Source organism: Lentzea californiensis, assembly GCF_024648825.1.
GTDB classification, from domain to species: Bacteria; Actinomycetota; Actinomycetes; order Mycobacteriales; family Pseudonocardiaceae; genus Lentzea; species Lentzea californiensis.
The window spans coordinates 57,163-113,519 of record NZ_JANBBE010000011.1; the positions used below are offsets into that span (position 1 = coordinate 57,163).

The following is a 56,357-nucleotide window of genomic DNA, read 5'->3' on the forward strand; positions in this document are numbered from 1 at the left end:
ACCGTAGTTCGTGCAGTAGAGCGGGTGGCAGAAACCCCAGTCGACCGGGTCGCCCGCGTACGGCGTCGGCTTCTGCAGCGTGCGGGCCGACACGATGCTCGGGTCGGCGTCGAACGTGCGCGCTTCCGCCTGCGCCGCCACGCCGGGCTTCCTGAGCCACGCGCGTTCCCAGACGACGACCTTGTTCTCGGTCTGGCTGATGGCCGGCAGGTACACCGACTCGGCCTTCTCTCCGACCTGGCCGCTGATCCGGTTGTACGTCGTCCGCAGCGACGCCAGGGAGTTCCTCACCGTGCGCACGGTGACGTTGGCGCGGTCCGGCAGTGCCGCGATGTGACGTTGCGCGGCAACGGGCTTCGTCATCGCGACGACGAGCTTGCCACCCGCCGGCTGGTCGATCCACATGCCGCCGTACTCGCCGGCGGCCTCCTTCTTCAACGTGACGTCGAGCTTCGTCGCGTCGTTCTGGAGCTCGAGTCTCCGCAGTGCCTCACGTTCGGTGACGCGGTACGTCTGCACCAGGTAGTCGATCGACTCCTTCACGGAGGTCGGGTCGATCGTGGTCGGTCCGGCCGTGGCCGGGGCAGCCGTGACGGTCGACGCGAGGAACAGGCTCGCGGTGACCGCCCCCAGGATCTTGGCTAATCGCAATGGTTTCTCCTTGCCGATGCGAGTGACTTGCCATTCATATCGGCGCGGAGGCCCCCGCCGCCGGGGATCCGCGAGATCTTCACGAAATCTCCCCGCTTGACGTAGGTGGCTAATGGCGTTAGCTTTTCAGCTATGGCTGTTCGAGCAGGTCTCACCACCGCCAAGGTCGTGGACGCCGCACTGGAACTGGTCGACGAGCAGGGCGTCGAGGCGCTGACCCTCGCCGCCGTCGCCGCGCGGACCGGTGTCGCGACGCCCTCGCTGTACAAGCACATCGGAAGCCTCGGCGACCTCCGGGGCCTGATCGGCCTGAGGGTCATGGAGGACATGACCCGCCGGTTCACCGAGACGGTGGTGGGCCGGTCGGGCGATGAGGCGGTCAGGGCGCTGATGCACGCGTACCGCGCGTACGTCCAAGAGCACCCGAAGCGCTACGCGGCCGCGCCGATGGACCCGCTGCACGACGAACTGCAGCGGGCGGCCGGCCTGAAGTTCATGGAACTCATCCTCGCCACGCTGCGGAGCTACGGCCTGGAGGGCTCGGACGCCATCCACGCCACGCGGCGGCTGCGGGTGATCGTGCACGGCTTCGCGTCGATCGAGTCCAGCGGCGGGTTCGGCCTGCCGGAAGGTCTCGGCGACACCTACGACCAGCTCGTCCGGATGTACCTCGACGATCTCAGGGGAAAATCGTGAAGTGGACGCTTTCGGCCGCAGGCCTGCTCTTTCTGCTCTATCCCGCGTTGAGACCGTGGCACGACGAGACGACGGCGGCGGGCGCCGCGGCCTCGATGGGATCGACCGCGTGGGTGCTGTCGCACCTGTTCGCCATGATCGGCTTCATCCTCGTGCCGATCGCGCTGCTGCGGATCCACCGCACGGCCGCGATCACGTTCTGGGTCGGCGCGGGCCTCACGCTGCCGTACTACGGCGCCGAGGACTTCGGCCTGCACGCCGTCGCGCAGCAGCCGAACATCCTCGAACTCGCCGAGTCCGTGCGCTACAACCCGTTCGCCGTCACGATGTTCGGGCTCGGCCTCGTCACCATGGGGGTCGCGGCGGTCATGGTCGCGTTGAAGCTCCGCACCACGGCGGCGATCGTGTTCGCCACCGGGTTCGCGTTGTTCCTGCCGCAGTTCTTCACGCCGCCGGCGGTGCGGATCGCCCACGGCGTGCTGATGGTCGTGGGCTGCGTGTGGCTGGCGTGGGACTCAGCGCGCAGTGAGGCGGAAGACCCGCAGCTCGCGACCGCCTGAGCGCTCCACGTAGTCCTGGAACGCGGGCCAGGCCGCCACCATCCGGGTCCAGGCGGCCTCGCGCTCGGCCCCTTCGAGCAACGTGCCCCGCACGTCGCGGACGTCACCGCGCACGTTCACCTGGATGTCCGGGTTCTTCAGCAGGTTCGTGGTCCACGCGGGGTGGTGGGGCTTGCCCCAGTTGGAACCCACGACCAGCATCGAGTCACCGTCGGCCACGTACTGGACCTGGTTCTCGCGCCGCTCGCCGGACTTGGCGCCGACGGTGATCAGCGTCAGGCCTGTCTGCTTCGACAGCGAGACGAGGGTGAACTTGCCGCCGGTCAGCTTGTAGAGCAGGCGATCGGTGCCGATCACGGCTTTTTCCTGCCAGGACATTCAAAGCGCTCCCGTCGACCTCGCCGCGTGGACGGCGGCGGTTCTGTTGTGCACGGTTCCTGAACAGTGTCCAGGAGTGGCCTTTGTGTCCACGTCCTGGAGTTTGCGTGCACTCCGAACGGTGTTGAATGCACTGGGTTCCCGTGTTCTCGTTCCGCTCGGCGACACGTCTCGATGAACGCGGTCCGTGGCGGAATGACAGGTTCCCTCACTCCCTCGAACGCCACGATCGGCCTGAAAGGTCTGATGCCCAGCACCATCGCTCTGGTGGCGTTGGGGCGGACCGTCTCGTTGCCGAAACGCTTACCCGACTCGCCATCAGCGGCAAGGAACCAGCGGGCGGCTTCCCAGTGTTTCCACCACTCGGCTTCGGTCAGATTCGCGGCCGACAGGTTGTGCCGATTCTTGAGTAGGCGCCGACCGCCACGCACCACGTTCACCACACCCGCCGTACGCTCGGCACGAGCCCCATCGAGGCGGTGTCGCAGCACGTGCAGACGGCGAGACTTGTGAAACCACTCGCCCTTCGATCGGTAGCCGCCAGCGGCCCGCTTGGTGCCCTTCTCGCCGATCCGCAGCGACAGCCGGTGCGTCAGCACGCGGATACCGGCTTCGAGGTTGTGGATGTACGCGAGCTGGCAGCGACGCGACAGTGCCCACTGATCGTGCGTGGCCTTCGTGATCGATCCAGCCCAGCGCGAGGACGAGTCGGCGGTCAAGCCCTGTTTACGGGCCGCCCACGTGTCGTTGCTGTGCTCCAGACCACCCGCGCACCGCGCCTTGAGGTCCCGCGACGCCAGTGAGCCGAGATGGTCGCCAACCTGGCGAAGGACCTCCGCGTCGTGCGGGGCCAGGCGCTTGAGACGGCTGCGGATCGACACACCCGAGGGACTCGGCACAACAAACGGAGCGTCGAGAACCCGTAGCTGCTTGTGCGGTTCAGCCATCGGCTGTCGGATCAAGGGACTCCTTCGCGCGTTTACTGGCTGAGCGGCGCACGTAAAGACGAGCGCAGAACGAGGTCGGAGTCTCGACAAGTTCGACGTTCATGGGCCCAGACGGTCCTTGCGCTCCACCACCACAGTGGTCACCTTCAGATCGGCCAGCAATGGGTGACAAACCTACGTGCGTGCCACGCTCATCCCCGCACAATCTCAGATTCGACCCACATGACCCCTTAGCCGACCTTCGCCGCCCACGATCCCACCTGATCCGCAGAAACCGCAACATGCCTTCACGAAATCAGCGATACACAACGTGATCCCCTGCGGGCGCCGATGGCTGTTCGCGCATCTCGACCTGGCGGGCGTTCGGGCGAGCTGATCGACTCTGGCGTGGCGGAGCTATCACTGGAAACGTGAGGTGCTTCCAACGACAGGGAGCAGACATGGTCCGCAAGATCTCAGGGCGACCAGCGGTGATCACCGGGGCGGCCTCGGGAATCGGCCGCAGCCTCGCGCGGCGGCTCTCCCGGCACGGCTCGCCGGTGGTCATCGCCGACGTCGACGAGATCGGGCTGGAGGAGACCGCCGCGTCGCTGAAGGGCCCGGTGCTCAGCCGGATCCTGGACGTGCGGGACGCCGACGACGTGCAGCGGTTCGCCAAGGAGGTCCAGGACTGGCTGGACCTGCCGCTCGCGGCGGTGTTCAACAACGCGGGCGTCGCCACGTCCACGAGCGTGCTGAACTCCGTGGCGGAGGACGACTCCTGGCTGTTCGACATCAACTACTGGGGTGTCGTGAACGGCACGCGGGCGTTCCTGCCGATGCTGCTCAAGCAGAACTACGGCGTCGTCGTGAACACGTCCAGCGTGTTCGGGCTGTGCGGCATGCCGAACCAGAGTGCCTACTGCGCCGCGAAGTTCGCGGTCCGCGGGTTCACCGACTCGCTGCGGCAGGAACTGCGCGGCACCGGCGTCTCGGCGGTCGCGGTGCACCCCGGCGGCATCAAGACCAACATCGTCCGCAAGGGGCGCTTCCACACCGAGCTCGACGAGCAGGGCCGGTCGCTGGACCAGATCGCGGCGGACTTCGACAAGATCGCACTGACCACCCCGGACAAGGCCGCCGAAGTCATCCACCGCGGTGTCGAACGCGGCAAAGCGCGCGTGCTGGTCGGGCCGGACGCCTACGTGTTCGACGCCCTCGCCCGCATCACGCCGACCCACTACTACTCCATCATGGCGCGCCTGTTCGAGCGGTGAGGCATGATCCTCGCCGTGGCTTCGGAGACGGTCGTGCGGCGGACCGAGCAGTGGTTCGTCCAGCAGGGCGCGCCGACGATGATCGAGGGCTACGGGTTCCGGTCGCACGTGCTGCCGAGGATGCTGCCGGCGCTGACGTTCGTGGCGGTCGGCAGCCTCGCGTGGCTGGTGCTGCAGCAGTCGGCCGGCCTGTCGCGCTGGGTGCTGCTCGGGGTGATCGTCGCGGTCATGGTGTCCGCGTGGATCCTGCTCTCGCTGTTCGTGCGGCGGATGCCGAGCTTCTCGCCGCGCATGACGGTGTTGCTGCTGGTCGTGTACGCGGCGATCCCGGTGCTCACACCGTTGATCCAGTCCGCTATCGACGTCAAGTTCACCGCACCGGACGGCGACGAGGACTCCGAGTCGGTTTGGGTCGCCCTGGTGTGGTTCGTCGTCGTCTTCGGCGTGGCCTTCGTGGCGACGATGCTGGCCACCACCTACGGGCTGGGCGCACTGCTCAAGGCCGCCATCCGGCACGTGATCGCCGACCTGGGCAACAGCGTCCACCTGCTCGGCCGGGCGTTGCCGCCGATGCTGTTCGTGACACTGTTCCTGTTCTTCACCGGCGAACTGTGGCAGGCGATGAACCAGCTGCGGTGGCCCCGCGTCAGCCTGGTCGTGCTGCTGTTCGCCTCGATCACCGTGCTCGCGGCCGCCGCCCGGCTGCGCGACGAGATCGGCCGCGTGGAGCAGGACCTGCGGCCGGAGGTGCTGAAGGTCGCGTGCAACGGCACACCACTGTCCGAGGTGGACATCGCCGAACCGTTGCCGCCCAAGCGGTTGAACGGCCGTCAGACGCGCAACCTGCTGGTGATGCTCGCGATCAGGCAGCTGGTGCAGGCGGCGGTGATCGGGCTCGCGCTGTTCGCGTTCTTCGTGCTGCTGGGCCTGATCGTCGTGACGCCCCCGATCGCCGAGCAGTGGATCGGGTCGCCGCCGAACATGTCGCTGATCCCCGGCGTGCCGTCGGCGATGTTGCGCAACGCCACGCTGTTCGCGGCGTTCGGCAGCATGTACTTCTCGGTGACCTCGATGAGCGACGCCGAGCACCGGCGCCAGTTCTTCGCGCCGATGATCGAGAAGGTCGAGCGGACGCTGGAGGTCCGCGCGGTGTACCTGGACGTCAGGGAGCGGGCTGCAGCGTGAGCTTCGCGTCCCTGCTGGGCGGTGCGCCGAACTGGCGGCGGTACTCGCGGCTGAACTGCGACGGGCTGTCGTAGCCGACCCGGTGGCTGACGCTCGTCACGTCGGAGTTCGTCGCGAGCAGCAACCTGGCCTCCTGCAGGCGGATCTGCTTCTGGAACTGGATCGGGCTCATCGCCGTGACGGCCTGGAAGTTGCGGTAGAACGCCGACTCGCTCATGCCCGCGATCCGCGCGACGTTCTCGACCTTGAACGACTCGGCGTAGTTCTCCCGGATCCACCGGACCGCCCTGGCGATGTGGCTCAGGCTGCTGTCCTGCGCGCCCAGTTGGCGGACGACGGCGCCCTGTTCGCCGGTCATGACCCGCCAGAGGATCTCCCGCTTGATCAGCGGGGCGAGCGCCCGCGCGTCCCTCGGCTGGTCGAGCAGGCGCGCGAGCCGGGTCACGGCGTCGATCAACTCGGGGGAGGCGTCGCTGACGGCCAGGCCCTCCGGGGTGCCCGCGGGCTTCGGGAGGTCGCCCGTCAGCAGCAGTTCGGCGACCAGGTCCGGTTCGAGGACCAGCCCGAGGCCGAGCGCGGGTTCCGACGGGCTGATGCCGACGTAGTTGCCGGTGATCGGCATGTCGATCGAGGCCACCAGGTACTGGCCGGCCCGGTAGTCGTAGACGCGCTCGCCCAACGCGATGCGTTTGCGGCCTTGGGCGACGAACGCGAGGATCGTGCCGGACATCGACGGCGAGGGCGGGCCGCCTGCCGTGGTCCTCGACACCAGGACGCCGTCGATGATCGTGGTCATGTCCGGCCGGGCATGCTTGGCGATCAGCGCGCGTAGTTCGTCCACGTTCCCGATGGTCCACGGTGGTGGGACGATCAGGCAAGTCCGTCGGCGAACGTCAGTGCGTCTCCGAGCGGTTTGCGGCGCAGGTCCGGCACCTCGCAGTCGTCCGCCGGGTAGCCGATCGGGAAGAGGATGTACGGCCGCTCGCCGTCACGGCCGAGGAGGTCGGTCAGGAACGTCATCGGGTTCGGCGTGTGCGTCAGCGTCGCCAGGCCCATCGAGTGCACTGCCGCGATGAAGAACCCGCACGCGATGCCGACGCTTTCGTTGGTGTAGTAGGTCTTCCTGCCGTCCTGCTGCTTCTGGGCGAACGCGACCACCAGCCACGGTGCGATCTCCAGGAACTCCTTGTTCGCGTCGGTCTCCAGATGTGCCAGCGCCGCATGCCATTCCGGTAGCTCGCGCTCGTGGTAGAAGCGGCGTTCCTCTTCCTCGGCCGCCGCACGGATGCGGCGCTTGAGGTCCGGGTTCCGGGTGGCGACGAACCGCCACGGCTGCTGGTGCGCCCCGCTCGGAGCGGTGTTCGCGGCCATCACCGCGAGCTCGATCGCCTCGGCCGGCACGGGATCGGGGGAGAACCAGCGCACGGACCGGCGCGTGTCGAGCAGCCGGTGGAAGTCCCTGCCGCGGTCGAGTCCTTCCTCGATCGGCAGCCGGGCCGGGGTGAACGGGATGAACGGGTGGGTGTGCGGTCGGGTCACGGGTCGGACGATGCCCGGACTGCACTCTTTTGACCAGTTCAAGTTTCTTCGGTCAGTTATAAGCTCAACTCATGAATCTGCCCAACGTGACGCTGCGGCAGCTCGAATACCTGATCGCGGTGGCCGAGACGGGCTCGCTGACCGCGGCCGCCGCGCGGTGCCACGTGTCGCAGGGCGCGATCTCGTTGGCGCTGAGCGAACTGGAACGGGTGCTGGACCTGCGACTGGTCGTCCGGTCGCCACGCAGAGGAGCGGCGCTGACGGCGGCGGGCGTGCGGGTGCTCGCGGACGCCCGCCGCGTCGTCGGGGCCATGGGCGACCTCGGTGCCGAGGCACGTGGTCTGAGCCGGCAGGTCAGCGGCGTGCTGACGGTCGGCTGCTACGCGCCGATCGCGCCGTTCCACCTGCCCGCGGTGATCGCGACGTTCGAACGCGCGCACCCCGAGGTGTCCGTGCGGTTCGTGGAGGGCAGCCTGCCGGAGATCGGCGAAGACCTGATCACCGGGCGGTGCGAGATCGCGTTCCTCTACGACCAGGACCTGGTGCCCGGCATCGCCACCAGGACGTTGTACGACCAGCCGCCCAAGGTGCTGCTACCGGCCGGGCACCGCCTGCGCCGGCGGCGTGCGGTGGCTCTGCGCGAACTCGCGGACGATCCGTTCGTGCTGCTGGACGTTCCGCCGAGCGAGCGCTACTTCCGTTCGGTGTTCACAGCGGCCGGCGTCGAGATGGTCGTGGCGCACCGGGCGCGCAGCTTCGAACTGGCGCGATCCCTGGTGGCGCGCGGCATCGGCTACTCGATCACCGTCCAGCAGCCCGCGCTCTCCACGTCGTACGAAGGGCTGGAGGTGGTCACAGTGGCGCTGCGCGACGACGTGCCGACCACGCCCGTGGTGCTCGGCTGGGCGGCCGGCGGACCGCTCACGCGTCGTGCACAAGCGTTCGCCGACCACTGCGCCGCGCTGTTCGCCGTCTAGATCGCTTGCGCGATGGCGATGTTGCCCGCCAGCCGGTCCCCGGCCTCGTAGATCATGTACTCGCGGCCCTGGTAGGTGCCGAAGGAGGGCGCGGCCGACCTGCCGTTGTCCGGTGCTCCGGACAGCGAGTCGTGGAAGACGCCCAGGTGCCTGCGCAGCGAGAAGTCGCGGCCCACCTCGGTGATCAGGATGTTGCCGCCGCTGCCGCGGTCGGTGTTGTACACGACGTAGACGCTGTTGTTGCGGAACAACAGGTGCGGGCCGCCGATGTTGACCGCGCCCACGTCCTGGTGCCGTACGAGCGGGGCCTGCGCGAAGGTCCAGTCACGGGCGTTCGCCGACCAGCCCCAGCCGATGTCCCGCCGGTTCGTCGTGTTGTTGAGCATGAACACCATCACGTACCGGGCGTTGCGCGACGGCAGGTCGTGCCGGAACACCCTGGCGTAGGAGGTCTCCGTGGTCCCGGCGGGCAGCAGGCGCGTGGACAGGACCTCCTTCTCGTAGGAGAAGTGGATGCCGTCGGCGGAACTGGCCAGCCGGGTCACGGTGTTCTCGCCGTGGAAGTACAGGTACATGCGCTTGGCGTCGTCGTTCCACATCGCGTGCGGCGACGACACGTGCGACACGGAGTACTCGCCGGGCCAGTTCCGCGTGATGATCGGGTTTCCGGCGTACTCGGTGAACTCCTCGTCCAGCGAGTTCGCGTACGCCAGGCAGATGCCGCCGGGGGCGTCGTGCGGCGCGTAGTAGAGGTAGTACGCGGCGAGCGCGCCGGGGATCCGGTCCTTCGTGCCTCGGATCGTGGGGAAGATCAGTTCGCCGGTGGGGTTGTAGCGGAGCTTGCTCTTGACCAGGGCGAGCCTGCGGTAGCGGTAGTCCGGGAATCCCGCGGGTGCGGCGGCGGCCTGGGGTGCCGCCCCGGCGCTCGCTGCCAGCAAGGCCGCGCCCGCGGTCCCGAGCAGCAGTTGTCGGCGGTTCGGTGTCATGAGAACGCTCCTTTGCGTCGAGGACTCCGACGTTCCGGACGGTAGGGGGTGAGGATGTGGTGGAACAAGGCTGTAATACGAATTATCAGCTTGGATCGCATGATCACCGGGTGCGGCCGGCTCCTTGAACGACCCTGTGAATCCGATTTGCCAAGTGAAGAAGAAAGAAGAATTCACGGTTCAGTCGAGATGTGATCGACGGTATGGTCCAGACCAGGTGGGCGTCCAATCGAGACGGTGCGCGGAGGAGTCGGCCATGCCGTGTTTCTGCTGCTCAGATCCATTGATCAAATCTGTTCGCCGGACGAGAACAATGGTGGGAGAAAGTCGCGCCGCGTATCAATTGGCGACTGTGATCCGGGCGCGGAAGGACGCCGTCGAATGACGAACAACGGCCCGCTCCGGTGTGAATTGGTCCGGAATGGGCCGGGTGTGCTCACCGGCCGGGCGGAGGCGGTCGCCACCGCACGACAGGCGCTGACGGCGGAGCCGCTGGACGACGACACGTTCTGGCAGGCGGTGCTGGTCCTCACCTACGCCGACGAACTCGAGCTGGCCCAACGGCACTGGATCGCCGCCACCGGCGTCAGCCGCGACGTGCACGACCTGCTCGGTGGCCGGATCATGCTGCTGCGCGGCGATCCTCGCGCGGCGGGCCGGCTGCTCGGCCGGGACGTCCGCCCGCGGCTTCGCGTCGTCGCGGCCGCGTGGCTGGTCCTCGCGCTCACCGAGACAGGGGAACTCGGCAGGGCACGCGCTGTGCTGGAGGCCGAACATGCCCCGGACAGCGCCGAACTGCGCTTCGCCCGCGGCCGGCTCCTGCTGGCGGAGGGACAGAGCGCTGCGGCACTGGACGAGTTCCTTGAGTGCGGGCGGCTCCTCGCGGCGTCGGACGTCGTGAATCCAGCGGTGCTGCCGTGGCGGTCGTGGGCCGCACTGGCCGCCGTGGATCAGGGAGATCTCGTGCTCGCGCGCATCTGCGCCGACAAGGACCTGGTCGCGGCCAGACGCTGGGGTGCGCCACGGGGCATCGGACTCGCGCTGCACGCCTCGGCGCTGGCGCGCGGCGGTGACGACGTCCTGCTCGAAGAAGCGATCACCCTCCTGGGGCGGACCTCCGAGGCTTTTCGCGCGCGGCACGACCTGGCGCAGCTCCTGCTGGCGCGCGGAGAGGTCGAGCGCGCCCGCAAGCACGCGCGGCACCTGCGTACTTGTCCACAGTGGACGCAAGCTGCGGACGCGCTGACGTCGAGGCTGTTGCGCAACAACGGCGAGTCCGCGTTGAGCGCACAGGAACGCAGAATCGCCCTGCTGGCCAGGGCGGGCCGGTCGAACCGCGAGATCGCCGCCGAGCTGGGCCTGACGTTGCGCACCGTCGAGTTCCACCTCACCCGCGTCTACCGCAAGATGGGCGTGGCGGGCAGGCCAGGGCTGCGCCGGGCGTTCGTCCCGACGGCGTGAACGTGCCGGCCCCGGGCCATGAGTGCCGGGCGGCCGTCGCGGCGGATCTGCTGGCGGCGGGGGAGAACTGGACCGACGCCGTCCAGGCGGCCGAGCAGGCGCTGGAATCGCCTGCCTGCAGGACGAACGCGCGGTGCGTGTCGCGGGCGCTGGGCACGCTGGTCTGCGCGGGAGAGCTTGCCGCCGCCGACGCGCACAGTCTCGCCCTGCTCGACGAGAGACCCGGTGACCAGGTGCTGGCAGACCACGTGGTGCTCGCCCAGGCCTGCGTCGCGCGCCGAACCGGTGACCTCCCGAGGTGCTCGTCGCTGCTCGCTCTGCTGCGGCACAACGGCATCACCGCCGAGATCCGGCCGGTCGTGCTGCTCTCGACGGTGGAACTGCTCATAACCCGTGGGCAACTCCGGGAGGCCGAAGCCCTGCTCATCCACGACGCCGGCGGTCCGCTGTTCCTCGCGGCCGAGGCGGCGGTGGCGATGGCACTGGACCACCCGCGGGACGCCCTGGACGGCTACCTCGCGTGCGGCAGAGAGGCCGGTGTCGGCAACCCCGCCGTGCTGCCGTGGCGTTCGCTGGCGGCACGCGCCGCGCTGGCGTGCGGCGACACCGCGGAAGCCCTGCGCCTGGCGTGGGAGGAACACGCTGCCGCGACTCGCTGGGGTGAACCCAGGGCGCTCGGCTGGAGCCTGTCCGCGATCGCGGCGGCGAGCCCTCCTGACGGCGAGGACCTGGTGGTCTACGAACGTGCGATCCGCCTGCTGGACATGGCACATGCCCGGACGGAGCTCGCGGAAGTGCTGTGCGACTACGGCGATCGCCTCACCGCACACGGCAAACAGGCTGCGGCACACGAGATCTACACCCGAGCGCGTGCCACGGCCCTCGACGTCGGCGGCCCCGTTCTGCTGCGGCGCATCGACGAAGCCGCGTGCGGTGTCGCGGCGCCGGTGCTGACCCCCGCCGAGGCCGAGGTCGCCCGGTTCGCGTGCGCGGGCCTGAACAACAGGGAGATCGCGTCCCGGCTCGCGATGGCGACGCGGACCGTCGAGCTGCACCTGACCAGGGTCTACCGCAAGCTCGACCTGTCCGGCCGCCGGGAGTTGAAGGCCACCAGGTGGGCCTGGCTCCACGAGGGAACTTTGCGGACCGACCGTGGTGCCCTGGGAGGCCACTCCGGGTGATCGTGGAGGCCTGAGGGAGGGAGCCCGCAGATGCTCACACGACTACTCGCGGCCTTGTTCGCACTCACCTTCGCCGTCTCCGGCGTGCCGACCGCGAACGCGGCGGTCGACCACACGGTCACCCTGGTCAACAACACCGGTCAGACGATCTGGGTGGGCAGCACCGTCAACGCCGACGGTTCCAAGGCGTTGGCGAACCTGCCCACGCTGCGCCACGGCCAGTCCGCGACCATCACGATCCCCGAGACCGCCTCGCCGGGCCACTGGCGCGGCACGTTATTCGCCCGGCAGGGGTGCACCGGGACGTCCGGTGCGAACTTCCGTTGCGCGGTCGGGGACTGCGGTGTGCAGGCCGCCCGGTGCGTCACCGGCGAACAGCCGGCCAGCCTCGCCGAGTTCAACTTCGACACCCGCGACCGGCTCGCCCCCTGGTACAACGTCAGCTACGTCAACGCCTTCTCCGTGCCGGTGACCATCACCCCGGTGAACGCCTCGGTACCACCGGGTTCCACGTCGTGCGGTACCGCCGGTTGCCCGGAGAACCTGCTGCCGTACTGCAACCCCGCGTACGTCAAGTACGGCGCCAACGGTCAGCGCATCAACTGCGTCAACCCCAACCGCGACGCGCAGACCGACTACAGCAACACCATCAAGTCCCGTTGCCCCAAGGCCTACGCGTGGTCCAAGCAGGACACCGAGCCCGGCAACCAGACCGTGTACCAGTGCGCGAACTGCAGCGGTTTCAGGGTCACGTTCAACTCCGTGGCCTGACCCACCCCTGAAAGGAAGACCATGAAGTCCAAGGTGCTCGGCGCCGTCGCGTCGGCCGCGGTCCTGTCCTTCGTCTTCTCCGGCACCGCCTCCGCGGTCAGCGGCACCGCCAGCTACTACAACGACGCCGGTTACGGCGCCTGCGGCACCAGGATCAACGCCGCGACCGAACTGCTGGTCGCGGCACCCGCCGCGCTGTGGACGACGCCCAACCCGAACAACGACCCGCTGTGCCGCAAGTCCATCCGGGTCACGCACAACGGCCGCACGATCACCGTGCCCATCAAGGACAAGTGCCCCAGCTGCGCGAGCAACAAGATCGACCTCAGCCAGCCCGCGTTCTCCCGGCTGGCCGACACGTCGCTCGGCATCATCTCCGTGACCTGGGAAATCGTCTGACGCCGTCCAAGTCGGGGGAGGAGCCGGCTCCTCCCGTCTCCACAGGAGATCAACCATGTCCGCGTTGCGCACTTCCCTGCTCGCCGCCGCGACCCTGGCACTGGCGGCCACCCTCACACCCCAAGCCACGGCGGCCACCGTGCAGGAGGACGTCATCGCCCGCACGAACGCCGAACGCGCCAAGGCGGGATGCCCGGCCCTGAAGTCGAACGCGTCGCTGAACACCGCGGCACAGCGCCACTCGGCGGACATGGCCACGCACGACTTCATGAGCCACACGGGCTCAGACGGCAGCACCATGGTCACCCGGATCGAACAGGCGGGTTACACCCGCTGGACCAGGGCCGCCGAGAACGTCGCCGCCGGCTCGCAGACGGCCGCCGACGTCGTCCGCGGGTGGATGAACAGCTCCGGGCACCGCGCCAACATCCTGAACTGCGCCCTGCGTGACATCGGTGTCGGTTACCAGTACCGGCAGAACACCCGGTACGGGCACTACTGGACGCAGGACTTCGGAACGCGCTGAGGCGCTCCGTCAGGAGAACGGATAGCGCTGGTCGTACCTCGTCATGTGATCGACCGGCAGATCGTCGCGCACGCGGGCCACGAGGGCGGCGATCATGGCGCGGGGTGACTCCGCCACGACGTGGACGAACTCGCCGGCCTCGGCGAACGCCTTGAACACGCGGAAAGCGGACGCGGGGGTGTGGTCGACCACGAGGAGGCCGCCGCACCCGTCCCAGCCGAGCGGTACCCACTCCGGCCGCCACGGCGCATACGGGTACTCCTCCCGCATCGCCTGCTGCAGGTCCCACGTCCGCGTGGCCGTGCCGACACTCATGAACGCGCAGGACGACGCGATCTCGAACGGCGACGGCTCACCGTCGTCGGCGCCGTCGTGCCACTCCCACAACGTCACGAGATCGGGGTGCAGCGGGACGGGCAGCCTCGCGGTCAGCGGAGCGAAGGCCGCGGCGGAGGCCCCCGGCAGCAACGTCGAGCGTGCCCGCGGGTCCTTCCGCGCGAGCAGTTCGCCGAGCTCGGTGAGCAGAGCCTTCACGCCCGCGACGCTACCCGGCGGCTGATACGTTGCCGGGTGGTCGGGTCGCTGAGGATCCAGCGCCCCCGCGAGAAGGGTTGGGGCTCGATGAGCTTGCTGCGCAGCTACGTGTCGGGTGGATGGCACACGCCGTCGGTGGAGGGCGCGCCGTTGCACGACGCCGTCACGGGCGAGGAGATCGCCCGGATCTCGTCGGCGGGCGTCGACATGGGGGCGGCGCTGCGGTACGGGCGCGAGGTCGGCGGGCCCGCGTTGCGCGAGCTCACGTTCCACCAGCGCGCGCAACTGCTGAAGGCCCTCGGCCTCTACCTCAAGGAGCACAAGGCCGAGCTGTACGCGTTGTCGGCGCGCAGCGGCGCGACGAGGTCCGACTCGTGGATCGACATCGACGGCGGCTTCGGCGTGCTGCTCGGGTACGCGTCCAAGGCCAAACGCGAGCTGCCCAACGACAAGGTCTACGTCGACGGGCCCGTCGAGCCGCTCGGGCGGGGCGGCACGTTCGTCGGCCAGCACATCTGCACGCCCCTGCACGGGGTCGCGGTGCAGATCAACGCCTACAACTTCCCCATGTGGGGGCCGCTCGAGAAGTTCGCGCCCGCGTTCATCGCCGGGGTGCCGACGCTGATCAAGCCCGCGTCCCAGACGGCGTACGTGACCGAGAAGGTGGTCGAGCTGATGCTCGCCTCCGGTCTGCTGCCCGAGGGGTCGCTGCAGCTGGTCTGCGGTTCGGCCGGCGACCTGCTCGACCACCTGACCCCGCAGGACCTGGTCGGGTTCACCGGGTCCGCGTCCACCGCCCAGCACCTGCGCACGCACCAGGCCGTGATCCGGTCGTCGGTGCGGTTCAACGCCGAGGCCGACTCGCTGAACTGCTCGATCCTCGGCCCGGACGCCGTCGCCGGCACGCCCGAGTTCGACCTGTTCGTCGGCCAGCTGGTCACCGAGATGACGACCAAGGCCGGCCAGAAGTGCACGGCGATCCGGCGCGCGCTGGTGCCCGAGTCGCTGATGGACGCCGTGGCCGAGGCGACGGCGGCGAAGCTGGCCGAGGTGGTCATCGGCAACCCGGCCGACAAGTCGGTGAAGATGGGCGCGCTGGCCGGTCTGGAGCAGCGCGAGGAGGTCCGCCGGTCGCTGAAGGCGTTGCGGGAGAACGCCTCGGTCGTCTACGGCGACGGCGCTCTGTCCCTTGTGGATGCCGACGCCGAGCGGGGCGCGTTCATGTCGCCGATACTGCTGCGCGCCGCCGCCGACGCCGTGCAGCCGCACGAGGTCGAGGCGTTCGGCCCGGTGTCGACGCTGATGCCCTACACCTCCGTGGACGACGCGGTGGCGCTGGCCGCGCGCGGTGCGGGTTCGCTGGTCGGCTCGATCGTCTCGGCCGACACGGACTTCGTGCGCGACGTCGTGATCGGCACGGCACCGTGGCACGGCCGGTTGCTGGTGCTCGACCGCGAGGACGCCGGCGAGTCGACCGGCCACGGCTCTCCGCTGCCCATGCTCGTGCACGGCGGCCCCGGCCGAGCCGGTGGCGGTGAGGAGATGGGTGGCATGCGCGGCGTGCTGCACCACATGCAGCGCACGGCCGTGCAGGGCAGCCCGCGCGCGTTGAGCGCGATCACGAACCGCTGGGTCACGGGCGCGCCCCGCCGTGAGGAGGCGGTGCACCCGTTCCGCAAGACGCTGGCCGAACTGCGCCTGGGCGACACGGTCGTCGCCGGCCCGCGCGAGGTGACGCTGGAGGACATCGAGCACTTCGCGTCGTTCACCGGCGACACTTTCTACGCGCACATGGACGAGGAGGCCGCCGCCGCGAACCCGTTCTTCGGCGGCCGGGTCGCCCACGGCTACCTCGTGGTGTCGTTCGCGGCGGGCCTCTTCGTCTCGCCCGAGCCCGGACCGGTGCTCGCGAACTACGGGCTGGAGAACCTGCGGTTCGTCACGCCGACGTTCCCCGGCGACCAGTTGACCGTGACGCTGACGGTCAAGCAGATCACGCCGCGCGAGGACCAGGAGTACGGCGAGGTCCGCTGGGACTCCGACGTGACGAACCAGAAGGGCGAGTCGGTCGCGAAGTACGACGTGCTCACCCTCGTGGCCAAGAGTTAGCGGTGCGGCTCGGCCCGTTAACAGGCCGAGCCAAGACCACTAACGCGCTTCCTTGCGGGGGAGGGGCCGGGTCGCCGGTCCCTCCAGCACCGCGCCGTCCACGTCGAACCGCGAACCGTGGCACGGGCAGTCCCAGCTGCGTTCCGCGGCGTTGAAGCGGACGAAGCAGCCGAGGTGCGTGCAGCGCATCGACACCCCGTGCAGCTCACCGTTCTCGTCGCGGTAGACGCCGGTCTTGCCCAGGCCGTCGCGGATGACGTGGGCCTGGCCGCGCGGCAGGTTCTCGCTGGACGTGGCGTCGGCGGGCATGACCCGGTCGCCGACCATCTCCACCGCGACCTCGGCGTTCTTCTTCACCAGCGTCGGCAGCGACTTCAGGGACAGCCGGTGCGGGCTGAACCGCTCGGCCAGTTCGTTCGGCTTGCCCGTCACCAGGTCCGCGAGCAGTGTCGCGGCGAACGTGCCGCTGGTCAGGCCCCACTTCATGTAGCCGGTGGCGGTGAACAGCGTGGTGTTGCCCGGCGTGTAGCTGCCGATCATCGGCAGGTGGTCGTAGGCCGTCGGGTCCTGCGCCGACCAGCGGTGCGTGATCTCCTCGACCTGCCAGTGCCGGCGCGCGAAGTCCTCCAGCCGGCGGAACGGCTCCACCGCGGGCTTGCCCGTCTGGTGGCTCTGACCGGCGATGATCAGCTTGTCCTCGTGCGCCGAGATCGACCAGGACGGGCTGCCGGTGCTGATCGCGAGCGCTTGCGTCGGTGCGTTGACGCGGGCCGCGATGCAGTAGGCGCGGGTGAGTTCGAGGCGGGCGAAGTACAGGCCCCGGTCCAGCGTCGGGTAGTGCGTCGCGATCACGATCTTGTCGGCGGTGACGTGGCCGTCGTCGGTCGACACGCGGTGCCCGCTCACGTCGACGACCCTGCTGTGCTCGCACACCCGGCTGCCGTCGCCGTCGATCTGGTCGGCCAGGCCCTGCAGGTACTTCACCGGGTGCAGGGCGATCTGGTCGTCGAGCCAGACCGCGGCGTGCACCTCGAACGGCAGGTCGACGTTCTTGGCGTCGCGCACCGGGAGGCCGGCCTGGCGAGCTGCGATCAGCTCGTGGTCGACGTCGCGCACCTCGGACTCGGAGTAGGCGTAGGTGACGGCGGGGGAGCGGCGCAGGTCGCAGTCGATGCCCTTCGCCAGGTCGGCGACCTGGGCCACGGCGGCCACGGACGCGGCGGCGTAGTCGGTGGCGGCGGCCAGACCGTGGGTCTGCCGGATCTGCGAGTACACAGTGGACTGCAGGGCGGTCACCTTGGCGGTGTTGTTGCCGGACACGCCCGAGGCCACGCGCTCGGCCTCCAGCACCACGACGTTCAGGCCGCGGCGCTTGAGCAGCAACGCGGTGGTCAGGCCGGTGATGCCGCCGCCGACCACGGCCACGTCGAAGGTGTGCTGTCCGGTCAGCGGGGGACGTGTCTTCGCTGGGAGGGCGGCAAGCCAGAGCGACTGGTCAGCGGTGGTGGTCATGGCGGCCGGATACCCCCGTTCCGGGCGGGTATGCGAGGACGGCTGGATACCGTCCGGCCTCAGTGGGTATGCGACTCCCATGAGCAAGCACAGGGTTGTCGTTGTCGGAGGTGGGTTCGGCGGGCTGGGCGTGGTGCGCGGCCTGAAACGCGCGGACGCCGAGGTCACGCTGATCGACCGCACGAACCACCACCTGTTCCAGCCGCTGCTGTACCAGGTGGCGACGGCGTTGCTGCCCGCCGGCGACATCGCGCCGGCGTTCCGGGCGATCCTGCGCAAGCAGCGCAACGCGCACGTCCTGCTGGGTGAGGTGACCGGCTTCGACACCGCCGCCAAGCGCGTGTACGTCGACCTGCCGGACGGCAGGTCGACCCAGGTCGAGTACGACACCCTGGTCGTGGCGGCCGGTTCGCGCGACAGCTACTTCGGCCACGACGAGTGGGCGGAGCACGCGCCGCCGATGAAGACGCTCGAACAGGCCGTCGACCTGCGCTCGAAGCTGCTCCGGGCGTTCGAGACGGCGGTGTCGGCCGAGGACCCGAAGCAGTGGCTGTCGTTCGCGGTCGTCGGTGCCGGACCGACCGGCGTCGAACTGGCCGGACAGCTCGCCGACCTGGCGCGCCGGGCGTTGAAGGGCCAGTTCCGGGAGATCGACCCGCGCGACGTCCGCATCACGTTGATGGACGCCGTGCCGCACGTGCTGCCGCCGTTCTCCGCGCCGCTGCGCGAGCACGCGCGGGTGAAGCTGGAACGGCTCGGCGTCACGGTGATGACGAACGCCATGGTCGCGTCCATCGACGCGGAAGGCCTGACGACCAAGGACGGCGACCGGGTCGAGGCCCGCACGATCATCTGGGCGGCCGGGGTGCAGGCCTCGCCGCTGTCGCGCCGGCTCGCCGAGGCGACCGGCGCCGAGACCGACCGCAAGGGCAAGATCATCGTCAACCCGGTCGACTGCTCGGTCACCGACGACGTCTTCGCCATCGGCGACATGGTGAACCTGAACGACCTGCCCGGTATCGCCGAGCCCGCGATCCAGGAGGGCCACCACGTCGCCCGCGTGATCAAGGCACGCCTGAACGGGCGCAGGGCCAAGCCGTTCAAGTACCTCGACCTCGGCACGATGGCCACGATCTCGCCCGGCGACGCCGTCGCGGACATCAAGAAGCTGCGTCTCAAGGGCCTGATCGGCAAGGCGGCGTGGGCGGGCGTGCACATCGCGTTCCTCGTCGGCTGGCGCAACCGGGCCGCGGTGCTCGCGCAGTGGGCGTGGAACCTGCTCACAGGCCGTCGCGCGCAGCCGATCATCCTGGAACCGATGCAGGCGATCGACCGTTCGGAAGGTTTGGCGGCGGGTAACCGGAAGGCGTGAACACGGAGCTGCTCAGCATCTACCTCAACGACCACCTGACCGGGGTGATGGCGGGCACCGAGCTCGCCCGCCGCATCAGCCGCACGCATCCCGAGCTGCGGGTTCTCGCCGACGACATCGAGGCGGACCGCAAGGAGCTGCTCGACTTCATGCGCCAGGCCGGTGTCGAGTCGCGTCCGCACAAGGAGGCGCTCGGCTGGCTCACCGAGAAGGCGGGCAGGCTCAAGCTCAACGGCAGGGTGCTCGGCCGTTCACCGCTGAGCGACGTCCTCGAACTGGAGACCCTGCGCGTCGGCATCGAGGGCAAGATCGCCCTGTGGCGGACGCTGCGGAAGCTGAACAGCTTCGACGACACGCGGCTGGAGCGGCTGGCACACCGTGCGGAGAGCCAGGCCGAGTTCGTCGACCAGTACCGGCTGGACCGCGCGCCGCAGGTGTTCAACTCACCGACCGTGTCCGGTGTGGACGTCGAGCGCACCTTCACCGTCGCGTCCACGCCCGAGGGCGTCGTCGAGTACCTGCGCGACTTCTCCCGTGCCGAGCAGTGGGATCCGGGCACCGTGTCGTGCACGCGCCTCGACGACGGCCCGGTCGAGGTGGGTTCGCGCTGGCGCAACGTCTCGTCGTTCCTCGGCCGCAAGACCGAGCTCGTCTACGAGCTGACCCGCGACGACCCGAGCGGCCTGCAGTTCGTGGGGCGCAACGACACCGCCACGTCGACCGACGACATCTCGATCACGGCCGGTGACGCGCCGGGCACGGCCCGGATCGCCTACCACGCGCACGTCGAGTTCAACGGGCTCGCGAAGTTCGGGGCCCCCGTGGCGAAGCTCGCGCTGGAGAAGCTGGGCAACGACACCGAGAAGAACCTGATCCGCGTCCTCGGGCCCGTCCACTGACTCAGTCGCGGCGGATGCAACGCCTTCACCGGTGCCGCTCCCACCGGTAAAGGCAAAGGAAAAACGCAGGTCAGGCACGATTCCGCCGTTCGGATGTGATCCCTAGACTCCGTCGGGCCGGTAGGTGAGACAGGCTCTTCCTCCTGCCGCCGCCGGCTTGGACGCAGAGGGAGTACTGGGGTGTTCGAGAACAACGTCACCAGGCGCGGCTTCGTCACGGGCGCGGCCGCGGTCGCCGGTCTCGCCGGCCTGTCCACCATCGCGCCGGGGCTGGCCGGTGCCGCCCCCACGCCCAACGACCAGCACACGCCCGCGGAGATCGAGGCCGCCGAGGTCGGCGCGCTGGCGATGATGACGTTCCAGAAGATCGACGGCACGCCCGTCTACTACTGGCGTTCCAACCGCGGCAACACGACCGCGCGCAACTGGCAGGCCACCGACGCGTTCTACAACGCGCTCGTCGCGTGGATCCGCGACCTGCGCTCGCTCTCGTCGAGCTACGGCTCGATCAGCTACATCGTCTCGGCGGGCTTCTACGTCGACAAGGCGGGCCAGCACGGCGCCGGCACCGCGATGGACCTCGACCACGTCCGGTGGTCCGGCGGCAACACCATCTCGCCGCTCGACAGGCACCACGCGTCGGGCACCGCCTCGATCCGCAAGCGCTACCTCGCGACGGAGGCCGTGTGCCGCCGCCGGTTCCGCTACGTGCTCGACGGCTGGTACAACGCCTCCCACGAGGACCACATCCACGCCGACTTCGGTGGCATGCCGGTCCGCGCGGTCAAGGACTCCGAGTCCGACACCAAGTTCGTCCAGGCCGTGTGCAACAACTTCCGCGGCTCGGGCCTCGCGATCGACGGCATCTGGGGCCCTGCCACGACGAGCGCGTTCAACGGTCTCAAGTCGGCGCTCGCCGTGACCGGCGACCCGCACACCAGCAGCTCGGTGTGGCAGGGAATGCTGTCGAAGATCGCGACCAAGGGGTTCGCGAACCAGAACATCTGATCTGCGTCAGCAGGAACCGGCAAGGCCGGAGCCCATGCCTCCTGGGCTCCGGCCTTGCCGTGCGAGGGCGCGGTTCAGCTGACGTGACGGACTACTTGGGGCACTTCTTCCAGTTGAAGTGGTAGACGGTCTCGATCGAGCCGTCCGTCGAGTCCATCGCCATGAAGCTCGTCTTCTTCGGGTCGGACGTGCCCTTGTCCACCCGCAGCTCGGTGTTGATGTTGAAGTTCCGCTTCGCACCGCACGGGTGGTAGACGATCGAGGCGATGTCGGTCTTGTGGGTGACCTGCCAGCTGTCGCTCAGCGTGCCGTTCCAGGTCTTGGACCGCTGGTCGTTGTCCGACATGCCCTGGAAGTAGTAGCTCGCCTTCTGCGTGCCCTTCGCCCCCTTCTCGAGGTGGGCGAATCCTCTGTAGTCGGCCTGGGCGATGCCGTAGGTGAACCCGCCGGGAACGTTCACCTTGAGGTTCAGCTGGCAGTTCTTCCGGAAATCGGTCGGCCGCGACTCCGGGCCGACCTGTGCCAGGTAGTCGCTGTAGGTGACCGTGAACGCCTTGTTGTCGGGGGAGACGGCGACGGCGGCCGTACCGGCGCGACAGCCGGAACCGTTGACCGTGACGACGTCGATGGTGATCTGGCCCGGCGGGGGCGGGTCGGCGACCGGGGGAATGACGATGGTGGACAGAGCCAAGCCGGCCGCGGCCATCATGCTGATCATTGCGACACCTTTCCGAATGTGCAGGACAGTTCGGGCGGCGTGGTACGAGACCGTATCGGAAAGGGTGTTGACGAACCGCCCGCCAAGCAGCCCAACATCGTCGGCGAGAGCACCAAGAATAGTTTTCGGCGGGCCGGGTGAATTGGCGCCCGGGAGTGACCGGAAGCAGTTATTTCTGGGTTGCGAAGTACATAGGTGAAGTGTCCACCGCTATGAGAGCGCGCACATGACAAAGGCGCATCCGCGGCTGGATGCGCCTTCGGGTGAAACCGGGTCTAGCGCTGGTGGCCGTTGCCCATCGAGCCACCGAGGCCGAACAGGATGCGCTGGATGAGCTCGGGATCGACGTCCGGCTCGTCGCCCAGCGCCTCCGCGGCGGGGGAGCGGCGCTTCTCGCGCCGGGGCAGCGGCACCGCGTTGGCGTTCACGCCCGTCGGCAGGGCCAGCTCGCACCAGATCAGCTTGGTGCCGTTGCCGAGCTGCAGCTCGCCGGTGCGCAGGTCCGGAGACGTCGGCGGCATGATGAACCGGGCCGCCTCCAGCTCGACGACGAGGTAGTCGCCGCTCAGTCGCAATCGCAGCGTGATCAGCCGCGAGGTTTTCGGATCTGCTGACTCGATGGCGGCTTCGACCAGCGCGCAGGCGACGGCCGAGCACTCCGCGGTCATGTTGCGCAGGCGCCATTCACCCAGTGTGAAGCGCACGAACAGATCCGCGCAGTTCACCGCGGTGGGCAGCGCGATGAGTGTCAGGTCGTCGACCTGGGCGGTGGTCTGGGTGTTCGCCTGCATGCTGCCTCCGATTCGCGTGCGGCGCGCGACTCCGCGACAGTCACCCGAATGGCCGTCACGGTGAGCGGGAATCTACATGGGTATACGCGGGAAGCAATGGTCCGGTTGACTCACCCGTCAAAAGTCACGTGTGGGTCACGAAGAGGAGGCCCATTGCTCACTGTGAGTATAGCGCCGGGCCCCCTCCGTGATCATCTTGGGTCAGCATCGCTCCCAGGCGAACCGATAGCGGGTCTTGATGCTCCCGTCTGTGTAATCCATCGACACGAACGCCGGCCGGTTCGCCGAGTTCGTGAATGTCGCAGCTCGGATTTCATGTTCGGGTGCCGCGCCGCGCCGCGCGGGAGCGAACACGAGCTCCGCTACCTCGTCGATCCGCAAGCGGCCTGGGTGGTGCAGTCGCCGTGAATGACGTGTTGTCGCCGGAAGTCGCTCCGAAATAGTTCACGGATGGCGGCGTGCGGCGGACGTTGTCTTAAATTCACTTAAGTCGTGGACGACCGACCGGGCGAAGTTAAATATATTTAAGACAGATTAATCGTCTGAACGGGGGAGTGGGGACGATCAGCGGTCGGCTAACTTCATGTCAGATCGCACAAACCGATCCGACCCAGACCCACTGAATACGCTGGTCCCTACACCTGGCGCCGAGAGCCCCGGCTGATCCACCTCGTTACACCGGTGTGGGAAAGGCAAGCGCGCACTGCTCATCGGGTTCCTCCCTCCTGCTCGGGACCTGGTGGTGCGGCAGCGGTGCCGCGCAGCCGGCCGGTGCCCGCCGGCGGCGCTGGACCCGTCCCACGGTCCGCGCCGCCGGCGGTGTTCGTCTTTCGGCCCCTAGAGCCTCCGGAGCCTCAATTGCACGCGTGCGCCGCCCAACGGTCCGCGGTCGACGTGGAGAGAACCTCCCGTGGCCTCCGCGGCACGGCGGGCGATGTCGAGCCCCAGCCCGGTGGAACCACCGCCGCTGGCGCCACGCCGCACCGCCTGGGCGGAGTCCGCGATGCCCGGACCCGCGTCCTCGACCACCAGGGCCACCAGGTCGGCCTGGTGCACCAGCGTCACGGCGAACCGCGTGCCCTCCCGCGTGTAGCGGAAGACGTTGCCCAGCAACGCGTCCAGCGCGGCCGCGAGATCGGCGCGGGACAGCGGCACGGGGGCGGGCCGGTCGGCGCCGCGGACTGTCCAGGGCCGTTCCTGGTCGTCGGCGAGCGCGGACCAGAACACCAGCCGGTCGCGCACCACCTCCGCCGCGTCGGCACCGCTGTCGTCGGGCTGCAGGCCGGAGCGGGCGATCTTGATGATCTCGTCGACCTCCCTCTCGAGGCCCTGGACGGCCTCCCGGACGCGGTCCGCCCCTGGACCGCTCCCGAGCGTGTCCGCGTCCAGGAGAAGGGCCGTGAGAGGCGTTCTGAGGCGGTGCGAGAGGTCGGCGACCACCTCGCGTTCGGCGGCGAGCAGGTGCCGGACGCGTTCGGCCATGGCGTTGAAGGCCTTGCCGACCTCCTCGAACTCCGGCGGGCCCTTCACCGCGACACGCGCCGTGAGGTCGCCCTGGCCCATCCGGCGCGCGCCTTCGGCCAACGCCCTGGTGGCTTTGACGGCCCGTGCGCCCAGGCGGTCGGCCACGAGCACCGAACCGGCGACCAGGCCGACCGCGACGCCCGCCAGCACCCACCAGGTGCCGATCACGCCGTGGGTCAGCTGCTCGTGCGGCACGAACGCCTCGACGATCGCGATCCCGTTCTCGCTGGTGGCCAGCGGCTGCAGGTAGGCCACGCCGTCGGGCTTCTCGACCGTGGACGCCGTCGCGAGCTTCTGGGCCTTCTGCAGGTCCGCGGCGGTGATGTGCGAGGAACCGTAGGTGCCGGCCGGAACGCTGAGGTGCACGGCCAGCCGCTGCTGAGCGCCGTACCGGGTGCTCCTGATCACCTGGCGGATCTCCTGCGGCTTGCGGGTGATCAGCAACGTCTGCGTCATCGCGCCGGCCTGTTTCTCGGCCTCGCTCAGGGCGCGGTTGTACGCGGAGTTCTTCACGACGATCGCCAGCGGGATGAGGAACGCCAGCGCCACCATGCTGGTCGCCGCGAGAGCGACCAGCACCAGTGACCGCCTCATTGCGGAGCGACCATGCGCACGCCGACCCCTCGCACCGTGTGCAGATAACGCGGCTGCGCGGCTCGCTCACCGAGCTTGCGGCGCAACCACGACAGGTGGACGTCGAGCGTCTGGTCGTCGCGGTGGGACGGCCAGAGGCTCGCGAGGATCTCCGCCCGCGGCACCACCTCCCCCTGCCGTGCCGCGAGGTAGGAGAGCAGCTCGAACTCCTTGTGCGTCAAGGAGAGCTCCTGGCCGTCCACTGTGGCCCTGCGGAGGTGCACGTCGATCTCCAGGCCGCCGATCACGAGCTGCTTGCTGTCGCGCGCACGCCGCAGCACCGCCTGCAGGCGGGCTTCGAGGTGCTCGCTGGAGAAGGGTTTGACGAGGTAGTCGTCCGCGCCCGCGTTGAGCAGCCGGACGATGCCGGCCTCGTCGTCGCGGGCGGTCGCGATGACCACCGGGGTGTTCGTGACGCCCCGGATCATCCGCAGCGCGTCACCGCCGTCGAGGTCCGGGAGCCCGAGGTCGAGCACCACGACGTCGTAGTCGTTCGCGGTGACTTCCCGCAAAGCCTCGATCGCGAGCGCGACACCGTGCACGATGTGGCCCTGGACGGTGAGAGCGCGGGTGATCGCCGCCCGCACCACCGGGTCGTCTTCGACCAGCAGTACTGATGCCATGAGCCGCTACAGGAGGATTGCCGCAGTGAGACGGTCCGTCGGATACCTGGTCGCCTGGGCGGTGGTGACCGCGGTCGCCGTCGGACTGTCGTGGTTCGGCATCCGGTGGGCGATGGAACCCGCGCCCGTCGCCGCCGTGGGGGTCACGACGGGTTCGGCCGTGCTGCCGATGCCGACGATCACCTCCCTGACCGTCCCGGTGCCCGAGCCCGGCGCCTCCGCCGGCACCCCGCCTCCGCCTGTCACGCCTTCGTCCACCAGGCCTCCTGTCGTCACCACGTCATCTGTTCCGGCTCCTCCCAGTAGTACGGATGCGCGTCCCACCTCGGCTCAATCTCCGCAGGGGGAATGGCAGGCGGACGGCTCCTACGTCCACGCGTTCCACCTGCAGGGCGGTGACGTGGTCGTGCGCTACCGGCCGCAGGGGGTGCAGGCGCTGTCGGCCACACCCTCGGACGGGTACTCGGTGTCCGTGGAACAGCCCGGCGGGCCGCTGGTGGTGAACTTCCGCAACGCCGCCGGCCGGTTGTCCAGGCTGGAAGCGACCTGGAACAACGGGCCGACGGCGAAGGTGATCGAGCAGTAGCACGCGGGGACCTTTCGTACTGCATGTCAGTACGAAAGGTCCCCGCGTGCCATGTGAACAGTGGTCAGAGGCCGATGGCCTTGGCGATCTGCGTGGGCTTGAGCACCCGCAGGATCGCCTCGTACAGGTAGTAGTCGCCGTACGGCAGCGAGATCTCCACACCGTCCTCGGACGGGCGGTTGCGGGTGCCGCGGGCCAGGATCGCCTCGGCCCGCGTCGACCTGGTCGTCAGGCAGGTGGCGACCAGGCCGTCGAGGATCCCCAGCGCCCGGTCGCGGTAGCGGCTCGTGCCGGTGGCCTTGGCCAGGTCGAGCAGGCCGCACGCCATGATCGCGCCCGCCGACGAGTCCTTGATGTCGTGGACGCCCAGCGGCGAGCGGTAGTCCCACACCGGCACGCCGTCCGGGGTGAGCACCGACAGCGCGTAGTCGGACATCTTGCGTGCGGTGTCACGGAACTCGCGCAGGCCCGTGCGCCGGTACATGGTCGTGAAGCCGTAGATGCCCCACGCCTGGCCGCGCGCCCAGCACGACGTCGGGCTGTAGCCCTGCACGGTGTTCGGGCCGATGGCCGCGCCGGTGTCCGGGTCGAAGTCGAACACGTGCGGGGTCGAGCCGTCCGGGCGCAGGAAGTGGGTCTGGGTGGTCCTGGCGTGGGCGATCGCGATGTCCAGGAACTTGCGGTCGCCGGTCTGCTCGGTGGCGAACGCGAGCAGGTCCAGGTTCATCATCGTGTCGATGATGACGCGGCCCGCGTTGCCCGGCGTGCCGAGCCTGCCCCACGCGCGGATGAACTTGCCGGTGGCGTTCCAGCGCTGGATGAGCGTGCTGGCGGCGTCGACGGCGCCGTCACGCCACTTCGTGTCGCCGGTGAGCCGGTACGCGGTGACCCAGGAGGGGTAGAAGAGGAACCCCAGGTCGTGGTCGCGCGGGTCCAGGCGCCGCGGTGCCAGCCGGTCGTTGGCGGCCTCGGCGAGCGCGCGGAACTGGGCGTCGCCGCTGTCGAGGTGCGCGAGCCACAGGGTGCCCGGCCAGAAGCCGCCGACCCAGCCGCCGTCGGCGACGTAGGTCCACTTCTCGGCCCTGGTGATCTCCGGGAACGAGGTGACGCCGGGGGCGACCGCCTTCAGCTTGGTGTTGCCGTGGTCGAGGGCCGCACGGAGGGTGGCGGGCGAAGCGGCAGCTTCTCCCGCACCGACGGCCATGCCCGCTCCGGAGAGCAGGGGAGTGGCCGCAGCGGACGCCAGAAGGGTGCGTCGAGACAGATTCACGAGACCGTCCAGTCCCTTTCTTCGTCTTGCGCCCGGCGCCACCCTGCCAGATCGGATCAAGGACTGTAAAGGTGCGTCAAAAAATTGATTCTTCCGTCTTGTCCGGTGCCGCTGAACAGCGTAAAGGCTGCCGTCGCGGAGAATCAGGTATATGAACTTCCTGGAATCCGACGTTGTAAAAGGAATTGTTCACCCTTGTGAACGATTCGGTGTTCAGGCGCGGAAGAGAACGGCGTCGAGATGGTGTGGGCTCAGGCCGTGGCGCCGCTTGAACGGGGCGTTGCCCCGGCCGTCCTCGAGCGTCGGCAGGCCCAGGCGGATCGCGAGCCGGACCGACTCGGCGAACAGCGCGCCGTACGGGCTGTAGTTGCCGTCGACGCCGTAGTCGACGCCACAGGTCCAGGTGTGGAAGCGGGTGGCGTCGGTGAGGCAGACGCCGGCCGCGACGAGCCTGCCGCGCTGGCGCACCTCGATCACGTGCGCCAGGTCGCCCAGCGCCGCCACGAACCTCGCGAAGGTGGTGCCGGGGTGGTACCCGTTGTCCTCGAAGCGGCTGGCGGTCTTGGCGCACAGCAGGGTGATCTCGTCGAGCGAGGCGTGGTCGACGGGGAGGGCCTCGGCGGTGACGCCGGCCTCGGCCGATCTTCGTTCGTTGCGGCGCAGGTTCGCTCTCGCCCGCAAGCTCAGGCTCGCGAGGTACTGCTCGTAGGTGGTGAGGCCGGTGGCCCACCGGTCCGTCAGGTGGCGCGCGGGCAGGCCGGCCGCACGCAGCGCCTGCGACAGCGCACCGCCGCGCTGCACGTTCATGAAACCGCACCAGCGCGCACCGAGGATCGACGCCGTGCGGATCATGGAGTCCAGCAACCTCGGCAGCACCTGCGCGGTGGCGGGCACGTGCGCGTCGTAGCAGTGCCACGTGTGGCTGAGCAGTGCGGGCTCGCCGACCGCCTCCGGGTAGACCTCGTGCAGGAGGCGCAACGGGTTCGCGGCCGTCTGGAGGTAGGCGGGCATGACGGCGACCGGCTTGCCGCCGTCGCGCGCCACGAAGTACGCGAACGCGTCGACGGCCGTCAGCGGGGACTGTTCGTAGGCACTGACGTACGCGTGCCGGTAGAACACCGGTGCACCTGCCTGGCGCACCACCGAATCCCAATCGGCAGAATCGATTTCCCTTATGCTGTTGGAGAATTCGACGTGCACTCGCTCACTGTACGGCTTGCCAGACGGCGAAGGGGACGTCGATCTCGTCGCGGCTCAGGCCACCGTGCTCGTAGCGCACCGAGGGGTCCGCAAGGGGGAACCGCGGCGACGCGGCCACCGCGACGACCGGTCCGGCCTCGGGCTGCGGCAGGCCGAGATCGGTGGCGTGGTGGACGGTCGCCGTGTCGCCCAGAGCCGTTGCCACGCGGTCGAAAACGACCTCCAGCCGATCGGCCTTCGGGTAGAGCCAGCGCATGCGGCCGGCGCCGCCGGAGGGGATGACGCACTCCTCGCGCACGATCGCGTCCCAGGCCTCGACGAGCTCCGGATCGGGGTCGACGGGGACCATGCCGTGGTCGGAGTGCGCCACGACGGTCCAACCCTGTGCGGCCCAACGGGAAGCGTGCGCGTCCAGTCGGAGCATGGCCTCGTGCACCGACTCGTCGTAACCGTGGCGGTGCACGTAGTCGTCGATGTTGACGTACGTCCAGAGGAACCGCGCGTCCTTGAGCGCCTTGTCGAGATCGGCGACGACGTTGGCGACGAGCAGCGGCGGGTCCTCGGACTGCGCCACGAGTTTGTGCCTGGCGGGCGCGGGTATCCGGGTGCACCCTCGAAGCAGTGCCTGCGCCCAGCTTCCTTCGAGGAAGTCGAGTTCGCGGGCGAGCACGGTCGCTCCGTGCCGTTCGAGCACCGTCGGCAGGGCGGGGATCGCGGGCATGCCGTTCATGGCGTGCACGAGCCCGGATCCGTTGCGGTACACCGATCCCGGCACCCGGTGGACGTCGGCGGGAACGCCGGTCAGCGCCGTCAGCAACGCCGTCGCGGACGTCGGCGGCACCGTCGAGGACAGCGTGGCGATGGAGGCCGGCAGCCAGGACTGTTTGGCCACGTCCGACGAGAGACCGTCGACCGCCAGCACGATTACGCCGGAATGTGCCTTGCCGAGGGCGTGTTCGAGCCGGGAAGGTATCTCCGCCAGTGACATTCGGTGACTGTAACGCATCTCATCGGGTCAAGATTGCTCGTTCGGGGCCTCAGTTCCGCACAATGGCTGCCGATGGGGTAAAGAAGACTTGGTAGAAGGAAGGTGGCGGATGACGGTCGGAGTTCTGGACGTCGGGTGCTTCAGCGCACACCTGGTGGTCGTGGAACGAGACCTGATGCGTCCGCTGGTGTCCCACAAGGTCCGGCTGCGGCTGGACCGGGAACTGGACGCGGACGGGGCGATCAGCCGCGACGGCGTCGAGTCGCTCTGCGCCGCCGTGCTCGCCGCCCGCAAGAAGGCGGGCGACACCCCGTTCCTGCCCTTCGCCACGTCGTCCGTGCGTGATTCGGCGAACGTCGACGAGGTCATCCGCAAGGTGGCCAGGCGCACCGGCGTCGAGCTGAAGGTGTTGTCCGGCAAGGAAGAAGCGCGTCTCTCCTACGCCGCGGCCCGGCACTGGTTCGGCTGGAGCGCGGGACCCATGGTCGTGCTGGACGTCGGCGGTGGCACCGTCGAACTCGCCGCCGGGTCCGGCGCCGAGCCCGAGCGCGCGGTGTCGTTGCCTTTGGGAGCAAGGACTTTGACCCGCACCGGCCTCACCGTCACGGAGATGCGCGTGGAGGTGGCGCAGCGCCTCGAGACCGCGTTCCCGTGGGGTGAGAGCGCGCACGCCGTGGGGTGCTCGAAGGTGTTCGAACAGCTGGCCCGCCTCGCCGGCGCCCGCAACGACACCTACGCGCCGCGCCAGTTGCGGCTCAAGGACCTGGAGAAGTGGATTCCGCGCCTCGCGAAGCTGTCGGTGCGCGAACGCGCGGCTCTGCCGGGGATTTCGCGCCACCGGGCCCAGCAGTCGCTGGCGGGCGCGGTGGTCGCGGAGGGTTTGATGAAGGTCTCCGGCCACGACGTCGTGGACATCTCCCCGTGGTCCACCAAGGAAGGGCTGCTGCTCTCCCTGGTGGAACGCTCGCGGGCGCGGAGCTCGTCAGCCGCGTAACGCGGTGACGGCGTCCTCGATGTCGGCGAACAGCAGCAACATCTGGTCGACCGCCGTCATCTGCAGCGGCCGCAGGACGATCCTGCTGTCGCTGACGACGCCGAGCTTGATGCCGAGCTCGTCCGCCTGGTGCTGTGCCTCCACCAGCGTGCGGATGCCCTCGGAGCCGAAGAAGCGCACTTCCCGCAGGTCGACGACCAACGCGGGTGGCTTGCGGTCGAGCAGCTCGGCGAGCCTGCTGGTCACCGGTGCCGACGACATCATGTCGATCTCGCCCGTGAGAGCGACTATCGGAATGGACTGGACGTAGGTAGTTCTCTGCCTGAGTTGGTTCATAAGACTCCCGTCCGAACCGACCGTACGCGCCACCACCGGACGCCCACAAGCTGAAACGTTCGGACCCGCGGCTACACGAGCAGGAAAGCGCGGGTCAGGAGCATCGCGGCCACCAGCAACGCGAACAGCACGATGATCGCGATCACGATTCGTCCGGCGGTCGCCTTGGGTGGAGTCCGTTCGTGGTGGGACAGACCCGTGGTGGTCGATCCGGAGTCCGGAGGGGTTTCTCCTGGGTTCACCCCGCCGCCGGGTTCCTTCCCAGGCGTGAGGTCGGGTTCGGGGTCGGGCGGAAGAGCGGTCATAAGGGTTGAGGTACCCCTTTTTCACGCTTCTAGCTGGGCCCAGACCACTTTCCCGCTGTTCTGCGGTTTCGTGCCCCACTTCACGCTCAGCGCCTGCACGAGCTGCATGCCGCGCCCGCGCGGGCTGCTGGGGTCGACCGGTCTCAGCTGGGGCTGCTCCGGCGACTCGTCGTGCACCTCGACGAGCATGCCGCCCGCCTTCCGGGTCACGACGAGTGTGATCGGGCCCTCACCGTGGTCGATGCCGTTGGACACCAGTTCGGTGACGACGAGCTGCGCGTCGTCGACCAGATCCTCGGACAGCTCCCACGACGCCGCGGCCTCGCGCACCACCTGACGTGCACGAGCGCACGAACCGCCCTCGGCGGTCAGGATCACCCGCACCTCTGCCAGTGGGTCGTTCAACACAAAGCGCATCGTCGCACATCCGGCGCGTCGTTCGGATCTTTCAGCCCCCCGGTGGTCGCATGGTCGAACGTCGTGCTGCACGATTTGGGTCGCACGAGTCGGGCGTGGCGAAGGGAACGGCGACGATGGAGCTCAACGTCGGCAGCGGTGTCCAGCGGGGATGGCGAGTGCTCGCCGTCGCCGGCGAACTGGACATCGACACCGTCCCCCTGTTGTCGGCCAGGCTCGACGAGGACGTGACCGGGGCGCACGCGGTGCTCGACCTGGCCGAACTCGCGTTCATGGACTCGACCGGGCTGGCACTGGTGCTGGACTGGCACCGCCGCCTGGCCGAGGCCGGCGGGCAGCTGCGGATCGCCGCCGCCCAGGCGCCGGTCCGGCGGTTGTTCGAGCTGGCCGACGTGGCCGAGGTGCTCAGCCTGCACGAGTCGGTGGACGTGGCCGTGCAGGAGGCGGTGGACTCGGCCCGCTGAGGGCGCCGTCGCGCGGAAGGGCGGCCGGTCTCCGGCATCGCCCTGTCCGCGCGGGCCCGTCGAGTGCCTCAGGCCTCCGCCGACACGCCCAGGTAGTAGGCGATCAGGCGGATGAGGTGCTCGGTGTCCACCGGTTTGGTGACGTAGTCGGTGGCACCCGAGGCCAGGGACTTCTCCCGGTCGCCCTTCATGGCCTTGGCCGTGACGGCGATGACCGGCAGGTCGGCGTAGCGCTCCATCGCGCGGATCGCCGAGATCGTGGCGTTGCCGTCCAGCTCGGGCATCATGATGTCCATCAGGACGATGGCCACGTCGTCGTACTGCTCGAGGGCCCGCACGCCCGTGATGCCGTTGTCGGCGAAGATCGCCTCCAGGCCCACCAGCTCGAGCACGCTCGTGAGCGCGAAGACGTTGCGCAGGTCGTCGTCCACCACGAGGACCTTCTCGCCGTGGAAGCGGATCGAGGCCGAGGCGGCCAGCACCGGCGCCGGCGTGACGATCGGGGTCGGTTCCGGCAGGACGATCGTGTCCGAGACGACCTTGCCCAGCGGCAGGCACAGGGTGAAGGTCGAGCCGATTCCCGGCTCTGAGCGGACCCGTAGCGCGCCGTTGAGCAGTTGTGCCAGCTCACGACTGATGGACAGGCCCAGGCCCGTGCCGCCGTACTTGCGGGACGTGGTGCCGTCCGCCTGCTGGAAGGCCTCGAAGATGACGGCCAGCTTCTCGGCCGGGATGCCGATGCCGGTGTCGTGCACGTCGAACGCCACGGTGGACGGGTCGTCCATGCGCACGTGCAGGCGGATGCCACCGTCATGGGTGAACTTCACCGCGTTCGAGAGCAGGTTCCTGAGGATCTGCTGAAGGCGGTGTTCGTCGGTGTGGAGGGTCTCCGGCACGTTCGGGTCCACGCGCACGGAGAACTCGAGGTTCTTCTCCGCCGTCAGCGGCAGGCACAACGTCTCGACGTACCGGACGAGCTCGTCGAGGCGGACCGGGTCCTCGTGCAGCGTCATGTGGCCCGCCTCGACCTTGGTGAGGTCGAGGATGTCGTTGATGAGCTGCAGCAGGTCGGAGCCGGACGAGTGGATCGTGCGGGCGAACTCGACCTGTTTGGGGTTGAGGTTGCCGTCGAGGTTGTCGGCGAGCAGCTTGGCCAGGATCAGCAGCGAGTTCAGCGGCGTCCGGAGCTCGTGGGACATGTTGGCCATGAACTCGGACTTGTACTTCGAGGCCGTCTGGAGCTGACGCGCGCGGTCCTCCAGTTCCTCGGAACCGGCCCTGAGCTCCGTCGTGAGGCGCTGGGACTCGACCAGCAGGGCGTCGGTGCGGGAGTTGGCCAGCAGCGTGTTCACGTTGACGCCGATGGCCTCCTTGAGCTGGTCCAGGAGGTCGAGGTGGACGTCGGAGAACTCGTTGAGGGACGCGAGCTCGATCACGCCGAGGGTCTCGCCCTGGAACAGGACCGGCAGGATCACCAGGTTCACCGGGGCCGACTCGCCCAGCGCCGAGGAGACCGTCAGGTAGCCGCCGGGGACCTGGGTGACCAGGATCGTCTTCTTCTCCAGCGCCGCCTGGCCCACCAGGGACTCGCCCATGGCCACGCGGGTGGTGCGAGCGGTGTCCAGGCGGAAGCCGTAGGTCGCGGTCAGCTCCAGGGACTGCTTGGACTCGTCCTCCTCGATCTGGAAGAACGCGCCGTGGTGGGCGCTGACCAGCGGCGTCAGCTCGCTCATGATCAACGACGCGAGCGCGCGCAGGTCGCGGTGACCCTGCATCAGACCGGACAGGCGCGCCAGGTTGGTCTTGAGCCAGTACTGCTCGCGGTTGGCCCGCGTGGTCTCCTTGAGGTTCGCGATCATCTGGTTGACGTTGTCCTTGAGCTCCGCGAGCTCGCCGGACGCGTCGACGGTGATCTGCCTGGTCAGGTCGCCCGCGGTCACCGCGGTGGCGACGGCGGCGATGGCGCGGACCTGGGTGGTCAGGTTCGAGGCGAGCTGGTTGACGTTGTCGGTCAGCTTCGACCACGTGCCCGCCACGCCGTCGACCTCGGCCTGGCCGCCGAGCTTGCCCTCGGTGCCGACCTCGCGGGCGACGCGCGTGACCTCGTCGGCGAACGAGCTGAGCTGGTCGACCATCGTGTTGATGGTGGTCTTGAGCTCCAGGATCTCGCCGCGGGCCGAGACGTCGATCTTCTTCGTCAGGTCGCCCTGGGCCACCGCGGTGGTGACCTGGGCGATGTTGCGGACCTGGTTGGTCAGGTTGTCCGCCATGAAGTTCACCGAGTCGGTGAGGTCCTTCCACGTGCCGGCGACGCCGGACACGCGGGCCTGGCCGCCCAGGATGCCCTCGGTGCCGACCTCGCGGGCGACACGCGTGACCTCGTCACCGAACGCGCGGAGCGTGTCGACCATGCCGTTCAGCGTCTCGGCTAGGGCCGCGACCTCGCCCTTGGCCTCGACGGTGATCTTCTTCGAGAGGTCGCCGTTCGCGACGGCGGTGGCGACGGCGGCGATGTTGCGGACCTGGTTGGTCAGGTTGTCCGCCATCAGGTTGACGTTGTCCGTCAGGTCCTTCCACGTGCCCGCGACGCCCTGCACGCGAGCCTGGCCGCCCAGCCGGCCGTCGGTGCCGACCTCGCGGGCGACGCGGGTGACCTCCTCGGCGAACGAGCTGAGCTGGTCGACCATCACGTTCAGCGTGGACTTGAGCTCCAGGATCTCGCCGCGCGCGTCGACGGTGATCTTCTGCGACAGGTCGCCGTTCGCGACGGCGGTGGCGACGTGCGCGATGTTGCGGACCTGGTTGGTCAGGTTGTTCGCCATGAAGTTGACGTTGTCGGTCAGGTCGCGCCAGGTGCCCGCGACTCCCGGCACCGTCGCCTGGCCGCCCAGCCGGCCCTCGGTGCCGACCTCGCGCGCCACGCGGGTGGCCTCGTCGGCGAACGCCGAGAGCTGGTCGACCATCGTGTTGATCGTGGTCTTGAGCTCGAGGATCTCGCCGCGGGCGTCGATCGTGATCTTCTGCGTCAGGTCGCCCCGCGCGATGGCGGTGGTGACCGAGGCGATGTTGCGGACCTGGGTCGTCAGGTTGTTCGCCATGACGTTCACCGACTCGGTCAGGTCGCGCCAGGTACCGGCGACGCCGGGCACCTGCGCCTGACCGCCCAGGCGGCCGTCCGAACCGACCTCACGCGCGACACGCGTGACCTCGTCGGCGAACGAGGAGAGCTGGTCGACCATCGTGTTGATCGTGGACTTGAGCTCCAGGATCTCGCCGCGCGCGTCGACGGTGATCTTCTGGGTCAGGTCGCCGAGCGCCACCGCGGTCGTGACCTGGGCGATGTTGCGGACCTGGGTCGTCAGGTTGTCCGCCATGAAGTTCACGTTGTCGGTCAGGTCGCGCCACGTGCCGGCGACGCCGGGCACCTTGGCCTGGCCGCCGAGCTTGCCGTCCGTGCCGACCTCGCGCGCGACACGGGTGACCTCGTCCGCGAACGACGACAGCTGGTCGACCATCGTGTTCAGCGTGTTCTTCAGCTCCAGCATCTCGCCGGAGACGTCGACCGTGATCTTCTGCGTCAGGTCGCCGGTGGCCACCGCCGTCGCGACCTGTGCGATGTTGCGGACCTGGTTGGTCAGGTTGTTCGCCATCGAGTTCACGTTGTCGGTCAGGTCGCGCCAGGTGCCGGCCACACCGGGCACCTTCGCCTGACCGCCCAGGCGGCCGTCCGTGCCGACCTCGCGTGCGACGCGGGTGACCTCGTCGGCGAACGACGACAGCTGGTCGACCAGGCCGTTCACCGTCGAGCCGAGCGTGGCGAACTCGCCGCGCAGCGTCTGGTCCGACATGCGCTTGGTCAGGTCGCCCTCGGCGACGGCGGCGAGCACGCGGCTCAGCTCCGTCGTCGGCCGCATCAGGTCCTCGACCAGGCCGTTCACCGAGTCCGCGATCAGCGACCAGCCACCGGCGGTGCCCGCGGGCGCCACCCGTTCGGTCAGCCGGCCCTCCTGGCCCACCGCCTGGCGGACCCGGCCCAGCTCACCGGCCAGCCACTGGTTGCGTTCGGCGATCTCGTTGAAAACGTCCGCGAGGGCCGACACGGGCCCGTTCCCCGGCACGACGAGCCTGCGGCGGAAGTTGCCGTCACGCAGATCTCTCATGGCGGAGAGCACCCGTTCGAGGGTCGCATCCGTCTCTTCGTTGGCCGTGGTCACTCCAAGCCTCCGTGCCTCGGTGGTCGCAGCCAAGACTGCCACGTTAGGTTGGGAGCGAGGTAACTTGATGCCGCGATGCACGCAAACGACCCGCAGGAGGCCGTGATGACCCGGCCGGCTGCGCAGGACAAGAGCGGATGAGCAGCGCCGTGGGCATCGACCTCGACGGCTGGCAGCGCCTGGTGGACGGGCTGCGCGAAGCCGTCTTCGTCGTGGACGCGGCCGGCGTGGTGCGCGTGCGCAACGCCGCGGCCGCCGACCGGTTCCCCCGGCTCGGCCTCGGCGGGCAGTTCGACGTGCACGTCGCGGGCCGCCGGCACGACCTCGGCGACGGCTGGAGTGCCTGGTACTTCACGGACTCCACGCTCGACCACGCGCACCTGCGGCTCGCCGGCGAAGGATCGCGCGAAGCGACCCTGAAGACGATCGTGCAGCTCGCGGCGGAGTTGCTGGGCGAGCACTGCGTCGCCGTCGTGCCCGCCACGCGTGACCGGCTGGAGTGGTGGCGTTGCGGTGGCGGCGAGCCCACGGTCATGCGCACGCCTCGCCGTGCCTCGGAGATCTCCGAGGTCCTGACCGGCACGTCCACCCTGCTCAGGATCACCTCTTTGGGTGAAGGCAGCTGGGGCGTGCCGGAGGACTTCGGCTGTGCGCTGGCCGTGCCGCTGGGTGTCGGCGGTGCGCTGGTCGTGCTGCGCAAGGGCGACTTCGCGCCGAACGACGTGGAACGGATCCGGCTGTTCGGCAAGCACGCCGCCGTGGCGCTGGAGTCGTCGTCGAGGCTGACGGAGCAGCAGCGCACGATCGAGGTGCTGCGGTCGGCGCTGCTGCCGTTGCCGCTGCCCGAGGTGCGCGGTGTGACGCTGGCCTCGGTGTTCATCCCCGCCCACCAGCGGGCACTGGTCGGCGGAGACTTCTACGACGTCCACCCGCGCACGGACGGCTCGGCGACGTTCGTGCTGGGCGACGTGTGCGGGCACGGCCTGGAGGCCGCGGTCCACAGCGGACGTGTCCGGCAGTCGCTGCAGGCGCTCTCCCTGGTCGAGACGAACCCGGTGCGGCTGTTGCACCTGCTCAACACCTCGTTGCGCGCCACCGGCTCGAAGCTCTTCACCACGCTCGTCGTCGGTGAGCTGGTGCCGCTGGCCGACGGGGGAGTGCGCATGTCGCTCGCGTCCGGTGGCCACCCCGTGCCGCTGGTGCTGCGGGCGGACGGCAGCGTCGACGAGGTGAGCGCCACCGGTGCGATCGTCGGGATCCTGGCGGACGTCCGGTTCTCCGGCGAGCAGGTCACGCTGGCGCCGGGGGACACGCTGGTGCTGTACAGCGACGGGTTCACCGAGGCCCGGGCGCACACGAACCGCTCGGAGCTGTTCGGCGAGCAGCGACTGCGGGCGGTGCTCAAGGAGTGCGAAGGCCTGCCGGCGGAGGAGATCGCGCGGCACTGCGAGCGGGCCGTGCTCAAGTGGCTGGACCACGACGACCACGACGACCTGGCCCTGCTGGCCGTCCAGGCCGTGTGAATGAAGTTCCCGGTCCAAGGGTTCATCTGCCGTTCGTTCGCCTGGACAGCTTGACCGGTTGAGATCTGCGCATGTCCCACTCACACGATCACTCGCACGGTGATCACACGCACCACCACCACGAGGTCGAGCCGGTCGAGGGCAGCTGGCTCGACCCCGCGGACGACCGCCCGGCGTCGGTCGAGCGCCGCCGGTTCCTCGCCGGCCTGGGCATCGCGGCCGGTGCCGTGGGTGCCGCCGGTGCCGTCGGCACGGGCACGGCCGAGGCGCACGTCCCGGTCAACCCCTGGGGCGGCGGTGAGCGCTGGTACTCGGGCGACCACCACATCCACACCCAGTACTCCGACGACGGCCAGTACACGATCGCGCAGCAGGTCGCGAAGGCGCACGAGTTCGGCCTCGACTGGGTCGTCATCACCGACCACGGCGGCGTCGCGCACCAGAAGTTCTCGATCGACCAGATCACGCCGGACATCGAGCGCGTCCGCGGGTCCCAGCGCGACGTGCTGGTCTACCAGGGCCTGGAGTGGAACATCCCCGGCGCGGAGCACGCCACGGTGTTCCTGCCGCCCGGCAAGCACACCGTCGACATCCTCAAGGCGTTCGAGCTGTCCTACGACGGCCGCATCGCGAACAACGCCGAGTCGCTCGCCCTGGCCGCGCTGCGGTACCTGGAGGCGCAGGTCCTCTCCGGACGGACCGAGATCGCCCTGATGTTCGCGAACCACCCGTCGCGTCGCGGCGTGGACAGCCCGCACGAGATCCGCGGCTGGCGCGACGCGGCTCCGGGTGTCGCGGTCGGCATGGAGGGCGCGCCCGGTCACCAGGCCGCCGGCACGCCGAAGTCTGCGGGCGGCTCCGGCCGTGCGCGCGGCTACTACGACACGGCCGCCCCCGGACCGGGGTCGTTCCCCGGCTACCCGCCGGAGTCCTACCGCACCCACGGCGGGTTCGACTGGATGACCGCCAAGGTCGGCGGCCTGTGGGACTCCCTGCTCGCCGAGGGACGCCCGTGGTGGATCACCGCGAACTCGGACGTGCACCAGGTCTTCAACGACACCCTCACGCAGGGCTTGCAGGACTACGCCACGACCGGCTCGAAGGGCGCCCCGATCGACTCGGGCGTCAAGCAGACCGCCTACGGCGACTTCTTCCCCGGCCAGTACGGCGCGAACGTCGTCGGCGCGCGGTCGAAGTCCTATGTGGACATCATGCGCGGCCTGCAGTCGGGCAAGGTGCTGACCGTGCACGGCCGCCTGATCGACGGCCTGGAGCTGCGCGTGCGCTCGCGCGACGACCTGCGCGGCGTGACGCTGGGCGGCCGGACGTTCGTGCGCCGCGGCGGCGACGTCGAGGTCACCATCGAGGTGGACCGCGCGTCCGGACCGAACTTCTCCGGCACCAAGCCGGTGCTCGCCAAGGTCGACCTGATCTCCGGTCCGGTCACCGGTCCGTCCGCCGACCGCGACCTGTTCCTCGCGCCGGAGACCGTCGTCACGAAGACGTTCGAGGTGCCGCGCACCGGCAAGATCCGGTTCTCGCACACCTTCAAGAACGTCGAGCGGTCGTTCTACCTGCGGCTGCGGGGCAGTGACGGCAAGCGGCTCACCTCGGCCGGTGACCCGATGATCGACGAGATCGCCAACTCCGACCCGTGGGCCGACCTCTGGTTCTACGCCAACCCGGTGTTCGTGGACGTGGTCTGAATCCTTTGAGGACTAGGTTGGCGGGGTGTCCATGACGCGCGAACCCGACCGCCTGGTCCTCTTCACCGACGCCGTGGTCGCCATCGCGATCACGCTGCTGGTGCTGCCGCTGGTGGAGATCACCTCGGAACCGGGCTCCGAGCCCGCGAGCGAGCTGGTCTCCCACCACTGGCCGCAGATCTTCAGCTTCCTGCTGAGCTTCGTGGTCATCGCGCACCTGTGGTTCACCCACCACCGGCTGTTCGAGAACGTGCGGCGGTACAGCGCCCCGCTGGTGGTGCTGAACATGGCCTGGATACTGACGATCGTGGTGCTGCCGTTCCCGACCGAGCTCGTCGGCCGGCCGGGTGAGGACCACTTCACGCAGTTCTTCTACATCGGCACGATCGCCGTCAGCAGTGCGCTGCTGACGGCGATGACGCTGCTCGTGCACGGCAGTCCGGAACTGGCCGTGGAAGCCCGCGGACTCTCGCGGCGGGTGGTGCTGACGGCCCTGATCCCGACCGCGGTGCTGCTGCTCGCCCTCGTGCTGTCGCCGTTGATCAGCTACTGGGGCCTGCTGCTGTTGCTGGTCAGCCCGTTGGTGCAGCGGCTCCGATGACGGACAGCAGCTGCAGCTTCTCGTAGCTCTCGCTGCCCGGAGTGGCCGTGTAGACGAGCAGGAAGTGGTGCTGACCGGGGTCGAGCAACGTCTGGCAGTGCAGTTCCAGCGCCCCGACGCTCGGGTGGACGTAGCGCTTGACCTCGTGCGGGCGGATGCCGACCTCCTGGGCGTCCCACACCCGCCGGAACTCCTCGCTGCGGGCTAGCAGGAGCTCGCTGTACCGCGCGGCCCGGGAACCGGGACCGCGCCGGGTGAGGGCTTCGCGCAGGCCCGAGGCGAACATCCTGCTCAGGAACCCGTGGTCGGCGGGTTCGTACAGCGCGCGGGACGCCGGGTCGGTGAACCAGCGGTAGCCGAGGCTCCTGGCCGGACCGGTGTGCCGGCTCGCGTCGCCGGTGAGCGCGACTCCGAGCGGGGTCTGCCGCAGAGTCTCGCCGAGCTCGGTGACGATCTCGGCCGGGGTGTCGTGCAGCCGGTCGAAGATCCGGGCCAGGCCCGGGCTGACGTGCTCGCTGATCGTGCCGCGCGAAGGCGGGCTGTGCCCGGCGAGGCGGAACAGGTGGTCGCGCTCGTCCAGCGACAGGTGCAGGCCCTGGGCGATCGCCGCGATCATCTGCTCGGACGGGTGCGTGCCGCGTTCCTGTTCCAGGCGCGCGTAGTAGTCCGTGGACATGTTGCACCGGGCGGCGACCTCCTCGCGGCGCAGGCCGTTGGTGCGGCGCCGCGGTCCGCGCCGGAGGCCGATGTCCTCGGGCTGCAACGCCTCCCTGCGGTTGCGCAGGAACGCGGCCAGGCCTGCTCGGTCGATCACGTCGGCTCCCTTCGAGTCCCTTGTTCCTAACGTGCGCGCGCCTCCGTAGCCACGGAGCGAGAGGTCCTGGATGCGGCCGTGCCGGTCCGGCCACTGTGGAGGAACACACCACGACGAGCAGGGGAGTGCGCGATGAGCAGGAAGTTCGACGTCGAGGTCCCGGACCTGTCCGGCAGGCGGGCCGTCGTCACCGGCGCCAGCGACGGTGTCGGGCTCGGCATCGCGGGACGGCTCGCGGCGGCCGGCGCCGAGGTCGTCATGCCCGTCCGCAACCAGCGCAAGGGCGAGGCGGCGATCGCCGCGATCCGCCGGCGGACCCCGGACGCCGACGTGTCGTTGCGTTCCCTCGACCTGTCGTCGCTGGCCTCGGTCGCCGCGCTGGGCTCGGTGCTGCTGGAGGAGGGCAAGCCGGTCCACGTCCTCGTCAACAACGCGGGCGTGATGACCCCTCCCGAACGGCAGACGACCGCGGACGGGTTCGAGCTGCAGTTCGGCACCAACCACCTCGGCCACTTCGCCCTCGTCGGGCACCTGCTGCCGTTGCTGAAGGCCGGCCGGGCCCGCGTGACGTCGCAGATCAGCATCGCCGCGAACCAGAACGCCATCAACTGGGACGACCTGAACTGGGAGCGCTCGTACAGCGGCGGCAAGGCGTACAGCCAGTCGAAGATCGCTTTCGGCCTGTTCGGACTCGAGCTCGCGCGGCGCAGCGAGGCGGGCGGCTGGGGGATCACGAGCAACCTCGCCCACCCCGGCGTCGCGCCCACCAGCCTGCTCGCCGCTCGTCCCGAGGTCGGCCGCGCCAGTGACACGCCCGGCGTGCGCGTGATCCGCGTCCTGTCGTCCGTGGGCGTCCTCGGCACCGTCGAGACCGCTCAGCTCCCGGCCCTGCTCGCCGCGACGGCACCCGGCGCAGGCGTGTTCTACGGTCCGAGCCGCGTCGGCCACCTGAGCGGACCGCCCGCCGAGCAGGCCCTCTACAGCCGGCTGCGCGACGCCGACGAGGCCCGGCGCGTGTGGCAGGTGTCCGAGGAACTGGTCGCTAGCGGACTCCGTGCGGGCGGAACTGGACGCTGATCCTCGGCCCGACGACCTTCGAGGTCTTGGGGATGGCGTGCTCCCAGGTGCGCTGGCAGGAGCCGCCCATCACGAGCAGGTCGCCGTGCCCCAGCGCGTACTTGTGCGTCTCGCCGCCGCCTCGTGGCCGCAGCAGCAGGGCGCGCGGCGTGCCGACGCTCAGGATCGCGACCATCGTGTCCTCGGTCTGACCGCGGCCGATCGTGTCGCCGTGCCAGGCCACGCTGTCCCGGCCGTCGCGGTAGTAGCAGAGACCGGCGGTCGTGAACGGTTCCTTCAGCTCGGCCAGGTAGTGGCGCGAGAGCGCGTCGCGCGCCGTGGTGAGGACGTCGAACGGCAGCGCGCCGCTGTAGAAGCAGAGCAGGCGCGGCACGTCGACCACGGTGTCGTACATCTGGCGGCGTTCGGCGCGCCACGGCACCTCGTCGACGAGCCGGTCGAACAGCGCGTCGGCGCCCGCGAGCCAGCCGGGCTGGACGTCGATCCACGCGCCGTCGCCCAGTTCGGTGCGGCGAGGGGTGAGCGGGGCCAGGTCCGGCTCCGTCTCCAGGTCGAACAGCGATCCCTGGCGCATGGACCGCAGGATAATCGAACGTGTGTTCTACGGCCAGCTAGGGCTTCAGGACGGCCCACACCGCGTTCGCGACGATCTCGCGCGCCTGGGCCAGGTCGAACACGCCGAGCAGGAATCGGCGCACCGACTCGTGCGCCGGTCCCATCGCCACGGGCTCCAGCGCCCATGGCGGCACCGTGCGCAGCTCACCGGAGGCCATCCGGTCGAGGAACCAGGCCAGCACCGGCGCGAACTCCGCCATCTTGGCCGCGGGGTCGGCGTGGTCCGGTGCGGCGTAGAGGAAGCGCGCCCGGCTGGGGTTCGCCATGACCCAGTCGAGGTAGCTCAGCGTCAGGCCGCGCACGCCCTCCTCGGCGGATCCGGCCTGCAGCGCGGGGAGCATCGCGGCGACGCACCGGCCGTAGCTGTCGGCGTAGAGCTGCGCGAACACGCCCGCGCGGCTGCCGAAGTGGTGGTAGATGCTGCCGTTCGACATGCCCGACCGCTCGGTCAGGGCCGCGATCGTGACGGCGTCGAGGCCGCCTTCTCCGACGAGCTGGAGCGCCGCGTCGAGGAGAGGCTGTCGTCGGTCGGACACGAGGGTTAGAGTACCGCTCTGGAGCGACGCTCCAGAGAAGGGGAGAAGCAATGGCGCTGTCGATTCCCGGCCTGCTGCGCGATCGTGTCGTACGCACGCCCGACGCCGAGGCGATGCGGTACCGCGACAACGGTGGCTGGGTCTCGCTCACGTGGTCCGAGCTGCAGGAACGGGTGGCCGCGGAAGCATTCGGACTGGCTGGGCTGGGCCTGCGCAAGGGCGACCGCGTGGCGTTGATGGGCCGCACGAGCATCGAGTGGATCGTCACCGACCTCGCCGTGCTCGCCGCCGGTGGCGCCACCACGACGATCTACCCGAACAGCACGGCCGCGGAGGTCGCGCACATCCTCGGCGACTCCGGCAGCCGGATCGTGGTCGTGGAGACCGACGAGCACGCCGCACTGGTGCCGGACGGCGTCGAGGTGCTGCGGTTCGGGGCGGTTCCCCGAGCTTCCGGCGATTACGACGCGTTGATCGGTGGGCTGGGGCCGGACGACCTGGCGACGTTGATCTACACGTCGGGCACCACCGGCACGCCCAAGGGCGTCGAGCTCACCCACGAGAACTGGTTGACGACGGCGGAAGCGATTGCGTCCCTGGGCATTCTGCAGCCGACGGACCTGCACTTCCTGTGGCTGCCGCTGTCGCACGCGTTCGGCAAGGTGCTCACGATGGCGATGATCGCCGCGGGCGTGCCGACCGCCGTCGACGGTGGCGTCGAGCGGATCGTGGACAACCTGGGCGAGCTGCGGCCGTCGATCGTGGCCGCCGCGCCGCGCATCTTCGAGAAGATCCACGGCCGGATCGTCGCGGGCGCTCGGGAGAAGGGCGGCGTCACCGAGAAGATCTTCCGGTGGGCCGGCCGCGACCACGGCCCGGCGACGCGCTGGCTCGCGGACCGCCTGGTGTACCGCAAGTTGCGCGACCGGGTGGGTGGCCGGATCCGCTACTTCGTGTCGGGCTCGGCACCGCTCGCCCCGGAGATCGCCGAGTTCTTCGAACGCGCCGGCATCACGATCCTGGAGGGCTACGGGCTCACCGAGTCGTCCGCGGCGACGTTCTTCAACCGGCCGGGCATGATCAGGATCGGCACGGTCGGCCCGCCGATCCCCGGCATGGAGGTCAAGATCGCCGAGGACGGCGAGGTGCTGCTGCGCGGCCCCGGCGTCATGCGCGGCTACCACAACCGGCCGGACGCGACCGCCGAGTCGCTGGTCAGCGGCTGGCTGCACACCGGCGACATCGGCGAACTCGACGACGCGGGCCGGTTGAAGATCACCGACCGCAAGAAGGAGCTCATCAAGACCTCGGGCGGCAAGTACGTGGCGCCCACCCGGATCGAGAGCATGATCAACGCGGCGTCGCCGTACATCAGCAACGTGATCGTGCACGGCGACCGGCGCAAGTACTGCGTGGCGCTCGTGACGCTCGACCAGGACACCGCCGGCGGGCTCACCGACGCGGAGGCCGAGGTCGACAACGCGATCAAGACCGTCAACGCGCAGCTCGCGCGGCACGAGACGATCAAGCGCTTCGCGGTGCTGGAGCACGACTTCAGCGTCGAGGACGGGTTGCTGACCGCGTCGCTCAAGCCGCGTCGCCGTGAGATCGAGAGGCGCTACGCGGACGTGCTCGACGGCCTGTATTAAAAAGACGAACCGCCCACCGACGGAAGTGGTGGGCGGTTCGTCCAGGTGTTCGGTCAGCGGCGCTCGCGCGGTTCGCCGTCGCGCTCGACCTCGACGCGTTCCTTGCGGACCTCGCCCTTGACGTCCCTCTGCTCGGTGACGGCGTTCTTCTCCAGCCGGACCCGTTCCGTGGCCTCGGTGCGCTTCTGCACCACGGGTTCCTCGCGGTGCAGCGTGACCTCGGCCTGCTCGTCGGCGAACGCCTTGCCCGGCTGGCCGGTGGCGGGCTCGCGGACGACCCGGACCTCCTCGTGCGTCACGGGGACGGTGATGTTGCGCTGCTCGGTCACCGTGTGCTTGACCAGCCGCACCCGGCCCGCCTCGACGTTGCGGGTACCGACGTCCAGCGTCTCCTCGGACAGCGTGACCTCGGCGCCCTCGTCCCGCCTGCCGTGCCTGGCCGGCTGCTCGCGGTTCTCCATCGCGGCCCGCTTGCGGTCCTGCCTGCCGTCGATCCGGTCGTGGCCACCGGTCTTGGCGTGCGGGATCATCCCGTAGTGCCGGTAGAGCGCCTCCTGCTCCTCGTCCGACATGCGGTTGTCGTCGGTGTGCACGCTGGGCGCGTCCTTCACCTGCTCCTTGGACACGGGCACGGTGATGCCGCCGCCGCCCACTTCGCCCTGCTGGATCGGGACGAAGCTCTGCCGCAGACCGAACAGTCCGGTGTGGACCTCGGCCCACATGGGCTCGCCGGTGCCGTCCTCCAGCCAGATCTGCTTGACCGAGCCGATCTTCTCGCCCCTGTTGTCGATCACGTCGCAGTCGTACAGAGCCTCAACGTGCGTCTGATCGATCATCGTGCCGTCCCTCCGCCTTGGGCCTGGTTGCCTGCAGGCGAAGTACCCACCTTCGCGAGCGGATCGCGGGTCACCCACCGACCGGGTGACCCGCTCCCGCCTGGCAGTTCAGCCGAGTGGGGGACCTAATCGCAGACGGCGCCGCGCGACGCCGAACCGACCAGTTTGGCGTACTTGGCGAGCACACCGCGCTGGTAGCGCGGAGGCAGCGGAGCCCAGCCCTCGCGGCGGCTGTCGAGGTCCGCGTCCACGTCGAGCGTCCCGGAGGCGACGTTCAGCGTGATCTGGTCGCCGTCGCGCACGAACGCGATGGGGCCGCCGTCGACGGCCTCCGGTGCCACGTGCCCCACGCACAGGCCCGTCGTGCCGCCGGAGAACCGGCCGTCGGTGAGCAGCAGGACGTCCTTGCCGAGGCCCGCGCCCTTGATCGCCGCGGTGATCGCGAGCATCTCGCGCATGCCCGGCCCGCCCTTGGGGCCCTCGTAGCGGATGACGACGACGTCGCCCGCGGTGATGGTGCCGTCCTCCAGGGCGTCCATGGCGGCGCGCTCGCGGTCGAACACGCGGGCGGTGCCGGTGAAGACGTCCGAGTCGAAGCCCGCCGACTTGACCACGGCGCCCTCCGGGGCGAGCGAGCCCTTCAGGATCGTGATGCCACCGGTGTGGTGGATGGGCTTGTCGAGCGCGCGCAGCACGAGGCCGTCCGGGTCGGGCGGGTTGATGTCGGCGAGGTTCTCGGCGACCGTGCGGCCGGTGACGGTGAGGCAGTCGCCGTGCAGCAGACCGGCGTCCAGCAGCGCCTTCATCACCACGGGCACGCCGCCGATGCGGTCGACGTCCGTCATGACGTGCCGCCCGAACGGCTTCACGTCGGCCAGGTGCGGCACGCGCGCGCCGATGCGGCTGAAGTCGTCCAGCGACAGTTCGACGCCGGCCTCGTGCGCGATGGCGAGCAGGTGCAGCACCGCGTTGGTGGAGCCGCCGAACGCCATCACGACGGCGATCGCGTTCTCGAACGCCTCGCGCGTCATGATCTGCCGCGCCGTGATGCCCTTGCGGAGCATCTCGACGACGGCCTGCCCGGAGCGGCGCGCGAACCCGTCCCGGCGCCGGTCGGTGGCCGGGGGAGCGGCACTGCCGGGCAGCGACATGCCCAGCGCCTCGGCCGCGCTCGCCATTGTGTTCGCCGTGTACATGCCACCGCACGCGCCCTCGCCGGGGCAGATCGCGCGTTCGATCAGGTCGACGTCCTCACGGCTCATCAGGCCGCGCGAGCAGGCCCCGACGGCCTCGAACGCGTCGATGATCGTGACTTCCTTCTCGGTGCCGTCGGTCAGCGTGACCCGGCCGGGCAGGATCGACCCCGCGTAGAGGAACACGCTGGCCAGGTCGAGCCGTGCCGCCGCCATCAGCATGCCGGGCAACGACTTGTCGCACCCCGCGAGCAGCACCGAGCCGTCGAGGCGCTCGGCCATCATGACGGTCTCGACGCTGTCGGCGATCACCTCGCGGGAGACCAGCGAGAAGTGCATGCCCTCGTGGCCCATCGAGATGCCGTCCGACACGGAGATCGTGCCGAACTCCATCGGGTAGCCGCCGGCAGCGTGCACGCCGTCCTTCGACGCCTTCGCGAGCCGGTCCAGCGAAAGGTTGCACGGCGTGATCTCGTTCCACGACGAGGCCACGCCGATCTGCGGCTTCTCCCAGTCCTCGTCCCCCATGCCGACGGCCCGGAGCATGCCGCGCGCGGCGGTGCGCTCCAGGCCGTCGGTCACGTCGCGGCTGCGTGGCTTCACGTCCGGTGTATCGGTCATGAGCGCACGCTAGTCGCTCTTACGAGGGGTTGGCTGCGTGAGTCAGCGTCTCCCAGGCGATGAACAGGTTGTCGGTCCCGTGTGGACGCTTCGACTCCGTGTAGATCTTGGTGTTCGCCATCGCGATGCCCAGCCGGGTGTTGAGCGCGTTGTAGCTGACCTCAGGCGTCGGCCCGAGCTCACGGCTGTAGGAACCGCCGCACAGCCACGACGGCACGGGCTCGCCGTTCTGGTACTTGGAGTGCAGGCCCCACGCGTGCCGCATGCGGTCCTTGATCTCGCCCCAGATGTCCTGGCCCTGGTGCCGCGCCGTCTCCGCGAGGTGCGAGGCGGCGGAGAGCCCGTAGGCCGTGTGGGCGAAGTCCCGGCAGGTCTCCTGGGTGAGGCCGTCGACGAACGTGGACTGGTTGTGCCAGTAGGAGACGATCTCGGCCCTGGTGTCGATGCCGCTGCCCGGCGGCGTCTTCGGCAGTGCCCCGTCGGTGGTCAGGTAGATGAACGCCTGGATGCGCGTCCGGAAGATGCCGATGGCCTTGTCGTAGGCCGCGCGGTCCTCCAGGAAGACGGCGATGCCGATCGACGCCTCCATCATGCTGAGTTCCCAGTTGCCGTTGGTGTTCGCGCGGCCGTTCTGGATCTCGGGCAGGTAGACGGTGCGCAGCATGGTGCCGAACCGGGCGCTGTTGGGCCACGTGCCGTAGACGTGCTTCATGATCTCGGCGGCCTTGGGCCAGCTGCTGGCCGACCACGCGGTCTGCAGCGGGGCGTTCGAGTTGGTGTGGTCGCGGATGGTGGCGGACCAGGCGTCCATGATCTGGATCGCCTTGGTCGCGTACCTGGCGTCGCGGGTGACGTACCAGGCCAGCGACAGCGTGTAGGCGGCGAGCGCGTCCTCGCGTTCGTCGGTGCAGCCGTTGTTGGGATTGCTGACGGGGCCGCACTCCACGACCGCCCGCGGTTTCGGCGTGCGGTTCAGGTCGGCGTACTTCGACGCCATCATGCGGTCGTAGGCGGTCTTCCACGGCTGGGCGCCGGCCAGGACCTTGGTGCGCATGAAGTCCAGCTGTGGCCGGGAGACCACGACTCCCGGGTGGACGAACGTCGCCGGTGCCGCCTGAGCGGTGACCGGGACCAGAAGGGATGCCAGCAGGGCGATCAAGACCGTGCAGGAACGGGTGACCATGAGGTCAGTGTTAGTGGTCTATACCTTTCGGGTCAATCATTCCGGAACGAGGTTCACGGTGGTGAACGACCCCAAGCCGCACAACGGAAATCCCCCGGTGCGCGGGAGGTGCACCGGGGAATCTCGCCTGTCTGAACTACGAGGTCAGAACGTCACTCGCGGCACTTCTTGCCGGTGTTGACGCAGTTGACGAGGCGGTTCATGATCTTCTGTGACATCACGTTCGCGAAGTCGTCGTGGTCGGTGAGCGGGTTGTGCTCCTCCTCCGGGAAGGAGTCGACCAGGTAGCGACCTTCCTTCTGGACGTCGAGCGGGATGTTGTAGGTCAGCGAGATGCGCAGCTGCGGAACGGCCTTGAAGCCCTGCTTGCACTTGCCGTTCTGGTCGGGGAACACGATGTGGTCGCGGTGGTTCGCGGAGTCGATGTTCTTGCCGTCCCAGCAGCTCGGGAAGTCGTGCACGCGCTTGACCTTCGCGCCCTGCGGGCAGATCGGGTACTTGTCCATCAGGACCTTGTCCTCGAAGCCCGTGCAGGTCCAGGACGCCTTGGCGTTCTTCGGGCCGTTCTGGCCGGCCTTGGCGTCACCGTAGAGAACGCGGAGGAACTTCGGCATCGCGACGACCTTGCCGGTCGGGCTGCCGCGGAACTGGAGGTCGACGACGGCGGGGCGCTGGATCTCGCCCTCGTTGCCCTCGAGCTCGTTGTTCGCGTTCTCCTCGGGGTTGTTCTGGTTCTTCTTGTCCTCGGTGCCCTCGGCCTGGGCGGCCTCGGCGTTCTCGCCGCCGTTGTCGAGGCCTTCCTCGCCCGCGGCCTTGTCCTTCACCGCACAGGCGGCGGCCGGGTTCAGGTCGGGAGCCTGCTGGCCCTGGCGGCTGAACGCCAGCATCATCCGGTTCAGGATGGCGGCGCGCTTCTCGCGCGTCGGGCCGACGATGATGTTGTCGCGGTCCTGGGCCTTGACCTGCTCGAGCCTCTTCTCGGCCTCGGCGGTCACCTTCTCGATGTTCTCGAGCTCGCGGTCGATCTCAGCCTGGGCCGCGTCCGGCACGTCCTCGGGCAGCAGCGACGCGACGTCGGGGCACTCGAGCTGGGCCGCTTCCTTGGCCGCCTTGTCCTTGTCCTGCTGGGCCTTGTCGTCCTTCTTCGGCGGGGCCTGCTCCGCGGGCGGTGCGGCCTCCGCCGGCTCCTCGTCGGTGATGCGGACGACCGGCCAGAAGTAGGCGGACTTGTCGCCGTTCTTGCAGGTGGTGCCCGCCGCCTGCAGCGACTTGTTGTTGGAGTCCGCGTTCGTCGAGAGGTTGCCGACGTAGTCGTGCAGGTGCTGTGCACCGTTGCGGACGCCAGGCTGCGCGATGAAGTTGTCCGGGTTGAAGTGCGCGTTCTCGTTCCGGCCGCAGTCGACGGTGAACGTGCCTGTGGTGGCGTCGTTCTCCGGCTTCGGTTTCTTGACGTTCGGCTTCACCTTGGTGATGTCGACGAACAAGCTCTTGTCCGGACCGTCGGCGAGCGCGGCGCCATCAGAAGAACTGATGGCCACCACCGCGGCACCGCCCGCGACCACGGCCATCGCCGCAGCGGCGGCGGTGAGCCAGATCGTGGATTTCCTCCGGTGAATAGCCATTTGCCACCTCGTGGTAGTCCGATAAATCGGCATGGTGAAGCTGACGGCGGTTAGGGGCCGCTGTCTTCGGGATGAATCTGGGTGTGCTGTTTTAGGTCAGTACGAACGAGATTTCCGCCGTGACTTCTTCGATCGGGATATCATTCGCATCCCCACCAGCGCGAGCGCGAGCACTCCGATGGCGCCGAAGAAGACACCGTTGTTGTCCCCGAACACACCTTGCTCGGCGGTGCGGGTGAACCTGGTGCCCTCCGGCACGGTCGGGATCACGCCGTCGGTCGGGTTGGCCGACTGCTCGGCCGCCGGGTCACCCGTCTGTTCCGGAGTTCCGGAGTCGTTCGCGGGCGGGGGCGGTGCGAGCGGTTGTGGCGATTCCAGTCCGGCGAAGTCGACGCGACCGGTCTCCTCGAGCACCTTCATGTGGTCGAAGACGGTGATCATCGCTTGCGTGGAAAGGATGCGGATGAGCTCGTTCTTGGTGCCGGCCCTGATCTGCGCGGCGTAGGCGTAGACCTTGCCGTGCGCCGCACGGAGCCGGTTGGCGAAGACGGCGTCGAACTCGTCACCGTTCGCCGCGTCCATCTCGGCGAGAAAGCCCTTCTGCTCGTCCGAGGCCTCGGTGGGCAACGTGTGGCCGAGCAGGACGCCCGCCCGGTTCACCACGTTGTCCAGCAGCGTGTGCCCCTCGATGAGGTGCTTGCAGGCCTCTTGGATCTTGGGCTGGTCGGCCCGCTTGGCCTTGCCCTTCTCGCCCGCGGGCTTCTCCCACAACCCGGCCTGCTTGACGCGGTTCATGAAATCCCGGTCAGCCGGTCCAAGGGGCCCCCACTGCGTCTGGACGACCTCGTCGCCCTTGCCGCCGCTGTCGGGCGGCGGCGTGGAGATGGGGGTGGACGGCGTGGAGGGCTGCCCGGCAGCGGTTCCGGTGTTCAGGAGCACCGCCAGCGCACAGCCTGCCAGCGCGACCATCAGTCGCGTCGGCTTCGCCAGATCCATGGGGAGTCGCACGAACGGGAATACGGCCAGGAATGGGAAGCCGCCTCAGTTCGAGACGTCGCCGTTACCGAAACGTTATCGAAGTGGCCGCAACCCCCGCGAGGTTCTGCTCCGAATGCGCGTCATAAGGTCGTGAGCATGAGCAAGCGTTTTGTGGCGTTGGGGGACTCGTTCACCGAGGGTGTGGGCGACGAAGACGCTGGTCGACCGAACGGTGTGCGGGGCTGGGCGGACCGCGTCGCCGAGGTGCTGGGGGCGGCGGACCCCGAGTTCGCCTACGCCAACCTCGCCGTGCGCGGCCGGCTGCTGCCGCAGGTGCTGGGCGAGCAGCTCGAGCGCGCCCTGGAGATGGGGCCGGACCTGGTTTCGCTCTACGCGGGCGGCAACGACCTCATGCGACCCAAGGTGGACATCGACGCGCTGATGCGCCGTTACCGCGCGGCCGTCGCGCGCCTGGCCCACGCGGGCGCGCGCGTGATCCTCTTCACCGGCGTCGACGGTGGTGACGACCCGGTGTTCCGCAAGATGCGTGGTCGCGTGGCCATCTACAACGAGCACGTGCGCGCGATCGCCGCCGAGCACTCGTGCGTGCTGGGCGACATGTGGAACATGCGTCAGCTGCGCGACCGCCGCATGTGGTCGCCGGATCGGCTGCACCTCAACTCGGCCGGGCACGCCGAGGTCGCGATCGCCGTCCTGGACGCTCTCGGTGTTCCGCACCCGCTGCAGCGGACCGTGCTGGGCGTGGCCCCGCTGGTCGACCGCCGCGTCCGGCGCGCGGAGGACTGGAAGTGGGCCCGCGAGCACGTCGTGCCGTGGGTGATGCGCCGGGTGCGCGGCGAGTCGTCCGGTGACGTGATCCGGCCGCGCCGTCCGGAACTGCTGCCGCCGTCGTAGGTAGAACGTGTTCCTTGATGCGGTTGCTCATAACGAGGTGACCGCGCTTTGGTGACGGATCTCGCGGCGATTGTTTGCATGTAGAACGCGTTCTAGAAGTTGCGTGGACCTGGATTGATGCAGAGCCCTAGCGTCAGTGCGCATGCGTCGCAGGACCGCACTGATCGCACTGACGATCTGCGCGTTGATCGCCGGATGCGGGAGCAGGCTCACCGACGAGCAACGCGCAGCGCTCGTCGTGCCGCAGGGAGGGTCGGCCGGCACTCAGGAAGGTGCGGTGACCGGCGAGGACGGCGCGGTGCCCGAAGGCACCGCGCAGCAGCCGGGCGCCGCGAACCCGCAAGAGGCCGACAAGAAGCCGAACCCGCCCGGCAGCATCGCGGGCGGCTGCCAGGGCACCGGCGGCGCCACGGACAAGGGCGTCACGGCCGGCGAGATCACGATCGCCAACATCTCCGACATCAGCGGCCCGGTGCCCGGCATCTTCCAGTCGGCCCAGCAGGCCACCAAGGCGTTCGTCGAGTACTTCAACGCCACCCAGGGCTCGGTCTGCGGGCGCAAGCTCAAGCTCGTCTCGTTCGACTCCCGCACCGACAGCGGCGGCGACCAGCAGGCCACCTCCCAGGCCTGCGAGCAGGCCTTCGCGCTGGTCGGCTCGATGTCGGCGTTCGACCAGGGCGGCGGACCCGCGGCCGCCGGCTGCGGAATCCCCGACCTGCGGGCCTCGACCGTCACCGCACAACGCCAGCGCACGCCCGTGAGCTTCGGTGTGGCGTCGAACGTCGTGAACCTCGTGTCGTCGGCCGGACCGGACCTGGTCAAGTCGAGCTTCCCCGGTGGCATCGGTGCGGCGGCCTACCTGTACCTCAACGCCGACGCGAGCGCGCAGAACGCCCGCAGCATGCAGAAGGCGGCCGAGGCGCGCGGGATCAAGTTCGTCTACTCGCAGGCCATCGACATCACCGACGTGAACTACGCGCCGTACGTGGCGAAGCTGAAGGAGACCGGTACCAAGATCGTGTACTGGATCGGCTCGGCCCAGTACGCGGTGCGGCTGCAGCAGGCCATGCGGCAGCAGGGGTACACGCCGGAGGCGTTCATCACCGACCCGTCCGCGTACGACCCGCAGTACATCAAGCAGGGCGGGGCGGCGGTCGACGGGACCGTGGTCTACACGAACGGCGCGTTGTTCGAGGAGTCCAACGCCCAGGTGGCGCTGTACAAGCAGTGGCTGGGGCGGGTGGCGCCCGGTGCCGCGCCCTCGTACTTCGGGATGTTCGCCTGGGCCGCCGCCCGGCTGTTCGTGACCACGGCGGCGAAGGTCGGGCCGCAGCTCACCCGCAAGGCGATGGTCGAGGCGGTGCGCGGGGTGCACGACTTCACCGCCGAGGGGATGGTCGCGCCGCAGGACGTCGGCGGGAAGAGGACTTCGGCCTGCATGACGCTGGTGCGGTTGAAGGGCGGGACGTGGAGCCGGTTGGCGCCCGCGTCGGGGTACTCGTGCGGGTCGTTGATCGACACGGGGGTGGGCGGATGACCGCTCTTCTCGCCTACACCATCTTCGGCCTGGTCACCGGCGGCGCGTACGCCGTCGTCGCCGGCGGGCTCGTGCTGACCTACAGCACCTCCAAGGTCTTCAACGTCGGCCACGGCGCGATCGGCATGGTCATGGCGTTCCTCTACTGGGAGCTCGCCGAGAACCGCGGGCTGCCGCAGTGGCTCGCGCTGCTGCTCGTGGTCGGTGTGTGCGCGCCGCTGTTCGGGCTGGTGGTTGAGCGGTTCGTCATGCGGCGGCTCGCGGGTGCGCCGGTCGGGATCACGCTGGTGGCCGGGGTCGGGTTGCTGGTCGGGCTGATCGGGGTGGCGCAGGTCCTCTGGCCGCCGCAGGCGCGTCCGGTGCGGCCGTTCCTCGACCAGCTCGGCGTCCACATCGGACAGTCGTTCGTCAGCGGGCACGACCTGGTGACGCTGGCCTGCGCGGTGCTCGTCGCGGGCGGGCTGTACGTGCTGCTGAACCGGACGCGGACCGGGCTCGCGATGCGGGCCTGCGTCGACGCGCCGGAGCTGGCCGCGCTTTACGGGACGCGACCGGCCAGGTTGTCGGCGCTGAGCTGGGCGATCGGGTCGGCGCTGGCGGCGCTGGGCGGGATCCTGCTGACACCGGTCGTGCAGCTCGACTACGTGACGATGACGTTGCTCGTGATCACCGCGTACACGGCCGCGCTGGTGGGGCGGTTGCGGAGTCTGCCGTGGACGTTCGCCGGCGCGCTCGGGCTCGGGCTGGTGCAGTCGTACGCGGTGGCGTACCTGCCGTCGTCGCCGTTCTGGATCTCCTTCCGGGCGGCGATCCCGGCGCTGCTGCTGTTCGTGGTGCTGCTGGCGATGCCGCAGTCGCCGCTGCGGATCGGTGGTGTGCGGGGCTCGCGCGGGGTGGCCGTGCCGAACGCGCTGACGACCGGTGTGGGTGCCGGGCTGTTCGCGGGGGTGGTCGTCGCGCTGGCGTTGCTGGTCGACTCGGTGGTGGCCGGACAGCTCGCGCTGGCACTGGTGTTCGGGATCGTGCTGCTGTCGATGGTCCTGCTCACCGGGTACGGCGGTGTGGTGTCGCTGGGGCAGTTCACGTTCGTCGGCGTGGGTGCGGTGACGGTGGCGCGGCTCGGCAGTCCGTCGCCGGTGACGTTGCTGATCGGGGCCGGCGTCGCGGCGGTGGTCGGGGCGCTGATCGCGTTGACGGCGCTGCGGGTCAGCGGGCTCTACCTGGCGCTGGCGACGCTGGGGTTCGCGCAGCTCATGGACAAGCTCGTGCTGCAGTCGCCCATCGCCTTCGGCGTGCGGGGCAGTCTGCAGGTGCCGAGGCTCGTCGAGTCGGCCTCCGCCCAGCTGCTGCTGGCCGCGGCCGTCTTCGCCCTGGTCGGCGTCGGCGTGCTGGCCGTCCGGCGAGGACGGCTCGGGCGGCGGATGATCGCGGTCAAGGACAGCTCGGCGGCGTGCGCGACGCTCGGGCTGAACGTGCGCTGGATCCGGGTCTGGGTGTTCTCCCTGTCGGCGGCCATCGCGGGACTGGCGGGCGGGTTGTTCGCGCAGCTGAGGGAGACCGTCGCGGCGAGCGACTTCCAGCTGTTCAACAACCTGCCGCTGCTGCTGTTCGCGGTGATCGCGGGCGTGACGTCGGTGTCGGGTGCGCTGCTCGGCGGGGTCCTGCTGATGCTGCTCCCCGTGCTGCAGAGCGGTTTCCCGGCGTTCGCGGGAGTGGCGGTCGTGCTGCTCGGGGTGGCGGCGGCAGGGCTCGCGCGTGAGCCCAACGGGCTGGTCGGCTGGGGTTTCCGGGCCTGGACCTGGCGGCGCGCATGAGCACGTTGCGGGTGGAGGGCGTGACGGTCCGCTTCGGCGAGGTGACCGCGGTCGACGACGTGTCCCTGACCGTCGAGCCCGGCGTCACCGGGCTGATCGGACCCAACGGCGCGGGCAAGACGACGTTGTTCGACGTGATCAGCGGACTGCGCAAGCCGACGGCCGGGCGGGTGCTGCTCGGCGACGAGGACATCACCACCAGGGGACCGCACCAGCGGTCGAGGCTGGGCGTCGCGCGGACGTTCCAGCGGCTGGAGGTCTTCGGGTCGCTGACGGTCTGGGAGAACGTCGTGGTGGCGCTGGAAAGCCGCCGCCGCCCCGCGAAGCTGGCCCGGGAGCTGCTGGAACGGGTGGGGATCGCGGAGTTCGCGGGCAACCAGGCAGACACCGTCCCGACCGGTGCCGCGCGCCTGCTGGAACTGGCTCGCGCGCTCGCCACCGATCCACGCCTCCTGCTGCTGGACGAACCGTCCTCCGGCCTCGACCGGGCGGAGACCGACGAGTTCGGTGAGCTGCTGCGGCAACTGAGCGCGGAGGGTCGCTCGGTCGTGCTGGTCGAGCACGACATGGACCTCGTGATGGGTTACTGCGACCACGTGCACGTGCTGAACCTGGGACGGCTGCTGGTCTCCGGCACGCCGGACGTCGTCCGCGCGCACGACGGTGTCCGGGAGGCGTACCTCGGATGATCGACCTCAAGGACGTCCACGCCGGCTACGGCCGGATCGAGGTGCTGCGCGGGGTGTCGCTGAACGTGCCGCGCGGCACCGTCACCGCGTTGCTCGGCCCGAACGGCGCCGGCAAGTCCACCCTGGTCAAAGTCCTCAGTGGACAGATCAGGGCCACCTCCGGCCACGTCCACCTGGGCGGCGTGCACGTCAACGACGCCGCGCCCGACGAGCTCGCCCGCGCCGGCCTGTGCACGGTCCCGGAGGGCCGCGCGATCTTCCCGAACCTGACCGTGGCGGAGAACCTGAGGCTGATGCGCGGCGACGCCGAGCTGGTCTACCGGCGGTTCCCGAAGCTCAAGGCGCGGCACGGGCAGCTCGCGGGCTCGATGTCCGGTGGCGAGCAGCAGATGCTCGCGTTCTCCCGCGCGTTGATCACCGACCCGGCCGTGCTCGTGA

General features: G+C 69.4%; 54 protein-coding genes (2 of these 54 only partly in view). 27 read left to right on the top strand and 27 right to left on the bottom strand.

Annotated elements, in window-relative coordinates; genetic code table 11:
- A protein-coding gene (locus tag LX88_RS32195; protein WP_258951541.1) for a trypsin-like serine protease crosses the window boundary here: on the bottom strand, positions 1-651 show its 5' portion. The gene continues 795 nt to the left of window position 1, outside the view; only the first 651 of its 1,446 coding nucleotides appear in the window; it begins with the start codon at positions 649-651; its stop codon lies beyond the left edge, outside the window.
- Positions 652-783: 132 nt separating this feature from the next.
- On the opposite strand from LX88_RS32195, the gene LX88_RS32200 reads away from it, so the two are divergent.
- Together LX88_RS32200 and LX88_RS32205 are read left to right on the top strand one after the other, a co-directional pair.
- Positions 784-1,347, top strand: coding sequence for a TetR/AcrR family transcriptional regulator (locus tag LX88_RS32200; protein WP_258951542.1), 564 nt, complete (start codon positions 784-786; stop codon positions 1,345-1,347).
- Positions 1,344-1,907 carry a hypothetical protein gene (locus LX88_RS32205; protein ID WP_258951543.1) on the top strand — a complete coding sequence of 188 codons (564 nt, stop codon included), beginning with the start codon at positions 1,344-1,346 and terminating at the stop codon, positions 1,905-1,907. Before LX88_RS32200 ends, LX88_RS32205 begins: the two co-directional genes overlap by 4 nt.
- Here the strand turns inward: LX88_RS32205 and LX88_RS32210 are convergent.
- Both LX88_RS32210 and LX88_RS32215 read right to left on the bottom strand, forming a co-directional pair.
- Positions 1,863-2,285 (bottom strand): nitroreductase family deazaflavin-dependent oxidoreductase, encoded by a 423-nt coding sequence (locus LX88_RS32210; protein ID WP_258951544.1) that lies wholly within the window; start codon positions 2,283-2,285, stop codon positions 1,863-1,865. The genes LX88_RS32205 and LX88_RS32210 overlap by 45 nt on opposite strands.
- Positions 2,261-3,247 (bottom strand): hypothetical protein, encoded by a 987-nt coding sequence (locus tag LX88_RS32215; RefSeq protein WP_258951545.1) that lies wholly within the window; start codon positions 3,245-3,247, stop codon positions 2,261-2,263. Before LX88_RS32215 ends, LX88_RS32210 begins: the two co-directional genes overlap by 25 nt.
- Before the next feature lie 425 nt (positions 3,248-3,672).
- Between LX88_RS32215 and LX88_RS32220 the strand changes: the two genes are divergently transcribed.
- The gene (locus LX88_RS32220; protein WP_258951546.1) at positions 3,673-4,488 is read left to right on the top strand and encodes an SDR family NAD(P)-dependent oxidoreductase; all 816 of its coding nucleotides are present in this window, start codon (positions 3,673-3,675) and stop codon (positions 4,486-4,488) included.
- Positions 4,489-4,491: 3 nt separating this feature from the next.
- Positions 4,492-5,673, top strand: coding sequence for a hypothetical protein (locus LX88_RS32225; protein ID WP_258951547.1), 1,182 nt, complete (start codon positions 4,492-4,494; stop codon positions 5,671-5,673).
- Here the strand turns inward: LX88_RS32225 and LX88_RS32230 are convergent.
- Both LX88_RS32230 and LX88_RS32235 read right to left on the bottom strand, forming a co-directional pair.
- The gene (locus tag LX88_RS32230) at positions 5,651-6,514 is read right to left on the bottom strand and encodes an AraC family transcriptional regulator (RefSeq protein ID WP_258951548.1); all 864 of its coding nucleotides are present in this window, start codon (positions 6,512-6,514) and stop codon (positions 5,651-5,653) included. The two genes, LX88_RS32225 and LX88_RS32230, sit on opposite strands and share 23 nt — an antisense overlap.
- Positions 6,515-6,543: 29 nt before the next feature.
- A complete protein-coding gene (locus LX88_RS32235) occupies positions 6,544-7,212 on the bottom strand; it encodes a nitroreductase family protein (RefSeq protein ID WP_258951549.1) in 669 nt (222 codons plus the stop codon).
- 71 nt (positions 7,213-7,283) lie between these two features.
- Between LX88_RS32235 and LX88_RS32240 the strand changes: the two genes are divergently transcribed.
- A complete protein-coding gene (locus LX88_RS32240) occupies positions 7,284-8,189 on the top strand; it encodes a LysR family transcriptional regulator (RefSeq protein ID WP_258951550.1) in 906 nt (301 codons plus the stop codon).
- Here LX88_RS32240 and LX88_RS32245 read toward each other — a convergent pair.
- Positions 8,186-9,175 carry a glycoside hydrolase family protein gene (locus LX88_RS32245; protein WP_258951551.1) on the bottom strand — a complete coding sequence of 330 codons (990 nt, stop codon included), beginning with the start codon at positions 9,173-9,175 and terminating at the stop codon, positions 8,186-8,188. The genes LX88_RS32240 and LX88_RS32245 overlap by 4 nt on opposite strands.
- 381 nt (positions 9,176-9,556) lie before the next feature.
- Here LX88_RS32245 and LX88_RS32250 point away from each other — a divergent pair, with 381 nt between their 5' ends.
- The 5 genes from LX88_RS32250 to LX88_RS32270 are packed head-to-tail and all read left to right on the top strand — an operon-like array spanning position 9,557 to position 13,513.
- Positions 9,557-10,636, top strand: coding sequence for a helix-turn-helix transcriptional regulator (locus LX88_RS32250; protein WP_258951552.1), 1,080 nt, complete (start codon positions 9,557-9,559; stop codon positions 10,634-10,636).
- On the top strand, positions 10,633-11,817 hold the full coding sequence (locus LX88_RS44440; protein WP_258951553.1) for a response regulator transcription factor: 1,185 nt from the start codon (positions 10,633-10,635) through the stop codon (positions 11,815-11,817). Before LX88_RS32250 ends, LX88_RS44440 begins: the two co-directional genes overlap by 4 nt.
- A 30-nt stretch (positions 11,818-11,847) precedes the next feature.
- Positions 11,848-12,588: a thaumatin family protein gene (locus LX88_RS32260; protein WP_258951554.1), complete on the top strand. Its 741-nt coding sequence runs from the start codon at positions 11,848-11,850 to the stop codon at positions 12,586-12,588.
- 21 nt (positions 12,589-12,609) lie between these two features.
- A complete protein-coding gene (locus LX88_RS32265; RefSeq protein WP_258951555.1) occupies positions 12,610-12,987 on the top strand; it encodes a cysteine/serine endopeptidase inhibitor in 378 nt (125 codons plus the stop codon).
- Positions 12,988-13,042: 55 nt separating this feature from the next.
- A complete protein-coding gene (locus LX88_RS32270) occupies positions 13,043-13,513 on the top strand; it encodes a CAP domain-containing protein (RefSeq protein ID WP_258951556.1) in 471 nt (156 codons plus the stop codon).
- A gap of 9 nt (positions 13,514-13,522) precedes the next feature.
- Here LX88_RS32270 and LX88_RS32275 read toward each other — a convergent pair whose 3' ends face one another.
- Positions 13,523-14,047: an SMI1/KNR4 family protein gene (locus tag LX88_RS32275; protein WP_258951557.1), complete on the bottom strand. Its 525-nt coding sequence runs from the start codon at positions 14,045-14,047 to the stop codon at positions 13,523-13,525.
- Positions 14,048-14,134: 87 nt separating this feature from the next.
- On the opposite strand from LX88_RS32275, the gene paaZ reads away from it, so the two are divergent.
- Complete coding sequence (gene paaZ, locus LX88_RS32280) at positions 14,135-16,156, top strand: phenylacetic acid degradation bifunctional protein PaaZ (protein ID WP_258951558.1); 2,022 nt, start codon at positions 14,135-14,137, stop codon at positions 16,154-16,156.
- A 39-nt stretch (positions 16,157-16,195) separates the two neighbouring features.
- Here paaZ and LX88_RS32285 read toward each other — a convergent pair whose 3' ends face one another.
- Positions 16,196-17,668: an FAD-dependent oxidoreductase gene (locus tag LX88_RS32285; protein ID WP_258951559.1), complete on the bottom strand. Its 1,473-nt coding sequence runs from the start codon at positions 17,666-17,668 to the stop codon at positions 16,196-16,198.
- A 79-nt stretch (positions 17,669-17,747) separates the two neighbouring features.
- Between LX88_RS32285 and LX88_RS32290 the strand changes: the two genes are divergently transcribed.
- The 3 genes from LX88_RS32290 (at position 17,748) to LX88_RS32300 (ending at position 20,947) form a co-directional block, all read left to right on the top strand.
- Positions 17,748-19,040, top strand: coding sequence for an NAD(P)/FAD-dependent oxidoreductase (locus LX88_RS32290; protein WP_258951560.1), 1,293 nt, complete (start codon positions 17,748-17,750; stop codon positions 19,038-19,040).
- Positions 19,037-19,939, top strand: a complete 903-nt coding sequence (locus tag LX88_RS32295) for an SRPBCC family protein (RefSeq protein ID WP_258951561.1) — start codon at positions 19,037-19,039, stop codon at positions 19,937-19,939. The genes LX88_RS32290 and LX88_RS32295 overlap by 4 nt, the downstream gene beginning before the upstream one ends.
- A gap of 180 nt (positions 19,940-20,119) precedes the next feature.
- Complete coding sequence (locus tag LX88_RS32300) at positions 20,120-20,947, top strand: extensin family protein (RefSeq protein ID WP_258951562.1); 828 nt, start codon at positions 20,120-20,122, stop codon at positions 20,945-20,947.
- A gap of 91 nt (positions 20,948-21,038) precedes the next feature.
- Here the strand turns inward: LX88_RS32300 and LX88_RS32305 are convergent, their stop codons facing one another.
- The 4 genes from LX88_RS32305 to LX88_RS32320 form a co-directional block, all read right to left on the bottom strand.
- Positions 21,039-21,665 (bottom strand): DUF4360 domain-containing protein, encoded by a 627-nt coding sequence (locus LX88_RS32305; protein ID WP_258951563.1) that lies wholly within the window; start codon positions 21,663-21,665, stop codon positions 21,039-21,041.
- A gap of 275 nt (positions 21,666-21,940) precedes the next feature.
- Positions 21,941-22,456, bottom strand: a complete 516-nt coding sequence (locus LX88_RS32310; protein WP_258951564.1) for an ATP-binding protein — start codon at positions 22,454-22,456, stop codon at positions 21,941-21,943.
- Positions 22,457-23,293: 837 nt separating this feature from the next.
- On the bottom strand, positions 23,294-24,574 hold the full coding sequence (locus LX88_RS32315) for a HAMP domain-containing sensor histidine kinase (RefSeq protein ID WP_258951565.1): 1,281 nt from the start codon (positions 24,572-24,574) through the stop codon (positions 23,294-23,296).
- Entirely contained in the window at positions 24,571-25,236 is a 666-nt protein-coding gene (locus LX88_RS32320; protein WP_258951566.1) for a response regulator transcription factor, read from the bottom strand. The genes LX88_RS32315 and LX88_RS32320 overlap by 4 nt, the downstream gene beginning before the upstream one ends.
- A gap of 25 nt (positions 25,237-25,261) precedes the next feature.
- Between LX88_RS32320 and LX88_RS32325 the strand changes: the two genes are divergently transcribed.
- Positions 25,262-25,822 (top strand): hypothetical protein, encoded by a 561-nt coding sequence (locus LX88_RS32325; RefSeq protein WP_258951567.1) that lies wholly within the window; start codon positions 25,262-25,264, stop codon positions 25,820-25,822.
- A gap of 64 nt (positions 25,823-25,886) precedes the next feature.
- On the opposite strand, the gene LX88_RS32330 is transcribed toward LX88_RS32325, so the two are convergent.
- The 3 genes from LX88_RS32330 to LX88_RS32340 form a co-directional block, all read right to left on the bottom strand.
- The gene (locus LX88_RS32330; RefSeq protein ID WP_372511458.1) at positions 25,887-27,092 is read right to left on the bottom strand and encodes a YyaL domain-containing protein; all 1,206 of its coding nucleotides are present in this window, start codon (positions 27,090-27,092) and stop codon (positions 25,887-25,889) included.
- Between the two features lie 213 nt (positions 27,093-27,305).
- On the bottom strand, positions 27,306-28,232 hold the full coding sequence (locus LX88_RS32335; protein WP_258951568.1) for a GNAT family N-acetyltransferase: 927 nt from the start codon (positions 28,230-28,232) through the stop codon (positions 27,306-27,308).
- A 64-nt stretch (positions 28,233-28,296) separates the two neighbouring features.
- Complete coding sequence (locus LX88_RS32340) at positions 28,297-29,280, bottom strand: alkaline phosphatase family protein (protein ID WP_258951569.1); 984 nt, start codon at positions 29,278-29,280, stop codon at positions 28,297-28,299.
- Positions 29,281-29,389: 109 nt separating this feature from the next.
- Between LX88_RS32340 and LX88_RS32345 the strand changes: the two genes are divergently transcribed.
- Positions 29,390-30,274 (top strand): Ppx/GppA phosphatase family protein, encoded by an 885-nt coding sequence (locus LX88_RS32345; RefSeq protein WP_258951570.1) that lies wholly within the window; start codon positions 29,390-29,392, stop codon positions 30,272-30,274.
- Here LX88_RS32345 and LX88_RS32350 read toward each other — a convergent pair.
- The 3 genes from LX88_RS32350 to LX88_RS32360 form a co-directional block, all read right to left on the bottom strand.
- The gene (locus LX88_RS32350) at positions 30,263-30,610 is read right to left on the bottom strand and encodes an STAS domain-containing protein (protein ID WP_258951571.1); all 348 of its coding nucleotides are present in this window, start codon (positions 30,608-30,610) and stop codon (positions 30,263-30,265) included. The genes LX88_RS32345 and LX88_RS32350 overlap by 12 nt on opposite strands.
- Before the next feature lie 71 nt (positions 30,611-30,681).
- Complete coding sequence (locus LX88_RS32355; protein ID WP_258951572.1) at positions 30,682-30,915, bottom strand: DUF6480 family protein; 234 nt, start codon at positions 30,913-30,915, stop codon at positions 30,682-30,684.
- Positions 30,916-30,936: 21 nt separating this feature from the next.
- On the bottom strand, positions 30,937-31,323 hold the full coding sequence (locus LX88_RS32360) for an ATP-binding protein (protein ID WP_258951573.1): 387 nt from the start codon (positions 31,321-31,323) through the stop codon (positions 30,937-30,939).
- A 104-nt stretch (positions 31,324-31,427) separates the two neighbouring features.
- Here LX88_RS32360 and LX88_RS32365 point away from each other — a divergent pair, with 104 nt between their 5' ends.
- A complete protein-coding gene (locus LX88_RS32365) occupies positions 31,428-31,796 on the top strand; it encodes an STAS domain-containing protein (protein ID WP_258951574.1) in 369 nt (122 codons plus the stop codon).
- A gap of 68 nt (positions 31,797-31,864) precedes the next feature.
- On the opposite strand, the gene LX88_RS32370 is transcribed toward LX88_RS32365, so the two are convergent.
- Positions 31,865-36,010, bottom strand: coding sequence for a HAMP domain-containing protein (locus LX88_RS32370; protein WP_258951575.1), 4,146 nt, complete (start codon positions 36,008-36,010; stop codon positions 31,865-31,867).
- Between the two features lie 137 nt (positions 36,011-36,147).
- Between LX88_RS32370 and LX88_RS32375 the strand changes: the two genes are divergently transcribed.
- The 3 genes from LX88_RS32375 to LX88_RS32385 all read left to right on the top strand — a co-directional run bounded on the left by LX88_RS32375 (position 36,148) and on the right by LX88_RS32385 (position 39,840).
- A complete protein-coding gene (locus tag LX88_RS32375) occupies positions 36,148-37,533 on the top strand; it encodes a PP2C family protein-serine/threonine phosphatase (RefSeq protein ID WP_258951576.1) in 1,386 nt (461 codons plus the stop codon).
- A 71-nt stretch (positions 37,534-37,604) separates the two neighbouring features.
- Positions 37,605-39,239 (top strand): PHP domain-containing protein, encoded by a 1,635-nt coding sequence (locus tag LX88_RS32380; protein WP_258951577.1) that lies wholly within the window; start codon positions 37,605-37,607, stop codon positions 39,237-39,239.
- A 31-nt stretch (positions 39,240-39,270) separates the two neighbouring features.
- Positions 39,271-39,840 (top strand): TMEM175 family protein, encoded by a 570-nt coding sequence (locus LX88_RS32385; protein WP_258951578.1) that lies wholly within the window; start codon positions 39,271-39,273, stop codon positions 39,838-39,840.
- Here LX88_RS32385 and LX88_RS32390 read toward each other — a convergent pair.
- Complete coding sequence (locus LX88_RS32390) at positions 39,812-40,654, bottom strand: helix-turn-helix transcriptional regulator (protein ID WP_258951579.1); 843 nt, start codon at positions 40,652-40,654, stop codon at positions 39,812-39,814. The two genes, LX88_RS32385 and LX88_RS32390, sit on opposite strands and share 29 nt — an antisense overlap.
- 132 nt (positions 40,655-40,786) lie before the next feature.
- Here LX88_RS32390 and LX88_RS32395 point away from each other — a divergent pair, with 132 nt between their 5' ends.
- Positions 40,787-41,731: an SDR family oxidoreductase gene (locus tag LX88_RS32395; protein ID WP_258951580.1), complete on the top strand. Its 945-nt coding sequence runs from the start codon at positions 40,787-40,789 to the stop codon at positions 41,729-41,731.
- Here the strand turns inward: LX88_RS32395 and LX88_RS32400 are convergent.
- Positions 41,697-42,305: an alpha-ketoglutarate-dependent dioxygenase AlkB gene (locus tag LX88_RS32400; RefSeq protein WP_258951581.1), complete on the bottom strand. Its 609-nt coding sequence runs from the start codon at positions 42,303-42,305 to the stop codon at positions 41,697-41,699. The two genes, LX88_RS32395 and LX88_RS32400, sit on opposite strands and share 35 nt — an antisense overlap.
- A gap of 37 nt (positions 42,306-42,342) precedes the next feature.
- Positions 42,343-42,882, bottom strand: a complete 540-nt coding sequence (locus LX88_RS32405) for a TetR/AcrR family transcriptional regulator (protein WP_258951582.1) — start codon at positions 42,880-42,882, stop codon at positions 42,343-42,345.
- Positions 42,883-42,932: 50 nt separating this feature from the next.
- On the opposite strand from LX88_RS32405, the gene LX88_RS32410 reads away from it, so the two are divergent.
- Positions 42,933-44,531, top strand: a complete 1,599-nt coding sequence (locus LX88_RS32410) for an AMP-dependent synthetase/ligase (protein ID WP_258951583.1) — start codon at positions 42,933-42,935, stop codon at positions 44,529-44,531.
- A gap of 53 nt (positions 44,532-44,584) precedes the next feature.
- On the opposite strand, the gene LX88_RS32415 is transcribed toward LX88_RS32410, so the two are convergent.
- From LX88_RS32415 to LX88_RS32435, 5 genes are all read right to left on the bottom strand, one after another.
- Entirely contained in the window at positions 44,585-45,367 is a 783-nt protein-coding gene (locus LX88_RS32415; RefSeq protein WP_258951584.1) for a DUF2382 domain-containing protein, read from the bottom strand.
- Positions 45,368-45,492: 125 nt separating this feature from the next.
- Complete coding sequence (gene ilvD / locus LX88_RS32420; protein ID WP_258951585.1) at positions 45,493-47,181, bottom strand: dihydroxy-acid dehydratase; 1,689 nt, start codon at positions 47,179-47,181, stop codon at positions 45,493-45,495.
- Positions 47,182-47,200: 19 nt separating this feature from the next.
- Positions 47,201-48,364: an alginate lyase family protein gene (locus tag LX88_RS32425; RefSeq protein ID WP_258951586.1), complete on the bottom strand. Its 1,164-nt coding sequence runs from the start codon at positions 48,362-48,364 to the stop codon at positions 47,201-47,203.
- A gap of 152 nt (positions 48,365-48,516) precedes the next feature.
- The gene (locus LX88_RS32430) at positions 48,517-49,986 is read right to left on the bottom strand and encodes a DUF1996 domain-containing protein (RefSeq protein ID WP_258951587.1); all 1,470 of its coding nucleotides are present in this window, start codon (positions 49,984-49,986) and stop codon (positions 48,517-48,519) included.
- Positions 49,987-50,082: 96 nt separating this feature from the next.
- Positions 50,083-50,982, bottom strand: coding sequence for a DUF4142 domain-containing protein (locus LX88_RS32435; RefSeq protein WP_258951588.1), 900 nt, complete (start codon positions 50,980-50,982; stop codon positions 50,083-50,085).
- A 138-nt stretch (positions 50,983-51,120) separates the two neighbouring features.
- Here LX88_RS32435 and LX88_RS32440 point away from each other — a divergent pair, with 138 nt between their 5' ends.
- From LX88_RS32440 to LX88_RS32460, 5 genes are all read left to right on the top strand, one after another.
- Positions 51,121-51,879 carry an SGNH/GDSL hydrolase family protein gene (locus LX88_RS32440; RefSeq protein ID WP_258951589.1) on the top strand — a complete coding sequence of 253 codons (759 nt, stop codon included), beginning with the start codon at positions 51,121-51,123 and terminating at the stop codon, positions 51,877-51,879.
- A gap of 142 nt (positions 51,880-52,021) precedes the next feature.
- Positions 52,022-53,416 (top strand): ABC transporter substrate-binding protein, encoded by a 1,395-nt coding sequence (locus LX88_RS32445; RefSeq protein WP_258951590.1) that lies wholly within the window; start codon positions 52,022-52,024, stop codon positions 53,414-53,416.
- A complete protein-coding gene (locus tag LX88_RS32450) occupies positions 53,413-55,230 on the top strand; it encodes an ABC transporter permease (RefSeq protein WP_258951591.1) in 1,818 nt (605 codons plus the stop codon). The genes LX88_RS32445 and LX88_RS32450 overlap by 4 nt, the downstream gene beginning before the upstream one ends.
- Positions 55,227-55,919, top strand: a complete 693-nt coding sequence (locus tag LX88_RS32455) for an ABC transporter ATP-binding protein (RefSeq protein WP_258951592.1) — start codon at positions 55,227-55,229, stop codon at positions 55,917-55,919. Before LX88_RS32450 ends, LX88_RS32455 begins: the two co-directional genes overlap by 4 nt.
- A protein-coding gene (locus LX88_RS32460) for an ABC transporter ATP-binding protein (protein WP_258951593.1) crosses the window boundary here: on the top strand, positions 55,916-56,357 show its 5' portion. 212 nt of this gene lie beyond the right edge of the window; the window shows 442 of its 654 coding nt (coding positions 1-442); it begins with the start codon at positions 55,916-55,918; its stop codon lies beyond the right edge, outside the window. The genes LX88_RS32455 and LX88_RS32460 overlap by 4 nt, the downstream gene beginning before the upstream one ends.

Bases quoted from the DNA above. Each gene is read 5' to 3' on its own strand.
- LX88_RS32200 (WP_258951542.1), top strand. From the start codon at position 784: ATGGCTGTTCGAGCAGGTCTCACCACCGCCAAGGTCGTGGACGCCGCA.
- LX88_RS32210 (WP_258951544.1), bottom strand. From the start codon at position 2,285: ATGTCCTGGCAGGAAAAAGCCGTGATCGGCACCGATCGCCTGCTCTAC.
- LX88_RS32220 (WP_258951546.1), top strand. From the start codon at position 3,673: ATGGTCCGCAAGATCTCAGGGCGACCAGCGGTGATCACCGGGGCGGCC.
- LX88_RS32225 (WP_258951547.1), top strand. From the start codon at position 4,492: ATGATCCTCGCCGTGGCTTCGGAGACGGTCGTGCGGCGGACCGAGCAG.
- LX88_RS32240 (WP_258951550.1), top strand. From the start codon at position 7,284: ATGAATCTGCCCAACGTGACGCTGCGGCAGCTCGAATACCTGATCGCG.
- LX88_RS32245 (WP_258951551.1), bottom strand. From the start codon at position 9,175: ATGACACCGAACCGCCGACAACTGCTGCTCGGGACCGCGGGCGCGGCC.
- LX88_RS32250 (WP_258951552.1), top strand. From the start codon at position 9,557: ATGACGAACAACGGCCCGCTCCGGTGTGAATTGGTCCGGAATGGGCCG.
- LX88_RS32260 (WP_258951554.1), top strand. From the start codon at position 11,848: ATGCTCACACGACTACTCGCGGCCTTGTTCGCACTCACCTTCGCCGTC.
- LX88_RS32265 (WP_258951555.1), top strand. From the start codon at position 12,610: ATGAAGTCCAAGGTGCTCGGCGCCGTCGCGTCGGCCGCGGTCCTGTCC.
- LX88_RS32270 (WP_258951556.1), top strand. From the start codon at position 13,043: ATGTCCGCGTTGCGCACTTCCCTGCTCGCCGCCGCGACCCTGGCACTG.
- paaZ (WP_258951558.1), top strand. From the start codon at position 14,135: ATGAGCTTGCTGCGCAGCTACGTGTCGGGTGGATGGCACACGCCGTCG.
- LX88_RS32285 (WP_258951559.1), bottom strand. From the start codon at position 17,668: ATGACCACCACCGCTGACCAGTCGCTCTGGCTTGCCGCCCTCCCAGCG.
- LX88_RS32290 (WP_258951560.1), top strand. From the start codon at position 17,748: ATGAGCAAGCACAGGGTTGTCGTTGTCGGAGGTGGGTTCGGCGGGCTG.
- LX88_RS32305 (WP_258951563.1), bottom strand. From the start codon at position 21,665: ATGATCAGCATGATGGCCGCGGCCGGCTTGGCTCTGTCCACCATCGTC.
- LX88_RS32310 (WP_258951564.1), bottom strand. From the start codon at position 22,456: ATGCAGGCGAACACCCAGACCACCGCCCAGGTCGACGACCTGACACTC.
- LX88_RS32315 (WP_258951565.1), bottom strand. From the start codon at position 24,574: ATGAGGCGGTCACTGGTGCTGGTCGCTCTCGCGGCGACCAGCATGGTG.
- LX88_RS32320 (WP_258951566.1), bottom strand. From the start codon at position 25,236: ATGGCATCAGTACTGCTGGTCGAAGACGACCCGGTGGTGCGGGCGGCG.
- LX88_RS32340 (WP_258951569.1), bottom strand. From the start codon at position 29,280: ATGTCACTGGCGGAGATACCTTCCCGGCTCGAACACGCCCTCGGCAAG.
- LX88_RS32345 (WP_258951570.1), top strand. From the start codon at position 29,390: ATGACGGTCGGAGTTCTGGACGTCGGGTGCTTCAGCGCACACCTGGTG.
- LX88_RS32350 (WP_258951571.1), bottom strand. From the start codon at position 30,610: ATGAACCAACTCAGGCAGAGAACTACCTACGTCCAGTCCATTCCGATA.
- LX88_RS32355 (WP_258951572.1), bottom strand. From the start codon at position 30,915: ATGACCGCTCTTCCGCCCGACCCCGAACCCGACCTCACGCCTGGGAAG.
- LX88_RS32375 (WP_258951576.1), top strand. From the start codon at position 36,148: ATGAGCAGCGCCGTGGGCATCGACCTCGACGGCTGGCAGCGCCTGGTG.
- LX88_RS32380 (WP_258951577.1), top strand. From the start codon at position 37,605: ATGTCCCACTCACACGATCACTCGCACGGTGATCACACGCACCACCAC.
- LX88_RS32385 (WP_258951578.1), top strand. From the start codon at position 39,271: ATGACGCGCGAACCCGACCGCCTGGTCCTCTTCACCGACGCCGTGGTC.
- LX88_RS32395 (WP_258951580.1), top strand. From the start codon at position 40,787: ATGAGCAGGAAGTTCGACGTCGAGGTCCCGGACCTGTCCGGCAGGCGG.
- LX88_RS32400 (WP_258951581.1), bottom strand. From the start codon at position 42,305: ATGCGCCAGGGATCGCTGTTCGACCTGGAGACGGAGCCGGACCTGGCC.
- LX88_RS32410 (WP_258951583.1), top strand. From the start codon at position 42,933: ATGGCGCTGTCGATTCCCGGCCTGCTGCGCGATCGTGTCGTACGCACG.
- LX88_RS32415 (WP_258951584.1), bottom strand. From the start codon at position 45,367: ATGATCGATCAGACGCACGTTGAGGCTCTGTACGACTGCGACGTGATC.
- ilvD (WP_258951585.1), bottom strand. From the start codon at position 47,181: ATGACCGATACACCGGACGTGAAGCCACGCAGCCGCGACGTGACCGAC.
- LX88_RS32425 (WP_258951586.1), bottom strand. From the start codon at position 48,364: ATGGTCACCCGTTCCTGCACGGTCTTGATCGCCCTGCTGGCATCCCTT.
- LX88_RS32430 (WP_258951587.1), bottom strand. From the start codon at position 49,986: ATGGCTATTCACCGGAGGAAATCCACGATCTGGCTCACCGCCGCCGCT.
- LX88_RS32435 (WP_258951588.1), bottom strand. From the start codon at position 50,982: ATGGATCTGGCGAAGCCGACGCGACTGATGGTCGCGCTGGCAGGCTGT.
- LX88_RS32440 (WP_258951589.1), top strand. From the start codon at position 51,121: ATGAGCAAGCGTTTTGTGGCGTTGGGGGACTCGTTCACCGAGGGTGTG.
- LX88_RS32445 (WP_258951590.1), top strand. From the start codon at position 52,022: ATGCGTCGCAGGACCGCACTGATCGCACTGACGATCTGCGCGTTGATC.
- LX88_RS32450 (WP_258951591.1), top strand. From the start codon at position 53,413: ATGACCGCTCTTCTCGCCTACACCATCTTCGGCCTGGTCACCGGCGGC.
- LX88_RS32455 (WP_258951592.1), top strand. From the start codon at position 55,227: ATGAGCACGTTGCGGGTGGAGGGCGTGACGGTCCGCTTCGGCGAGGTG.